54 protein-coding genes and 1 pseudogene (1 of these 55 cut by a window edge) are annotated in these 54,614 nt (G+C 70.2%); 28 read left to right on the top strand and 27 right to left on the bottom strand.

Translation table 11 applies throughout. From position 1 onward, the window contains the following. Both ACIBKX_RS12035 and ACIBKX_RS12030 read left to right on the top strand, forming a co-directional pair. Window positions 1–435 carry the 3' portion of a GtrA family protein gene (locus tag ACIBKX_RS12035; protein WP_363276517.1) on the top strand. It extends 18 nt beyond the left edge of the window, so only the last 435 of its 453 coding nucleotides appear in the window; the start codon falls outside the window, past its left edge; it ends in the stop codon at window positions 433–435. Beyond that, a complete protein-coding gene (locus ACIBKX_RS12030) occupies window positions 423–1,415 on the top strand; it encodes a YihY/virulence factor BrkB family protein (protein ID WP_363276518.1) in 993 nt (330 codons plus the stop codon). The genes ACIBKX_RS12035 and ACIBKX_RS12030 overlap by 13 nt, the downstream gene beginning before the upstream one ends. Here ACIBKX_RS12030 and ACIBKX_RS12025 read toward each other — a convergent pair. After that, window positions 1,363–2,625 (bottom strand): D-alanyl-D-alanine carboxypeptidase, encoded by a 1,263-nt coding sequence (locus ACIBKX_RS12025; RefSeq protein ID WP_363276519.1) that lies wholly within the window; start codon window positions 2,623–2,625, stop codon window positions 1,363–1,365. The genes ACIBKX_RS12030 and ACIBKX_RS12025 overlap by 53 nt on opposite strands. A 109-nt stretch (window positions 2,626–2,734) precedes the next feature. On the opposite strand from ACIBKX_RS12025, the gene ACIBKX_RS12020 reads away from it, so the two are divergent. The 3 genes from ACIBKX_RS12020 to ACIBKX_RS12010 all read left to right on the top strand — a co-directional run bounded on the left by ACIBKX_RS12020 (window position 2,735) and on the right by ACIBKX_RS12010 (window position 4,829). Beyond that, window positions 2,735–2,974 (top strand): SCO4848 family membrane protein, encoded by a 240-nt coding sequence (locus ACIBKX_RS12020; RefSeq protein ID WP_363276520.1) that lies wholly within the window; start codon window positions 2,735–2,737, stop codon window positions 2,972–2,974. A gap of 2 nt (window positions 2,975–2,976) precedes the next feature. Beyond that, entirely contained in the window at window positions 2,977–4,251 is a 1,275-nt protein-coding gene (locus ACIBKX_RS12015; protein WP_363276521.1) for a metallophosphoesterase, read from the top strand. Window positions 4,252–4,409: 158 nt separating this feature from the next. Next, entirely contained in the window at window positions 4,410–4,829 is a 420-nt protein-coding gene (locus tag ACIBKX_RS12010; protein WP_363276522.1) for an ATP-binding protein, read from the top strand. Between the two features lie 139 nt (window positions 4,830–4,968). Here ACIBKX_RS12010 and ACIBKX_RS12005 read toward each other — a convergent pair whose 3' ends face one another. Together ACIBKX_RS12005 and ACIBKX_RS12000 are read right to left on the bottom strand one after the other, a co-directional pair. After that, window positions 4,969–6,411, bottom strand: a complete 1,443-nt coding sequence (locus ACIBKX_RS12005; protein ID WP_363276523.1) for a HAMP domain-containing sensor histidine kinase — start codon at window positions 6,409–6,411, stop codon at window positions 4,969–4,971. Next, window positions 6,408–7,142: a response regulator transcription factor gene (locus ACIBKX_RS12000; RefSeq protein WP_363276524.1), complete on the bottom strand. Its 735-nt coding sequence runs from the start codon at window positions 7,140–7,142 to the stop codon at window positions 6,408–6,410. The genes ACIBKX_RS12005 and ACIBKX_RS12000 overlap by 4 nt, the downstream gene beginning before the upstream one ends. 169 nt (window positions 7,143–7,311) lie before the next feature. Here ACIBKX_RS12000 and ACIBKX_RS11995 point away from each other — a divergent pair, with 169 nt between their 5' ends. Then, window positions 7,312–9,789: an MMPL family transporter gene (locus ACIBKX_RS11995; RefSeq protein WP_363276569.1), complete on the top strand. Its 2,478-nt coding sequence runs from the start codon at window positions 7,312–7,314 to the stop codon at window positions 9,787–9,789. Between the two features lie 78 nt (window positions 9,790–9,867). On the opposite strand, the gene ACIBKX_RS11990 is transcribed toward ACIBKX_RS11995, so the two are convergent. Both ACIBKX_RS11990 and ACIBKX_RS11985 read right to left on the bottom strand, forming a co-directional pair. Further along, window positions 9,868–10,320: a VOC family protein gene (locus ACIBKX_RS11990; RefSeq protein WP_363276525.1), complete on the bottom strand. Its 453-nt coding sequence runs from the start codon at window positions 10,318–10,320 to the stop codon at window positions 9,868–9,870. Window positions 10,321–10,392: 72 nt separating this feature from the next. Then, window positions 10,393–11,649, bottom strand: coding sequence for an MFS transporter (locus tag ACIBKX_RS11985; protein WP_363276526.1), 1,257 nt, complete (start codon window positions 11,647–11,649; stop codon window positions 10,393–10,395). An 80-nt stretch (window positions 11,650–11,729) separates the two neighbouring features. Between ACIBKX_RS11985 and ACIBKX_RS11980 the strand changes: the two genes are divergently transcribed. Further along, window positions 11,730–12,326, top strand: a complete 597-nt coding sequence (locus tag ACIBKX_RS11980; RefSeq protein WP_363276527.1) for a MarR family transcriptional regulator — start codon at window positions 11,730–11,732, stop codon at window positions 12,324–12,326. Window positions 12,327–12,384: 58 nt separating this feature from the next. Here ACIBKX_RS11980 and ACIBKX_RS11975 read toward each other — a convergent pair whose 3' ends face one another. From ACIBKX_RS11975 to ACIBKX_RS11945, 7 genes are all read right to left on the bottom strand, one after another. Next, window positions 12,385–13,449 (bottom strand): hypothetical protein, encoded by a 1,065-nt coding sequence (locus ACIBKX_RS11975; protein WP_363276528.1) that lies wholly within the window; start codon window positions 13,447–13,449, stop codon window positions 12,385–12,387. Next, window positions 13,449–14,087: a hypothetical protein gene (locus ACIBKX_RS11970; protein WP_363276529.1), complete on the bottom strand. Its 639-nt coding sequence runs from the start codon at window positions 14,085–14,087 to the stop codon at window positions 13,449–13,451. Before ACIBKX_RS11970 ends, ACIBKX_RS11975 begins: the two co-directional genes overlap by 1 nt. Before the next feature lie 147 nt (window positions 14,088–14,234). Continuing rightward, complete coding sequence (locus ACIBKX_RS11965) at window positions 14,235–15,005, bottom strand: succinate dehydrogenase iron-sulfur subunit (RefSeq protein ID WP_363276530.1); 771 nt, start codon at window positions 15,003–15,005, stop codon at window positions 14,235–14,237. Continuing rightward, entirely contained in the window at window positions 15,005–16,759 is a 1,755-nt protein-coding gene (gene sdhA / locus ACIBKX_RS11960) for a succinate dehydrogenase flavoprotein subunit (protein ID WP_363276531.1), read from the bottom strand. The genes ACIBKX_RS11965 and sdhA overlap by 1 nt, the downstream gene beginning before the upstream one ends. A 16-nt stretch (window positions 16,760–16,775) precedes the next feature. After that, window positions 16,776–17,258 (bottom strand): succinate dehydrogenase hydrophobic membrane anchor subunit, encoded by a 483-nt coding sequence (locus ACIBKX_RS11955; RefSeq protein WP_363276532.1) that lies wholly within the window; start codon window positions 17,256–17,258, stop codon window positions 16,776–16,778. Between the two features lie 8 nt (window positions 17,259–17,266). Beyond that, window positions 17,267–17,647 (bottom strand): succinate dehydrogenase, cytochrome b556 subunit, encoded by a 381-nt coding sequence (gene sdhC / locus ACIBKX_RS11950; protein ID WP_076684883.1) that lies wholly within the window; start codon window positions 17,645–17,647, stop codon window positions 17,267–17,269. A gap of 149 nt (window positions 17,648–17,796) precedes the next feature. Then, on the bottom strand, window positions 17,797–18,348 hold the full coding sequence (locus ACIBKX_RS11945; protein WP_363276533.1) for a 2-oxo-4-hydroxy-4-carboxy-5-ureidoimidazoline decarboxylase: 552 nt from the start codon (window positions 18,346–18,348) through the stop codon (window positions 17,797–17,799). A 292-nt stretch (window positions 18,349–18,640) separates the two neighbouring features. Between ACIBKX_RS11945 and ACIBKX_RS11940 the strand changes: the two genes are divergently transcribed. The 3 genes from ACIBKX_RS11940 (at window position 18,641) to ACIBKX_RS11930 (ending at window position 21,473) form a co-directional block, all read left to right on the top strand. After that, on the top strand, window positions 18,641–20,242 hold the full coding sequence (locus ACIBKX_RS11940) for a glycoside hydrolase family 20 protein (protein WP_363276570.1): 1,602 nt from the start codon (window positions 18,641–18,643) through the stop codon (window positions 20,240–20,242). 170 nt (window positions 20,243–20,412) lie between these two features. Beyond that, a complete protein-coding gene (locus tag ACIBKX_RS11935) occupies window positions 20,413–20,919 on the top strand; it encodes a hypothetical protein (RefSeq protein ID WP_363276571.1) in 507 nt (168 codons plus the stop codon). Between the two features lie 227 nt (window positions 20,920–21,146). After that, on the top strand, window positions 21,147–21,473 hold the full coding sequence (locus tag ACIBKX_RS11930) for a hypothetical protein (protein ID WP_363276534.1): 327 nt from the start codon (window positions 21,147–21,149) through the stop codon (window positions 21,471–21,473). Window positions 21,474–21,584: 111 nt separating this feature from the next. Here ACIBKX_RS11930 and ACIBKX_RS11925 read toward each other — a convergent pair whose 3' ends face one another. Next, entirely contained in the window at window positions 21,585–21,833 is a 249-nt protein-coding gene (locus ACIBKX_RS11925; protein WP_363276535.1) for a hypothetical protein, read from the bottom strand. Window positions 21,834–21,975: 142 nt separating this feature from the next. On the opposite strand from ACIBKX_RS11925, the pseudogene ACIBKX_RS11920 reads away from it, so the two are divergent. Continuing rightward, window positions 21,976–22,197: pseudogene (locus ACIBKX_RS11920) on the top strand (hypothetical protein); the annotation flags it as partial. A gap of 18 nt (window positions 22,198–22,215) precedes the next feature. Next, complete coding sequence (locus ACIBKX_RS11915) at window positions 22,216–22,782, top strand: hypothetical protein (protein ID WP_363276536.1); 567 nt, start codon at window positions 22,216–22,218, stop codon at window positions 22,780–22,782. Here ACIBKX_RS11915 and ACIBKX_RS11910 read toward each other — a convergent pair. Further along, a complete protein-coding gene (locus ACIBKX_RS11910; RefSeq protein WP_363276537.1) occupies window positions 22,763–23,104 on the bottom strand; it encodes a DUF397 domain-containing protein in 342 nt (113 codons plus the stop codon). The genes ACIBKX_RS11915 and ACIBKX_RS11910 overlap by 20 nt on opposite strands. After that, entirely contained in the window at window positions 23,091–23,915 is an 825-nt protein-coding gene (locus tag ACIBKX_RS11905; RefSeq protein WP_363276538.1) for a helix-turn-helix transcriptional regulator, read from the bottom strand. The genes ACIBKX_RS11910 and ACIBKX_RS11905 overlap by 14 nt, the downstream gene beginning before the upstream one ends. Window positions 23,916–24,385: 470 nt before the next feature. Here ACIBKX_RS11905 and ACIBKX_RS11900 point away from each other — a divergent pair, with 470 nt between their 5' ends. Continuing rightward, on the top strand, window positions 24,386–25,288 hold the full coding sequence (locus tag ACIBKX_RS11900; protein WP_363276539.1) for a hypothetical protein: 903 nt from the start codon (window positions 24,386–24,388) through the stop codon (window positions 25,286–25,288). 35 nt (window positions 25,289–25,323) lie between these two features. Then, a complete protein-coding gene (locus ACIBKX_RS11895) occupies window positions 25,324–25,920 on the top strand; it encodes a hypothetical protein (protein ID WP_363276540.1) in 597 nt (198 codons plus the stop codon). A 133-nt stretch (window positions 25,921–26,053) separates the two neighbouring features. Here ACIBKX_RS11895 and ACIBKX_RS11890 read toward each other — a convergent pair whose 3' ends face one another. From ACIBKX_RS11890 to ACIBKX_RS11875, 4 genes are all read right to left on the bottom strand, one after another. Beyond that, complete coding sequence (locus ACIBKX_RS11890; protein WP_363276541.1) at window positions 26,054–27,412, bottom strand: hypothetical protein; 1,359 nt, start codon at window positions 27,410–27,412, stop codon at window positions 26,054–26,056. A 198-nt stretch (window positions 27,413–27,610) separates the two neighbouring features. Then, on the bottom strand, window positions 27,611–28,372 hold the full coding sequence (locus ACIBKX_RS11885) for a hypothetical protein (RefSeq protein ID WP_363276542.1): 762 nt from the start codon (window positions 28,370–28,372) through the stop codon (window positions 27,611–27,613). 320 nt (window positions 28,373–28,692) lie between these two features. Continuing rightward, the gene (locus ACIBKX_RS11880) at window positions 28,693–29,193 is read right to left on the bottom strand and encodes a hypothetical protein (RefSeq protein WP_363276543.1); all 501 of its coding nucleotides are present in this window, start codon (window positions 29,191–29,193) and stop codon (window positions 28,693–28,695) included. Between the two features lie 203 nt (window positions 29,194–29,396). Next, a complete protein-coding gene (locus ACIBKX_RS11875; RefSeq protein ID WP_363276544.1) occupies window positions 29,397–32,099 on the bottom strand; it encodes an FG-GAP-like repeat-containing protein in 2,703 nt (900 codons plus the stop codon). A gap of 244 nt (window positions 32,100–32,343) precedes the next feature. Between ACIBKX_RS11875 and ACIBKX_RS11870 the strand changes: the two genes are divergently transcribed. The 5 genes from ACIBKX_RS11870 to ACIBKX_RS11850 all read left to right on the top strand — a co-directional run bounded on the left by ACIBKX_RS11870 (window position 32,344) and on the right by ACIBKX_RS11850 (window position 36,566). Further along, window positions 32,344–33,201 (top strand): hypothetical protein, encoded by an 858-nt coding sequence (locus tag ACIBKX_RS11870; protein ID WP_363276545.1) that lies wholly within the window; start codon window positions 32,344–32,346, stop codon window positions 33,199–33,201. Between the two features lie 141 nt (window positions 33,202–33,342). Next, window positions 33,343–33,972, top strand: coding sequence for an RNA polymerase sigma factor (locus ACIBKX_RS11865; protein ID WP_363276572.1), 630 nt, complete (start codon window positions 33,343–33,345; stop codon window positions 33,970–33,972). A 13-nt stretch (window positions 33,973–33,985) separates the two neighbouring features. Continuing rightward, complete coding sequence (locus ACIBKX_RS11860; RefSeq protein WP_363276546.1) at window positions 33,986–34,519, top strand: hypothetical protein; 534 nt, start codon at window positions 33,986–33,988, stop codon at window positions 34,517–34,519. 302 nt (window positions 34,520–34,821) lie between these two features. Next, window positions 34,822–35,487, top strand: a complete 666-nt coding sequence (locus ACIBKX_RS11855) for an RNA polymerase sigma factor (protein WP_363276547.1) — start codon at window positions 34,822–34,824, stop codon at window positions 35,485–35,487. Next, window positions 35,487–36,566: a hypothetical protein gene (locus ACIBKX_RS11850; protein ID WP_363276548.1), complete on the top strand. Its 1,080-nt coding sequence runs from the start codon at window positions 35,487–35,489 to the stop codon at window positions 36,564–36,566. The genes ACIBKX_RS11855 and ACIBKX_RS11850 overlap by 1 nt, the downstream gene beginning before the upstream one ends. 260 nt (window positions 36,567–36,826) lie before the next feature. Here the strand turns inward: ACIBKX_RS11850 and ACIBKX_RS11845 are convergent, their stop codons facing one another. Continuing rightward, a complete protein-coding gene (locus ACIBKX_RS11845) occupies window positions 36,827–37,681 on the bottom strand; it encodes a L,D-transpeptidase family protein (protein WP_363276549.1) in 855 nt (284 codons plus the stop codon). A gap of 109 nt (window positions 37,682–37,790) precedes the next feature. Between ACIBKX_RS11845 and ACIBKX_RS11840 the strand changes: the two genes are divergently transcribed. Then, window positions 37,791–39,380 (top strand): methylmalonyl-CoA mutase family protein, encoded by a 1,590-nt coding sequence (locus ACIBKX_RS11840; protein WP_363276550.1) that lies wholly within the window; start codon window positions 37,791–37,793, stop codon window positions 39,378–39,380. 90 nt (window positions 39,381–39,470) lie between these two features. Continuing rightward, entirely contained in the window at window positions 39,471–40,124 is a 654-nt protein-coding gene (gene leuE / locus ACIBKX_RS11835) for a leucine efflux protein LeuE (protein WP_363276551.1), read from the top strand. Between the two features lie 8 nt (window positions 40,125–40,132). Here leuE and ACIBKX_RS11830 read toward each other — a convergent pair whose 3' ends face one another. Beyond that, window positions 40,133–40,639, bottom strand: coding sequence for a MarR family winged helix-turn-helix transcriptional regulator (locus ACIBKX_RS11830; protein ID WP_363276552.1), 507 nt, complete (start codon window positions 40,637–40,639; stop codon window positions 40,133–40,135). Window positions 40,640–40,698: 59 nt separating this feature from the next. Further along, window positions 40,699–42,189: an FAD-dependent oxidoreductase gene (locus tag ACIBKX_RS11825; RefSeq protein WP_363276553.1), complete on the bottom strand. Its 1,491-nt coding sequence runs from the start codon at window positions 42,187–42,189 to the stop codon at window positions 40,699–40,701. 28 nt (window positions 42,190–42,217) lie between these two features. Between ACIBKX_RS11825 and ACIBKX_RS11820 the strand changes: the two genes are divergently transcribed. Beyond that, on the top strand, window positions 42,218–42,874 hold the full coding sequence (locus ACIBKX_RS11820) for a TetR/AcrR family transcriptional regulator C-terminal domain-containing protein (protein WP_399375781.1): 657 nt from the start codon (window positions 42,218–42,220) through the stop codon (window positions 42,872–42,874). A 9-nt stretch (window positions 42,875–42,883) separates the two neighbouring features. Next, window positions 42,884–43,033 (top strand): hypothetical protein, encoded by a 150-nt coding sequence (locus ACIBKX_RS11815; protein WP_363276555.1) that lies wholly within the window; start codon window positions 42,884–42,886, stop codon window positions 43,031–43,033. Here ACIBKX_RS11815 and ACIBKX_RS11810 read toward each other — a convergent pair. Genes ACIBKX_RS11810 through ACIBKX_RS11800 form a run of 3 tightly spaced genes read right to left on the bottom strand, consistent with a single transcriptional unit; the run spans window position 43,017 to window position 46,482 of the window. Continuing rightward, a complete protein-coding gene (locus ACIBKX_RS11810; protein WP_363276556.1) occupies window positions 43,017–44,159 on the bottom strand; it encodes an acyltransferase in 1,143 nt (380 codons plus the stop codon). The two genes, ACIBKX_RS11815 and ACIBKX_RS11810, sit on opposite strands and share 17 nt — an antisense overlap. Further along, window positions 44,156–45,505, bottom strand: coding sequence for an alpha-2,8-polysialyltransferase family protein (locus ACIBKX_RS11805; RefSeq protein WP_363276557.1), 1,350 nt, complete (start codon window positions 45,503–45,505; stop codon window positions 44,156–44,158). The genes ACIBKX_RS11810 and ACIBKX_RS11805 overlap by 4 nt, the downstream gene beginning before the upstream one ends. Further along, window positions 45,505–46,482 carry a glycosyltransferase family 2 protein gene (locus ACIBKX_RS11800; RefSeq protein WP_363276558.1) on the bottom strand — a complete coding sequence of 326 codons (978 nt, stop codon included), beginning with the start codon at window positions 46,480–46,482 and terminating at the stop codon, window positions 45,505–45,507. Before ACIBKX_RS11800 ends, ACIBKX_RS11805 begins: the two co-directional genes overlap by 1 nt. 198 nt (window positions 46,483–46,680) lie before the next feature. On the opposite strand from ACIBKX_RS11800, the gene ACIBKX_RS11795 reads away from it, so the two are divergent. From ACIBKX_RS11795 to ACIBKX_RS11780, 4 genes are all read left to right on the top strand, one after another. Next, the gene (locus ACIBKX_RS11795) at window positions 46,681–48,021 is read left to right on the top strand and encodes a DUF6716 putative glycosyltransferase (protein ID WP_363276559.1); all 1,341 of its coding nucleotides are present in this window, start codon (window positions 46,681–46,683) and stop codon (window positions 48,019–48,021) included. Window positions 48,022–48,047: 26 nt separating this feature from the next. Then, window positions 48,048–49,334 (top strand): N-acylneuraminate cytidylyltransferase, encoded by a 1,287-nt coding sequence (locus tag ACIBKX_RS11790; RefSeq protein WP_363276560.1) that lies wholly within the window; start codon window positions 48,048–48,050, stop codon window positions 49,332–49,334. A gap of 14 nt (window positions 49,335–49,348) precedes the next feature. Beyond that, window positions 49,349–50,299 (top strand): N-acetylneuraminate synthase family protein, encoded by a 951-nt coding sequence (locus ACIBKX_RS11785; RefSeq protein WP_363276561.1) that lies wholly within the window; start codon window positions 49,349–49,351, stop codon window positions 50,297–50,299. Window positions 50,300–50,451: 152 nt separating this feature from the next. Continuing rightward, entirely contained in the window at window positions 50,452–51,570 is a 1,119-nt protein-coding gene (locus ACIBKX_RS11780; RefSeq protein WP_363276562.1) for a hypothetical protein, read from the top strand. A gap of 49 nt (window positions 51,571–51,619) precedes the next feature. Here ACIBKX_RS11780 and ACIBKX_RS11775 read toward each other — a convergent pair whose 3' ends face one another. Beyond that, window positions 51,620–51,832 carry a DUF397 domain-containing protein gene (locus tag ACIBKX_RS11775; RefSeq protein ID WP_363276563.1) on the bottom strand — a complete coding sequence of 71 codons (213 nt, stop codon included), beginning with the start codon at window positions 51,830–51,832 and terminating at the stop codon, window positions 51,620–51,622. Between the two features lie 11 nt (window positions 51,833–51,843). Further along, the gene (locus ACIBKX_RS11770) at window positions 51,844–52,695 is read right to left on the bottom strand and encodes a helix-turn-helix transcriptional regulator (protein WP_363276564.1); all 852 of its coding nucleotides are present in this window, start codon (window positions 52,693–52,695) and stop codon (window positions 51,844–51,846) included. A gap of 170 nt (window positions 52,696–52,865) precedes the next feature. Between ACIBKX_RS11770 and ACIBKX_RS11765 the strand changes: the two genes are divergently transcribed. Beyond that, window positions 52,866–53,417, top strand: coding sequence for an ATP-binding protein (locus tag ACIBKX_RS11765; protein WP_399375741.1), 552 nt, complete (start codon window positions 52,866–52,868; stop codon window positions 53,415–53,417). The last annotated feature ends 1,197 nt before the right edge of the window (window positions 53,418–54,614 follow it).

Below are 54,614 nucleotides of genomic sequence, written 5' to 3'. Positions count from 1 at the left end.
CGGCTGCGGGCCCTGGGACCCGAACTGCTCGGCTTCGCCGCCGCGGGGATCTGCGCGTACGCCGTCGACCTCGGCCTCTTCGTCTGGTTGCGCGGCCCCGTGGGCCTCGACCCGCTGACCGCCAAGGCGCTCTCCTTCGTGGCCGGTTGCACCGTCGCCTACGCGGGCAACGCACTGGGAACCTACCGGCGTGCACCGGCCCGAGCGTCACGACTGCGCCAGTACGGGATCTTCTTCGCGGTCAACATCGCGGGCGCCCTCGTGCAGCTCCTGTGCATCGCCGTGTCCCACTACGGGCTCGGCCTCACCTCGCAGCGCGCGGACACCGTCTCCGGAGCCGGCGTCGGTATGGCGCTCGCCACTGTTCTGCGTTTCTGGGGTACTCGGACCTTGGTCTTCCGCAATACGGGCAGGGAGGCAACATGGACTGGCTGAAAAAGCTCCCGGTGGTCGGGCCGCTCGTGGCACGGGCGATGCGCACGCGCGCGTGGAGCGCGTACGAGCGCCTCGACCGGGTGCACTGGACCCGGCTCGCCGCCGCGATGACGTTCATCAGCTTCCTCGCGCTCTTCCCGCTGATCACCGTCGCCGCCGCGATCGCCGCCGCCACGCTGTCCAAGAGCCGGCAGCAGAAGCTCGAGGACAAGATCGCCGAGCAGGTCCCCGGCATCTCCGACCAGTTGGACCTCAACGCCCTGGTCGACAACGCGGGCACCATCGGCCTCGTCGCGGGCGCCCTGCTGCTCTTCACGGGCATCGGCTGGGTCGGCTCCATAAGGGAGTGCCTGCGCGCCGTCTGGGAGCTGGAGGACGGCGACGAGAACCCCGTCATGCGCAAGATCAAGGACGCGGGCGTGCTCCTGGGGCTCGGCGGCGCGGGGCTTGCCTCCGTAATCGCCTCGACCCTCGCGTCGACCGCCGTCGGCTGGAGCGCCGACCTCATCGGCGTCTCCAGGGACGGCTGGGGCGGCGTGCTGCTCCAGGGCGCCGCGTTCGCCGTCGCCGTCCTCGCGGACTTCCTGCTTCTGCTGTACGTCCTGACCCTGCTGCCCGGCGTCCAGCCGCCGCGCCGACTGCTGATCACCGCCGGGCTGATGGGCGCGGCCGGGTTCGAGCTGCTCAAGCTGCTGCTCGGCGGCTACATGAAGGGCGTCGCCGCGCGGAGCATGTACGGCGCCTTCGGAGTGCCCGTCGCCCTGCTCCTGTGGATCAACTTCACCGCGAAACTCCTGCTGTTCTGCGCCGCCTGGACAGCGACAGAACAGCAGGAACGTACAGAGGAGAAGCCCGAGGACGGGCCGGAGAAGGACGAAAAGGGCCCCTCCGAAGAGGCCTCCTCCGAAAAGGCTTCCTCCGGAGACGTCAGTGACGGCCCTTCCGGCGCACCAGGTCCGGCAGCGGCAGCCGGCGGCTGATCACGAACCACCCGGCGGCCAGCAGCACCAGCACGCCGCCCGCGATCGCCGCCGCGACACCCATGCCGCCGCCCGAGTCCTTGTCGGAGGCGTGCGCCACCTTCTCGGCCGAGCCCGAATCGCCCTTGCCCGCGCCCGGAGCGCCCTTCCCGCTGCCCGTGCCCGCACCCTTCGGAGCGACCAGCTCGCCCACCGGGTCGACCTTGCCCGAAGCCTTGAAGCCCCAGTCCAGGAGGCGTGCGGTCTCCTTGTAGACGGCGTGCTGCTCACCGGAGTCGGGGTTCATGACGGTGACGAGCAGCACCTTGCCGTCGCGCTCGGCGACACCCGTGAAGGTGGTGCCCGCGTTCGTGGTGCTGCCGTTCTTGACGCCCGCGATGCCCTTGTACGGGTCGAGGCCGATGTCTCCCGTAAGGAGTCGGTTGGTGTTCTGGATCTCGAAGGACTCGCGCTTCTTCTTGCCCTTGTCCTTGCCCTTCTTGACCTTCTTGGTCTCGCCGGGGAACTTGGCGGTGGCCGTCGAACAGTACTCGCGGAAGTCCTTCTTCTGCAGCCCGGAGCGCGCGAAGAGTGTCAGGTCGTACGCGGAGGACACCTGGTTCTTCTCGTCGTAGCCGTCCGGGCTGACGACGGTGGTGTCCAGCGCCTGCAGCTCCTCGGCGTGCGCCTGCATGTCCTTGACGGTCTGCGCGACGCCGCCGTTCATCGCGGACAGGACGTGCACCGCGTCGTTGCCCGACCGCAGGAAGACGCCGAGCCACAGGTCGTGGACCGTGTACGTCTCGTCCTCCTTGACGCCCACCATGCTGCTGCCCGCGCCGATGCCCGCCAGGTCGGAGAGCTCCACCTTGTGCTTCTGCGTCTTGGGGAACTTCGGCAGGACCGTGTCCGCGAAGAGCATCTTCAGGGTGCTCGCCGGGGGCAGCTTCCAGTGCGCGTTGTGCGCCGCGAGCACGTCGCCGGACTCGGCGTCCGAGACGATCCAGGAGCGCGCCGAGAGGTCCTTGGGGAGCACGGGCGCGCCTGCCTTCAGGCTCACCTGGGTGCCGGCCTTGCCGAGCTTGGCGCCGCCGACCGTCGACATGGAGGACGGCGGTTTCGGCTTCTTGTCGCCCCCCGGCTTACCGTCCGCCAGTGCGGGCGCTGCGGTCGAAAAGGTCAACAATGCGGCGGAAGTGACCAACAAGGCGGTCTTTTTTACGGCAGGCACGGACGAGAACGTACAGGGCGCCGCTGTGGAAGTCGCCGCCGAGGTGACCTGTGTGTCGCGCTCCCCACCCCGGAGGCGGCGCGGGAGGGAGGCTCGCGATACTGAACGTATGAAGCTCAGCCGCCCGGTCTCCTGGTTCCTGCTCGCCTTCGGCGTGTGGAGCTGGTTCATCTGGATCACTTTCGTCAAGAACCTGTGGAAGGACGGCAGCGGGCTCGCCTTCGACGACGGCGACCCGACCGCGTACTTCTGGGTGCACCTGGCGCTCGCCGTCGCCTCCTTTGTCTTGGGGACGGTGGTAGGGGTCATCGGGTTGCGTGGAGTGCGGGCTCTGCGCCGTACTTCATAGCCGTGATCGTTCTCTTCGTGCTCGCAGGCCTGGCCGTACTCGCGGCCTTCGGCGGGCTGCAGTGGTACGCGTGGCGGCGCCTGGTGCGGGACACGACGGCGCGGCCGGGATTCGCGCGGCGGGCGGGCGCGGTGGTCTTCGTCGCGGGGCCGTTGCTGATGTTCGGGGCGGTCGCAAGCGAGCGGGTCGGGGCGCCGTTCTGGCTGCAGCAGGTGCTCGCCTGGCCGGGCTTCATGTGGATGGCCCTGTCGATCTACCTGGTGCTCGCACTTCTCGCCGGGGAACTGGTCCGTCCCTTCCTTCTGAGGCGGCGGACGAAATCGACGCCTACGGAGGAGGCCGTTTCCGTGGCGCCCCTCTCCGGAGAAGCCACGAAAAGCGCCACCCTTACGGAGGACCCGCCCGAGGCGGAGATCGCGGCCCCCGCCGAAGCCCCCCGGAATCCGGCCGCCCCCTCGCGCCGCCTCTTCGTCTCCCGGATCATCGGCGGGACCGCCGCGGCCGCCGCCCTCGGAACGGTCGGCTACGGCACGTACGGGGTGCTGAACGGCCCGAACGTGAAGCGCGTCACCGTGCCGCTGGCCAAGCTGCCGCGCTCGGCACACGGCTTCCGGATCGCCGTGGTGAGCGACGTACACCTGGGCCCGATCCTCGGGCGCGGCTTCACGCAGCGCGTCGTCGACACGATCAACGGCACACAGCCCGACCTCATCGCCGTCGTCGGTGATCTCGTCGACGGCGACGTCGACGACCTCGGCCCCGCCGCCGCGCCGCTCGCCCAGCTGCGGGCCCGGTACGGGAGCTACTTCGTCACCGGCAACCACGAGTACTTCTCCGGCGCCCAGCAGTGGATCGATCACGTACGCGAACTCGGTCTGCGCCCCCTGGAGAACGCGCGCACCGAGCTGCCCGCCTTCGACCTCGCGGGCGTGGACGACGTGGCGGGCGAGCGGGAGGGACACGGTCCCGACTTCGCCAAGGCGCTCGGCGACCGTGACCGCTCGCGGGCATCCGTGCTCCTGGCCCATCAGCCGGTCGTCATCCACGACGCCGTGCGGCACGGCGTCGACCTCCAGCTCTCCGGGCACACCCACGGCGGACAGCTCTGGCCAGGCAATTTCATCGCCGACCTGGCCAATCCGACGCTCGCGGGCCTGGAACGGTACGGCGACACCCAGCTGTATGTGACGCGGGGCGCCGGTGCGTGGGGGCCGCCCGTTCGGGTCGGGGCGCCGTCCGACATCACGGTCGTCGAACTGGCCTCCCGCCAGGCGTAATCGTCCATCGGTTCGATTTGGTTCGGACCTGGCCGGATACGGCCGGGCCCCACGGTGACGGTGTGACACCGGACGCTTTCGCTGCGCAGCATCTGGTGTCGGAAGTGTGTGCGGTTTCCCGGCGCTCTTGCGCGCCGGAGACTGAGGGGGGACCAGCTTTGTTACGACGTCATGCATTCCGGCTGCCACCGCATCCGGCCTCCGTCGCGCTCGCCCGCGTTCGCGTTCGCGACCATCTGACGGCCTGGGGGCACCTGGAGGGGAGTGGGGCGCGGCACGACGTCGTACTCCTGGTGTCGGAACTCGCGACGAACGCGGTCTGCCACGGGCTCGTCCTGGAGCGGGAGTTCGAGGTCGCCGTCACCGTGCTCGCCGACGGCGACTGCTTCATAGAAGTGTCCGACGAGAGCCCGATGAGCCCGGAGCTGCGGGGAAAGGGCGCCTGGGACGAGGAGAACGGACGCGGCCTGCGCCTCCTGGACGCCCTGGCCGACGCCTGGGGCGTCTGGCAGCGAGGAAGACATGGCAAGACCGTGTGGGCGCTCGTGCGGGGCGCGGGGAAGGCGGGGTGGGCTTGAAGAGCGGATGGGCCTGAAGGGCGGATGGGCTTGATGGGAGCGGAGAGGCTTGAAGGAGGGAGGGGCTTGAAGGGGGGAGGGGCTTGAAGGGGGGAGGGGCTTGAAGGGAGGGGGCGGGCCGCTCCGGGCGGCGACCGCCTCAACTCCCCGTCCCCGCAGGCAACGTAACCGTCACCCTCAGCCCTTCTCCCGGAGCCGTCTCCACCGTCACCGCGCCGCCGTGCGCCGCCACGACCCCCTGCACGATCGCCATCCCGAGGCCGCTGCCCGCGCCGCCGCCCGCGCGGAAGAAGCGGTCGAAGACCCGCGCCGCGTCCTCCGCCGCGAGGCCCGGCCCCCGGTCCGCGACGCACAGCCGCACCACGCCGTCCGTCCGCTCCAGGCCCAGCGTGACCGGCGCGTCGACCGGGGTGTGGACGCGGACGTTGCCCAGCAGATTGCCGAGCACCTTGCGCAGCCCCGACTCGTCCGCGCGGATCAGCACCGCACCCTCGGCGGAGACCGTGAGCGGACGCTCCGGTTCCTGCATCCGCAGATCGTCGGCGGCGTCCCGCACCAGACGGCTCATGTCGACGTTCCTGAGGCGCAGTTCGGGCTGCTGGTCGAGGCGGGCCAGGGTCAGCAGTTCGTCGACGAGGCGGCCCATCCGGTCGGCCTCCGCGTTGACGCGGTCCCACGCGCGCGTGCGTTCCGCCGTGTCGCGGAGCATCCCCTTGTCGTACAGCTGGAGATAGCCGCGGATCGCCGACAGCGGCGTACGCAGCTCGTGCGAGGCGTCGGCGACGAAGCGGCGCAGCTGGGCCGCGCTGCGTTCGCGGGTCTCGAAGGCCGACTCGACCTGATGGAGCATCGAGTTGAGGGCGAGGCGCAGCTGCTCGGTCTCCTGCACGGGGGCGCGGCTCGACGGTACGCGCCTGGTCAGATCGCCCTCGGCGATCGCGGACGCCGTCTCGACCATGTCCTCCAGCGGGCGTAGCCGGTGGTGCGCGGAGATCATCGTCAGTACGGCGAGCAGCCCCAAGATGGCCACTCCGAAGGCGGCGTCCAGCTTCAGCGCCTTCTTGATGCCCGAATGCAGGCTCTCCGTAGAGGTGGCCATCAGGATGGTCGTGCCGTCCGTGAGGCGCGCGCCCACCGCGCGGTACGGGTCGCCGGCCAGCCTGACGTCGCTCGGCTGCGACGAGGTGACCAGGGCGTCCGGATCGTCCACCGCGGAGGCCAGCGCCCGCTGCCGCCCGGTCGGTTCGAGTGTCCCGATGGAAATCGGCTTCCCGGAGGCGCCGAGCGCCACGATCAGCGTGTCCGCGCGGGGCAGCGCACCCGAGGCGGTGCCGTCGGGGGAGAGGCTGTCCAGCGCGACGCCGAGCGTGCTGAAGTACTCGATCTGCTTCATGGTGAGGCCCATGCGGTGCAGCGAGTCGCGCGAGGACCTCAGCTCCGCGTCGATGTTGTCGAGCAGGAAGTGCCGCATGCCCATGATGCTCACGGCCGTGGCGGTGACGATGCCGAGCGCGAGCAGCGCCACGTTCACCCAGGTGAGCTTGGCGCGCAGCGAGCGCATGCCGCGGTACCCACGCCTCATGCCAGCCCGTACCCGACGCCGCGCCGCGTCGTGATCACCGGCGGTCCGAGGGTGTCCAGCTTGCGCCGCAGGTAGCTGATGTAGGTCTCGACGACCGTCGACTCGGCCGAGTGCTCGAACTGCCAGACATGGCGCAGGAGCTGCTCCTTCGGCACGATGCGGCCCGCGTTGCGCACCAGGAAACGCAGCAGGGCGTACTCGGTCGGGGTGAGCTGCGCCGTGCGGTCCGCGCGGCGCACCACGTAGGTCGAATCGTCCAACTCAAGGTCTCCGTAGCGCAGCGGTGGGCGCTGGGGGAGTACGTCGCCGGACCTGGTGCGGCGCAGGACGGCCCCGATGCGGGCGATGACCTCGTCGATGTTGAACGGCTTGGTGATGTAGTCGTCCCCGAAGCCGAGCGCCCCCACGACCTCCGAAGGCGCGTCCCGCGCGGTGAGGAACACCAGCGCCAACTCCGGGAGCCGCGCCCGCAGTTCCCGCCCGAGTGCCCGGCCGTCGCCGTCCGGCAGCATCACGTCCAGGAGCGCCACGTCCGGCCGGGTGCGCTCGGCGAGCGCGAGGGCCTCGCGCACGGTGCCCGCCACCATCGTGTCGAAGCGGTGGTAGCGCAGGGCGATCGCGAGTACGTCGGCGATGCTCGGCTCGTCCTCGACGACGAGGACGGTCGCCGCCGGACCCGCGCCGCCCGGTACCCCGACATCAGTTCCCTGCTGCCCTTCGGCGTGGCTCATGCCCCCAGTATCGGCGCGCCCTTGTACGAAGTCCCGGTCGGAGCCTTGGAGTTACTTGAGAATCATGGCCGCGCCGCGCCGCAGCGGCGCCGTGCCGCCGATGCTGAGCTCCGACGGGACAAGGCCCGGGGGACCCGGCGACGCGGAGGAGGAGCGGATCGTGACGGCATTGGCGCGGTGGTGCTATCGGCACCGTCTGGTGGTCCTTGTGCTCTGGGTGGGGGCCCTGTTCGGCCTGGGGGCGGCGGGGACCTCCGCGGGCACCGACTACTCGAATGTGTTCTCCCTGCCCGACACCGACTCCAAGCGCGCGTACGACCTGATGACGAAGGCGTTTCCGGAGCGCTCCGGAGACACCGACACCGTGGTCTGGCGGGTCGGGGAGGGCACTTCAGGAGAGGGCGGCACTCCAGGAGAGGACGGCACTTCAGTAGAAGACGACGGCGTACGTTCCCGGATCGAGCCCGCCCTCAAGGAGATCGCCGGCATGAAGGGCGTCGGCGAGGTCACCAGCCCCTACGCCTCCAAGGAGGCGGGTGCCGCCCAGATCAGTGAGGACGGGCGCATCGCCTACGCCCAGGTGACCTTCACCGAGCAGGCGAACTCGGTCCCCAAGAGCCTGGTCCAGGACGTCGTGGACACCGCCCAGGACGCCGAACAGGCGGGTCTCCAGGTCGAACTGGGCGGCCAGGCCATCACCCGCATCCAGGAGCCGCCCACCGGCACCGCCGAGCTCGTCGGCATCGCGGCCGCCGCCGTCGTCCTCTTCCTGGCGTTCGGCTCGCTCTTCGCGATGGTCCTGCCGATCGTCATCGCCGTCTTCGGAGTGGGCCTCGGCATGGTGTCGACGATGCTGCTCAGCCATGTCACGGACATCCCCGAGGTCGCCCCGCTGCTCGGTTCCCTGATCGGCCTCGGCGTGGGCATCGACTACGCGCTCTTCATCGTCACCCGGCACCGGCGCGGCATCCTGCGCGGCATGGAGCCGGAGGAGTCGGCGGTGCGGGCGCTGAACACCTCGGGGCGCGCGGTGCTCTTCGCGGGCGGCACGGTGTGCATCGCCCTCGCCGGGATGCTGGTGATGAACATGCGGTTCCTGGACGGCGTGGTCATCGCGGCCTCCCTGACGGTCGTCCTGAGCGTCCTCGCGGCCGTCACGCTGCTGCCCTCGCTCCTCGGCATGCTCGGCCCCCGGGTGCTCAGCCGCAGGCAGCGGCGCCGCCTCGCGGCCACGGGACCCGAACCGGCCGAGGCGAGCGGTCTCGCGGCGCGCTGGTCGTCGTACGTACAGAGGCGACCGCGCTCGATCGCCGCCCTCGCCTTTGTGGTGATGGCCCTTCTGGCCCTTCCGCTGCTCTCGCTGCGGCTCGGCGCGACCGACCAGGGCAACCACCAGGAGTCGACGACGACCCGGCAGGCGTACGACATGCTCGCCGAAGGGTTCGGACCGGGATTCAACGGGCCGCTCCAAGTAGTGACCGAGAACGGCGACACCGAGGACCTGGTGGAGAGCATCCGGTCGACGGAAGGCGTCGCCCAGGTGGCGGCCGCGCCGCCGTCGGACGGCATCTCGGTGATCAACGTCGTACCGACCACATCGCCCCAGTCCGAGGAGACGGACCAGCTCATCGACCGGCTACGGGGAGACGTGATCCCGGAGGCGGGCGTCGAGGCGCACGTCGGCGGAGTGACCGCCATCTTCAAGGACTTCGCCGCGGTGACGGGCGACCGGCTGCCCTACTTCGTAGGAGCGATCATCGCGCTCGGCTTCCTGCTTCTGCTGATCGCGTTCCGCTCCCTGGTGGTGCCGCTGACGGCCGCGCTGATGAACCTCATCGCGGCGGCCGCGTCCTTCGGTGTGCTCGTGGCGGTCTTCCAGTGGGGCTGGGGCACGGAGCTGCTCGGCGTCGGCAAGGAGGGGCCGATCACGGCCTTCCTGCCCGTCATCATGCTGTCGCTGCTCTTCGGTCTTTCGATGGACTACCAGGTGTTCCTGGTGAGCCGCATGCACGAGGAGTGGGTGCACACGAAGGACAACGCCCGCGCGGTCCGCGTCGGCCTCGCCGAGACGAGCCGGGTCATCAACTGCGCGGCCCTGATCATGATCTGCGTCTTCTCCGCGTTCGTCCTGAGCGGCGACATGGAGGGCGCGATGGCGGGCATCGGCCTCGCGGCGGCAGTGGCCCTGGACGCCTTCATCCTGCGCACGGCGCTGGTGCCGGCGGCGATGCATCTCCTGGGGCGGGCCAACTGGTGGCTCCCCGCAGGCCTGGAGAAGCGGCTTCCGCACCTGGCCGTGGAGCCCCGCGAGGATGCGGAGGACCCCGCGCCCGTGCCCCACGCGCGCGTACCGGAGTCGTACGGCTCAGGCGTCGCCTCCGTAGTGCACGGTTTCATCCGCACCACGGAGGGCGATCCGGTGGAGGGTGCGACGCTGACCCTCCTCTCCAAGGGCAGCCGCCAACTGGACCGCGTGACATCACTGGCCGACGGTTCGTACATCGTGGCGGCCCCGTCGGCGGGCGCGTATCTCCTCGCGGTGACGGCTCCCGGTTACGCGTCCCGCGCGCGGCACATCATGGTCGCGGACGAACCACTCGTGTACGACGTGGAGTTGGAGCGGGGTGAGGTGGACGCGGTGAACTGACTCCGCCCCGGCGGCGTGAACTGACTCCACCCCGCCGAGCTGACCTGTCCGCTCTGCCCAACTCCGCGCCAGCTCGGGTTAACTCCGCGCCAGCTCCGGCCGCTTGCGGTAGTCGGTGAACCCGATGACGTTCCCCCACGGGTCGGCGATCTCCACGGTCCAGCCGGTGGCGACGGAGAAGGGCGGGGCGATCGGCGCGACCCCGGCGGACACCAGGGCCTGGCCCTTCGCCCGAGCGTCCCGCACCTCGAGCCATACGCGCGGCGTGGGCGACGACGCGGAGGAGCGGCGGATGATGCCGTCCTCCACGCGCAGCAGGACGCCCGGCGTCTCCTTGCCGACCTTCAGGATGGCGAGCCCGATCTCGTCGATCCGGAACGCGACGGGGAACCCGGCGCGCTCGTAGAACCCGACGGCCTCGTCGAGCTCGCCGACGGGAAGGACGACGTTGTCGAAGCCGAGCAGCTCGGTCGGGTCCGAGCTCTCCGAAGGCCGGTCAACGGACAGGCCTACCGACTGGTTGTCTGACATTCCGTCAGGGTAGGTGGCTCGCGCCGGGAACCGGCGCGCCATGAGCGGCGACCTGCCGCAGGCGCGGAGCTGTCACCCGGTCGGGACCTCTCGTGCGTCCGATCGGCCGCGAGCCGGGACGCTCTCGCCGGTGCCGAATCTGCGCACTCCCGGCACTGCGGCCGTCCCCGCGCACGCGATGCCCACAACCGCCGCCGCGATCCACAGCGGGGTCGCCGTGCCCCACGCGTCCGCCGCGAGCGGCCCGAGGGCGTACGCCACGGGCATCGCGGCCAGTGACAACAGCCAGTCGTACGAGGTGACGCGGGCCAGAGCGCCGGACGGTATCGCCGCTTGGACCGACGTCTGCCAGACCGGGCTGAGGAAGCCGAGCCCCGCCTGTGCGACGCCGTACGCGGCGATGACGGCCGGGGCGGGTGCCTCGGCGGCCAGCAGGGCGAGAGGCAGGGCGTACGTCGCGAGGCCGAGGTTGGCGACGAGGATCGGCCGCTTCGGCCGGGCGCGCCCGGCGAGCAGGGAGCCGGCGAGGAGGCCGATGGCGCCCGCCTGGAGGATCGCGATCCAGGCGCCCTCGCCGCCCAGTTCCTCGACGGCGAGGACGGGGCCGAGCGTCATGAGGACGGCGGCGGCGCCGTTCCACGCGGAGTGCGCGACGAGGCTGGTCCAGTACCAGTCGCGGCTGCGGACCTCGTGCCAGCCCTCGGCGAGATCCTTGAACAGCGAGCGGCGCGCGGTGGATTCCTCGGCGGCGCGGTGCACGCGGACCGCTGAGAGGAGGCATGCGCTGACGGCGAAGGACGCGGCGTCGAGCACGAAGGCCCAGCCGGGCCCCGCGGCCCAGATCAGCAGTCCGGCGAGCGCGGGCCCGCCGACGCGGGCGCCGCTGTTGACCACTCCGAGGACGGCGTTGGCCGCGTGCCGGTCCTTTTCGGCGACCGTCCCCGTGATGAGCGGGGAGAGGGTCGGCATGGCGAAGGCGGAGGCGGCGCCGCCGATCGCCTCGGCGAGGGCGATGTGCCACAACTGGGGGTCGCCGCCGAGCAGTTGTACGCCGACGAAGAGCTGGGTCACACAGCGCACCACGTCGGAGGCGAGCGCCACGGTCCGGGCGTCGAACCGGTCGCCCACGACGCCGCCGACCGGCAGCAACAGCAGCTTCGTCCCCATCGCGCAGCCCAGGACGAGCGCGAGCGCGGAGGTGGAGCCGGTGGCGCGGAGTACGGCGAGGGCGAGGGCGGCGGGGATGACGGCGTCGCCGATGAGGGAGAGGGAGCGGCCGAGGAAGAAGAGCCGGAAGGAGCGGTTGCGCAGCAGGGGGTGCGACAGCATGGAGAGGACTCTATTTCGTTGCCGAACTATTCGGCAACGAAATATCAGGAACCGAAGCAGTCCCAAGTAGGCTACGGCGTATGGCGAGGAAGAGTCAGGAGAACGAGACCGTGGACGAGCTGGACGAGCTGGACGAGCTGGACGAGCGCGCCGGCGGCGAGGAGACCGAGCCGCCCCGCGACTGGACCGACGGCCACGTCGAGCGTTGGCTCCCGGTGCTCCCCGCCCTCGACCCGGACATCGAGGGCGCCGTCACCCGCATGAAGAAGCTCACGGTCTACCTGCGCCGGGTCCGGGAGCAGTCCCTGGTCGACTTCGCCCTGGAACGCCACGAGTTCGACACGCTCCACAAGCTGGCAGGCCGCGGCGGCCGCGCGACCCCCTCCGAACTGGCCGCCGACCTCGACCTGGCCCCCGCCTCCGTGACCGGCCGCCTGGACGGCCTGGAGTCCCGCGGCCTGATCCGCCGCACCCCGTCCAAGGCGGACCGCCGCCGGGTGGACGTCGAACTGACCAAGTCGGGCCGCTCGATCTGGCTGGGGGCGATGGACGTACTGGGCCACGAGGAGTACCGCCTGCTCGGCGTCCTGCGCAAGGAGGAGCGCGCGCAGCTCGCGGACATGCTGCGGCGGATCATGGTGGTGGCGGAGAAGGAGGGCGGGGCGTCCTGGAAGTGATGGCGGCGCACCCCGCGAGTGACGAGGGAGTGCGCCGCCACCAAGGCGGGACCGGTGGTTACCGGTTGATCGACTGGATCTCCTGGACCTCGACGTCCTGCGTCCCGTCGAACGTTCCGTTCGGCAGGTCGCCGCCCGTGTTGCCCGAGCCCTCCCAGGTGATCTCCCAGGTGATGGACGCCTTGAGCTGGAACGGTTCGCCGCCCGTGGCGCGCTGGTAGGCGATGCCGCACGGCGGGTCCTGCTTCGACTTGCCCTTTGTGTACGGGGTGCCGATGCTGCCGTCGTCGTTGACCTTGCACTCGGCGGAGGCGGGGAAGGTCTTCGCGTCGGCGGTGCCGGGCTCCAGGTGGAGGCTGACCGGCTTGGCGGTGGTCTCCGCCCAGAGGTTGGTGCCGGGGAGCTCCGCGCGGACCTTGACGTCCTCGAACTTGCCCTTGTCCAGCCAGATCCAGGTCGGCAGGTTCACCGTCGACTTGGCCTCGGGCTTCAGCTCGACCTCGGTGTCCGGGACCTTGATCTGGTCATACGCGTACGAGGCGAGCACCTCCGGCGTCGGAGCGTTCGCGATCTTCGGGATGGCTCCGGCGTCCTGCCAGAAGAGGTTCTGCTCGCAGTCGTACGCCGCCGGATCGTCCTCCATGTCCGGGTTGACGACGCCCCGCCAGAACTTGCCCTTCTTGCCGATGTTGAAGTTCTTGTAGCCCTCGGCCCCGTCGGACTGGGTCTCACCCTTCTCGTAGTGATTGACCATCAGCTCCTCGCCCCAGCTGAGCGACGGCGTGACCGGGACCAGGTTCTCGTTGGGGGTCTTCTTCAGCTGGTCCGTCGCGGCCTTGACCTCTTCGGACGTCGCCACGGGCTCGTACCAGCAGGCCGGGGGCTTCCAGTTCGGGTCCACCGGGACGACTGGCTTGTTGGACGAGCCGCCCTTGCCACCGCTGACCTGGCTGACCTCGATGCTGGTCTGGCTCGCACCGGCCATGAGGGTGTTGCCCTTCGCGCCACCGGACGGTCCCTGGTTCTGGTTTCCCTTGTCCCCGATGGCGTACGCCGTGGACGACAGGGCGACGGTCAGCGCCCCGGCAACGAGGAACGCGCCGGCCTTCGTGGTTGCTCGCATCACTTGCATCCGCCCGGAATCGTCTCCAGTGAGGAGGTCTGCCACACGCCCTGTGCGGACTTGGTGAGCCTGGTCCGGTACTGCAGTACCGAGTCGGGGCTGTCGGGAGTCGTCGTGACCTTCTTGGTCTTGCGGTTCTTCGTCGACGCCTTGCGCTCGTCCACGCAGTAGAACAGGATGCCCGCGCCGTTGTCGGCGACGTGCACCTTGGCGTCGTACGCCTTGATCCCGCCGATCAGGCTGTCGTCCGTCGAGACGAAGCTCTTGATCCACTTGCGGGCGGTGGTGAGGGAAGCGCCCGAGTCGTAGAAGCTCACGGCCTTCGACTCCGGGTTCGCGTCGATGATCGCCGCGTACTTGGCCCGGAGTTCCTCCCGGCCGTCGTCCAGGATCGCCTGCAGCTTCGGGTCGCTGTTCCTCCAGCCCGCGAACTCCGCCTTGAACTCCGAAGGCAGCTTGATCTCCGGCCGCTTGACCCCGTCGGGCTTGGTGGTCGGCGAAGCCGAGGCCTTGCCGCCGCCGCCCGCGCCCTCGATCTTGTCCGAGGAGTCGTCGCCGCCCCCCGATCCACACGCGGTCAACAGCAGGGCCGCGGACGCGGTCAGCGCGGCCGCCATGAGACGGATGGGGCGGTTCACTCTGGACTCCTGGTATGTGGGGGACGGTATGTGGGGGACGTAAGCGAACCCACGCTATCTGTGGAGCCCTTGAATACGAACATGGGCCCCGTCCCGGTACGAAACCGGGACGGGGCCCACATCGAACTGCTACAGCCGGAGGCGCACTCAGAAGCGGCGCGTGATCAGCGCCCGCTTCACTTCCTGGATCGCCTTCGTGACCTCGATGCCTCGGGGGCACGCGTCCGTGCAGTTGAAGGTGGTCCGGCAGCGCCAGACGCCGTCCTTGTCGTTGAGGATCTCCAGGCGCTGCTCGCCCGCCTCGTCACGCGAATCGAAGATGAAACGGTGCGCGTTGACGATCGCGGCCGGGCCGAAGTACTGGCCGTCGTTCCAGAACACCGGGCACGAGGACGTGCACGCCGCGCACAGGATGCACTTCGTCGTGTCGTCGAACCGCTCGCGGTCCTCCGGCGACTGCAGACGCTCGCGCGTCGGCTCGTTGCCCTTCGTGACCAGGAACGGCATGACGTCGCGGTACGCCTGGAAGAACGGGTCCATGTCGACGACCAGGTCCTTCAGGACCGTCAGACCCTTGATCGGCTCGACCGTGATCGGCTTCTCGGGGTTGATGTCCTTGATCAGCGTCTTGCAGGCCAGGCGGTTGCGGCCGTTGATGCGCATGGCGTCGGAGCCGCAGATGCCGTGGGCGCAGGAGCGACGGAACGTCAGGGTTCCGTCCATGTCCCACTTGATCTTGTGGAGACCGTCGAGGACGCGCTCCTTGGGGTCGATCTCCAGCTGGAAGTCTTCCCACGTCGCCTCGGCCGAGACCTCCGGGTTGAAGCGGCGGACGCGGAACGTGACCGTGATGTACGGGGAGTCGGCGAAGCCCGCCTCGGGCTTCGCGTCTTCCTTGTCGAGGGTCGGGGTAGCCATCAGTACTTACGCTCCATCGGCTGGTAGCGGGTCTGGACGACCGGCTTGTAGTCGAGACGGATCGAGTCCGTGCCGTCGTCGCCGACCTCGCGGTACGCCATGGTGTGGCGCATGAAGTTGACGTCGTCGCGGTTCGGGTAGTCCTCGCGGTAGTGACCGCCGCGGGACTCCTTGCGGGCCAGGGCCGAAGTCGCCATGACCTCGGCCAGGTCGAGCAGGTTGCCCAGCTCGATGGCCTCCAGGAGGTCGGTGTTGAAGCGCCGGCCCTTGTCCTGGATCGAGACGTTGAGGTAGCGCTCGCGGAGCTCCGCGATCTTCTCCACCGCCGTCTTGATCGTCTGCTCCGTACGGAACACCATGACGTTGGCGTCCATGGTCTCCTGCAGCTCCTTGCGGAGCTCGGCGACCCGCTCGGTGCCCGTGGCGTCACGCAGGCGCTCGACCTGGGCGACGACCAGCTCCTCGGGGTTCTCCGGGAGCTCGACGAAGTCGTTCTTCGCCGAGTACTCCGCCGCGGCGATACCCGCGCGACGGCCGAAGACGTTGATGTCCAGGAGCGAGTTGGTGCCGAGGCGGTTGGCGCCGTGGACCGATACGCAGGCCACCTCGCCCGCCGCGTACAGACCCGGAACGACCGTGGTGTTGTCCGCGAGGACCTCGCCCTCGACGTTCGTCGGGATGCCGCCCATGGCGTAGTGCGCGGTCGGCTGGATCGGGATCGGGTCCGTGTAGGGCTCGATGCCGAGGTAGGTGCGAGCGAACTCCGTGATGTCGGGAAGCTTCGCGTCCAGCTGCTCCGGCGGGAGGTGCGTCAGGTCGAGGTAGACGTGGTCGCCCTCGGGGCCGCAGCCGCGGCCCTCGCGGATCTCCGTGTAGATGGAGCGGGAGACGACGTCGCGGGACGCGAGGTCCTTCATGACCGGCGCGTACTTCTCCATGAAGCGCTCGCCGTCCTTGTTGCGGAGGATGCCGCCCTCACCACGGGCGCCCTCCGTAAGAAGGATGCCCATGCGCCAGATGCCGGTCGGGTGGAACTGGAAGAACTCCATGTCCTCCAGCGGCAGACCGCGGCGGTAGCAGGCCGCCTGGCCGTCACCCGTCAGCGTGTGCGCGTTCGACGTCACCTTGAAGAACTTGCCGGTGCCGCCGGAGGCGTAGACGACCGCCTTCGCCTGGAAGATGTGGATCTCGCCGGTCGCCAGCTCGTAGGCGACGACGCCGGCGCTCTTCTTGACCCCGTCGACCTCGACGATGAGCTGGTCGAGGACGTAGAACTCGTTGAAGAACTCCACGCCCTCCTTGATGCAGTTCTGGTACAGCGTCTGGAGGATCATGTGGCCGGTGCGGTCGCCCGAGTAGCAGGCACGGCGGACCGGGGCCTCGCCGTGGTTGCGGGAGTGACCGCCGAAACGGCGCTGGTCGATCTCACCCTTGGGCGTACGGCCGAACGGCAGGCCCATCTTCTCCAGGTCGAGGACCGCGTCGATGGCCTCCTTCGCCAGGATCTCGGCGGCGTCCTGGTCGACCAGGTAGTCGCCGCCCTTGATCGTGTCGAAGGTGTGCCACTCCCAGTTGTCCTCCTCCACGTTGGCGAGCGCGGCGGCCATGCCGCCCTGCGCCGCGCCCGTGTGGGAGCGGGTGGGGTAGAGCTTCGTCAGGACCGCGGTGCGGCTGCGCTTCGTCGCCTCGATGGCCGCGCGCATGCCCGCGCCGCCGGCGCCGACGATGACAGTGTCGTACTTGTGAATCTTCACTGGATTCGCCTCGGCTTTAGCGGATGTTCGGGTCGAAGGTGAAGATCACCAGCGTGCCCAGAAGGATGGTGAACACCGTGGCGGTGTACAGCAGGCCCTTGAGCCACAGGCGCGTGTTGGCGCGCTCCGCGTAGTCGTTGATGACCGTGCGCAGGCCGTTGGCCCCGTGCAGCATCGCGAGCCACAGCATCAGCAGGTCCCAGACCTGCCAGAACGGGGACGCCCAGCGACCGGCGACGAAGGCGAAGCCGATCTTGCTCACGCCGCCGTCGAGCACCAGCTGGATCAGCAGGTGGCCGAGGACCAGGACGACCAGGACGACACCGGACAGGCGCATGAAGAGCCATGCGGCCATCTCGAAGTTGCCGCGAGTCGCGCGCGGGGTCTTGGAGGTGCGCTTGCGCGGGGCCTCGATGAAGGGGGCCGGGTTGTCGACGTCGTAGAGCGAGCCGCCCTCGACGGGGCCCACTCCGGACTTCTCAAGCGTGGTGTCAGACATGTCTGGCGTCAGCTCCCGAAGACTTCGCGGACGGCGTGGCCGAGGACCGGGTAGAGCGCCCCCACCATCAGGACGACCCAGATGCCGACGACGGTCCAGAGCATCTGCTTCTGGTAGCGCGGGCCCTTCGACCAGAAGTCGACGGCGATGACACGCAGGCCGTTGAGCGCGTGGAAGAGGATGGCGGCGACCAGGCCGTACTCGAGGAGTGCGACGAGGGGCGTCTTGTAGGTGCTGACGACATCGTCGTACGCCTCGGGGGAGACGCGGACGAGAGCGGTGTCCAGCACATGCACGAACAGGAAGAAGAAGATGAGGACGCCGGTGACTCGGTGAGCCACCCAGGACCACATTCCTTCCCGGCCGCGGTACAGCGTTCCAGCCGGCACGGCAGAACCCTCCGGGAGCGGGGATTGGGGCCAGCCGGCTTGGGTGGTCGGACGGGCCCGGCCGGGTACGGTCCACCGGCCGCTCGTCATCGTATCGACGAGTTGTCGGTTCGCTCGCGCGGGGTAGCCAGGTGTGATCAAACAGGCAATCAAACAGGCACGTACGGGCTATTCAGGTCGTGTACGAGTCGGGTGAGTCGTCCGCGGGCGAGCTTGCGGAGTTCCTCGGCGGCGAGGGCGCGCTCCTCCTCCGGATCGTTGCCGAGGCGTGACCGGATTCCGGCGAGCAGATGGTCCAGGGCCTCGCTCTGGGCGACGCCGTCGAGACAGATCACGAAGGCGTGGCCGAAGCGGCTTTCGTACGCTGCGTGCGCGGCGCTCAGTGCGGTGTTCGCGGCGGAGTAGGTGCCCCCGCGGGTGCCCTGGTGGGGGACGCGCGGTTCGAGAGGTTCGCAGGCCAGGGCCTCGGCGAGGTCCGCGGGCGGCAGGTCGTACGCCGCCTCGTCGGACGCGGCGAGCAGGGCGTCCAGGTCCGGGTACGGGCGGTGCGCGACCAGGCGGTGGGCCCAGGTGCGGCTGCCGCAGCAGCTGAGGAACGCGGCCTCGGCTGTCGCCGGCTCTGCGCTGTTCAGCTGCTCTGGGGCTCGGGGCGGGCTGTGCTGGCTGTGCGGGGGCAGCGGGGGCTCCTGGGCAGGGGGCATCTATGAGGCAGGGGATGTGGGGATGTGTCGTAACGCTAGTCAGGTGTGGTGAGGGCTGTCCGACGGACGCGTGAATTTCACCCGGATGGGAGAGTTTCGCTTCGCGTGGTGGACGGTAGGGACGCGGGCCCCGTTTTAGCGTGGGGGGCATGACTGGTGCCTGTGCTGCGCTTGCTGTCCGGTGGGGGGCTTTCTGTGCCGCCGCTTCGCGGCGGATTTCTCCCGTCCGCCCGCCCGTATCGCCGGGTAGCCGGGGGCTTGGGTTTGTCCGTCCCGGCAGGGGGTCGCTGTGATCCGGCGGCCCCTCGTCCTCGCCGCCGGGATCGTCGCCGCCGGAGGTGTCGCCCTCACCGTCGCCGTCTGGCCCGACGGCGGGGACGGCGCGCCCTCGTCCAGTTCGTCGCCGCCCACCGACAGCAAGTCCGCCGTCTCGCCCACCCCCTCCCCCTCGCCCACGAAGTCGTACCCCCTCTCCAAGACCCCCGCCACCATCCCCGCCGTACGCGAGCACACGGCGGCGCGCGGGCCGGGGTGGAAGCCCGCGCCCGGCGGCCGGGTGGTCGTCGGCGACGAGGACCTCGCGGACGAGGGCAAGCTGCTCGCGGGCGAGCTGAAGCTGGCGTACGCGGGGGAGGGCGAGCCCCGCAAGGGTGACGTGGAGCTGGCGCTCGACCCTGAATCCGACGGCGGGGACGAGTCCGAGTCATACACCCTCTCCGTGAAGGGGCAGCGGGTGAAGATCACCGCGCCCGCCGAAGCCGGCGTCTTCTACGGGACGCGCACCCTGAAGCAGGAGGTGCGGGGGGACCGGACCGCGCCCGAGGGAGTCGTGCGCGACCGGCCCGCCAAGCCGCAGCGCGGTTTCATGATCGACATCGCGCGCAAGCACTTCAGCGCGGAGTGGATCGAGGACCGGATCCGCGAGCTGGGCGACCTCAAGTACAACCAGATCGGCATCCACTTCTCCGACGACCAGGCGTTCCGTATCGAGTCGGACTCGCATCCCGAGATCGTCTCCCCCGACCACCTCACCAAGGCGCAGGTCCGCCGCATCCTCAAGCTGGCGGCGTCCCGGCACATCACCGTCGTACCGGAGATCGACTCGCCCGGACACCTCGGCGCGGTCATCAAGGCACACCCCTCGCTCCAGCTCCGTGACACGCGCGGTGTCGCATCGCGCGGCGCGGTGGACATCTCCAAGCCGCAGGCGGCGGAGATCGTCGACGATCTGCTGGAGGAGTACGCGGATCTCTTCCCCGGCCGCTACTGGCACCTCGGCGCCGACGAGTACCGCGCCCTCATGGTCGACAACCCGGAGGCCTCCTATCCGCAGCTGGCCGCCGCGGCCCGCGAGAAGTACGGGGCAGGCGCCAAGGTCCAGGACCTGGCCACCGGCTGGCTCAACGACCGGGCCGACACCATGCGCCCGTACGAACGCACCCTGAAGGCCTGGAACGACGGCTTCTTCCGCGGCGGCGTCGAGTCGGCCGCCGACGACCTGGAAGTCGCGTACTGGACCGGCAAGGAGATCGGCGCGCGCGAGCCCGTCGAATATCTGAAGGCGGGCCGGAAGGTCGTCAACTACAACGACGAGTACCTCTACTACGTCCTCGGCCAGCCCAACCAATTCGTCTATCCGACAGGACAGCGGATCTACGAGCAGTGGACCCCGCGGGTCATCCGCGGGACGCAGCCGGTGAGCGCCGAGTACGACGCCCAGATCCTCGGCGGGACGTTCGCGGTCTGGTGCGACCTGGCCGGGTCGCAGACCCAGGAGCAGGTGGCGCGGGGCATCCGGATGCCGCTGCGGGCGACGGTCCAGAAGCTGTGGGACCCGCGAAAGCCTGCCCTGCCCTGGGGGAATTTCGTGAACCTGGCCGACCAGGTGGGATAGGCGCCGGTGGCCGCCCGGCAGCCGGTCGGGACGATTCGCGCGACGCTGCCCCTGAGATCCGTTTTCTGCTTTTTGGTGGCGAACTTGCTTACGTCTGTGGTGTATTCGGCCAAAGCCAATACAGCCGCCGAGCGCAGTTGAGCAGAGTCGAGCACATGGGGGATGCGGGCATGGGGTACTGGGGTTACTACGTCGTGGGCAGGAGCGAGCGTCCGCTAGGGGAGCTCGCGGCGGTGGCCGGAGTGCGGGACGACATCAGCCTTCTCGTGCGACGGGACGACGACTGGCAGGTGTGGGAGGTGCCGGGCGGCGACGGCACGCGTGACGTCGGCAGCATGAACACCCTCGCCCTGGAGACGGGCTCGCCCGCGCTCTTCGGATACGTCATGGACAGCGACTGCGTGGTCGTCGAGGCGGCCGCCCCCGAGAGCGGGGCATGGACCACCTGCCTGGCCCGTGAGGCGATGGCGGGCTACCTCGGCGACGACGGCCTCAGCCTCGACGACTACTTCCTGGAGCCGCGCGACGCGGCGGACCGGGCGGTGGCGTGGGCGGCGGAGTCGGGCAGGTCGGTGGCCCCGGCGGCGCTCCTGGACGTCCTGAACGCGGCCGCGGAGCCGTCGGCGGAGCAGTTGTTCTTCCGGTTCCTGGATCGGTTGGGGGTTGTGCCGCAGTAGCCGGAGCGGCGGTTGCGGCGGTTGCGGTGGTTCGCCCTACCGACCAGAGGTGCTGCTGGGTTCGGGTCGCCCCCAGGTGGTTGAGCTCGTCAGCATTCGAGTTACGGACCAACTCCTCGGGTACCCCAAGCTCTGGGGACGGTTCTCGGGATATGCGGGGCCGCGTATGCGATTCGAGGCGGATCTGCGTCGTGAGTGCTATCGCTAAAGGGCGCCCCGGATGTCCGGTGGTGAAGGTGGTCTGGCGGCTATCAACGCTGGCGGCACGGTGCTCAGAGGAGTTGGACCGGAAAGCCATGACGGAGGATTGGGAAACCGCAAAGCGCAGGTATCCGATCGGATCCACAGTGACCGGCAAGGTTGACAGGGTGGCCGGCTTCGGTGTCTTTCTCGCTGTCGAGGGATTGTCACGGTACGGAGCGGTGGTCGACGTGGTCGGGCTGCGCACGGATGCCGAGGGATCGGCCGTGTGGCCGGAACCGGGTGAATCCGTTACCGGAGTCGTGGTGGACCACATGGAGCACAACCAGAAGATCAAGCTCGCTCTGAGCTGATCACGACCAGGGCGGCGGCCCGTCGCGCAGCTGTGACGGGCCGCCGCCGATGCCGGAGTTCGGTCAGTGATTCGGTAAGTCAGGGGTGGTCGTGGGTGTCTCGGAGGAGGCCTACGGCTTGGTGTAGTACTTCTTGCGGTCGGCGCAGCCCTTGTGGACGGCCTTGACGATGTTGCCGCCTGAGCTCTCGAAGACGGCCTGGTGCTTTCCGTGCTTCCAGTCGCTCCAGTTGCCGGGGGCGGGAGTCGTGGACGGTGGGGGCAGACAGGCGCCGAGAGCCGAGGAGATGCGGGGGCACGCGCGGGAGTTCGTGGCTCGGGTGACCGTGCGGAATCGGCTGCCGCTTGATTTCTCCGTCACGAGCCTTCGGGTTGTCGACTTCCTCGTTGAAGGGCTGCGCAAGGGTGGGCGTGAGCGCCGTCGTGATGACGTGTCCTGGGTGCTCTTTGGGCTTGGTTCCTACGTGGGCGAGGTGCTGGTGCGTCGTGCCGGTGCCGTCTGGGGGGAAGCGGTGCTGTTGCGTGTTGTGGTGGGGCTTGATGCCCCTGCGGCTGCGAAAGTTCTCGGCAAGCGGCCCGCCGCGGTGCGTGCGGCGGCCCACCGGGGGTTGCGGCGTCTTGCCCGGCAGCTGGGGGACTGTGAGGCGGAGCCTGTTGCTTCTCCCAGGCGGCTTCTGGCAGGGAGCAGGTATGCCATGCGGCGGGAGAGACGCGTGGCGTGTTGAGGAGGGGGAGGGGGAGGGGTGACTGACGGGTTCGACGTGCGGTTGCGGGACTCGGCCCGGCGGGGGATTCGGGACCGGCTCCTGCTCGTCGTATGGAGTCTGGGCGTCCTGCCCGTGGTGCTTGTTCTGGTCAGCTTTGCTCTTGGCTTCGGGGCGCGCGCGTTGTTCAACGGGCTGGGCATCGGGCTCATGTACGTCGTGCTGTACGGCGGGCAGGCGTGGAAGAACCCCGGGCGGGTGCGGGCCCTGCTGGATGAGGGTGAGGGGGAAGAGCTGGTGAGTGCCTTTCCGGTCGGGCTGCCCGACCAGGCCCTCCTCTCCAGGTTGCTGGGTGGCAGCGGCGGCTTTCTCGTCGTCAGCAATCGGCGGGTGTTGGTCTTCTCCCGCAATCGGATCACGGATGTCGCTACAGAGCTTCTCTGGTCTGCGCCGCGACGAGATTGTTCCGCTGAACTCAGGTCAGATGGGAGTGCGTTGACCATCACCGGCGGTGGGGAGAGTCGGACGTGGCGACTTGGCCCCGGCGCCCGGCGCAGGGCTGCCGTCGAGCGGTTCGTCGTCGCGATCAACAGGGGGTGGTGGTGAACCCGCCGGTGGCATCCGGTGCTGCGTCGGTGCGGAGTGCGGTGATGAATGCCGTCCAGGCGGGGGACGCGAAGACGACCGCCGGGCCGGTGGGGTTCTTGCTGTCGCGGACGGGGATGTGGGCGTTCGTGGGGCAGGCTGTGTCGTCTACTTCGAGGCAGTCGCCGCTGTCGCCGCCGCTGTACGTGGACTTGCGCCAACTTGCGTATGTTGACGGGGCGGTGACCTCCAGGCATTCGCCGCTCTCGCCGCCGCTGTACGTGGACTTGCGCCAGGAAGGCAGAACCGAGGCGTTCGGGATGCTGTTCTCACTGCGCTTCATGCTCGTAATCCTCCGCGACGGACCTGATGAGGTCCAGGGACTTGCCGTGCGACAACGCGTCGCCCAGCGCGTGATCGTAGACCTCCTGGCACTCGCGCACCATCGACGGGAGTTCCCATACCCGGCCTGTCTTCAAGCCCTCTACATACGCGATGGGCGGCAGGTCCTCGAACCACATCAGTGAGACGACGCCCTCCAGCAAGGCGTGTGCCCCTGCCTCGTAGGGAAGCACGTGCACCCGGATGCGGCGGCTTTCGCCCAACCTCAGGATGTGACGGAGCTGTTCGCACATCACTGCCGGGCCCCCGATGGGGCGGCGCAGCACTGCCTCGTCGAGCATCGACCACACCACGGGTGTATCGAATTCTTCGAGGATGCGGGCCCGTTCCAAGCGTGTGACGAGGAGCTTGTCACGTTTCTCGTCGCTCTTGGGTGGGTGCCCGGAGCTGAGGACCTCGCATGCGTACGCCTTGGTCTGGAGTAGGCCGGGCACCAGCTTGGGCGCGTAGACGCGGATCTTCGTTGCCTGCCCCTCAAACTCCAGCGCCTCCGCGAAATGCTCCGCCACCCTCCGCCCATCCAGCGTCGGCAGGAACCGTACGAAGAAGCCGCTCGTGCCCAGCACTTGGTCCAGCCGCCGCGCGTCCTCCGCGTCCGGTCTGCGGCGCCCGGCCTCGATGTGGGCGATGTGCGTGCGGGACATCACCGCGCGCTGGCTCAGTTCCTCCTGGGTGAGGCCGGCCGCCTCGCGGAGGCGTCTCAGTTCCTCGCCGTACTTCGTACGCGCTTCCGGGTTGTCCTCGATCGCCACGGCCAACTCCCCTTTGTGCGGGTTCCGTTGTCACGTTGAGCTATCTCCCCAGCGTGCGGGCGTCTACCCCAGCCTGTGACTGGAACAGCACACAGAGTGAGAGGTGGCGTGGCCGTGGGTGAGGTCGGAGAGGTGATGCGTGGTGGGGAGTCGGAGGGGCCCGGCATCACGTTGCGCGTGTCTCGGGACGGTGGGCGGACCTGGGGGCCGCGTGTCGTCTATTACCCGGTGCGGGACGCGGAGGCGCTGTCGCCGCTCTCCCTCAGTTCGCGGTTTCCTGCCTGTGCCTGTCCTCGGTGCGGACAAGTGAAGTGACCGTACGTGTGCGGGAGTTCATGTAGCGTGACGATCGCTGACTCTTCTTCCTCGTGTGCCCCCATGGCATACGAGGCGGCCCCCGTCCCCGGCTGCAACCGGTACGACGAGGGCCTTCATCACCAGTGGCCTCTCGACTAAGGACACCACCAGAAATGCTTCGTCATGTTAGCCCGCCTGCCCGTTTCTTCTCGCAGGTCCCCAACGAAATCCTCCGGCATCCCCGGCTCTCCTCCGACGCCGTCCGGCTTCTCACCTGGCAGTTGTCCCTTCCTGCCGACGCCGCCGAATCGTTGTCCAAGACCGCCGCGCGCGCCGGTATCGGCAAGGTCGCCTTTCTGCGGGCCAAGCGGCAGTTGAAGGACGAGGGGTACGTCCATGAGTGGCGCGAGCAAGGGGAGCGGGGGCGATGGCGTACCCGGCAGCTCGTGTCGAATGTGCCGCTCGGGAGGGATGAGGCCAGGCGGCTGCTGGGGGAGTCCTCGCAGGTCGCGCCGAGTGACGCCGAACCGGCCGTCGGTCCGCCGACCGGTCGGGACGTCGGCCGTCTTCCCAGCAATCCCCCCGGCGTAAACACCCTCCCACCGGCCCCGGAGGTCGCGGCCGAGGGGCTTCGTGTCGTCGGCGAGCTGCACCGGCTCGATCCCCGGCTGCGCGTCCCGCGCGGGATGCTGCCCGAGCTGGCCGCCCTTGCCGCCGAGTGGCTGGCTCTCGGGCATACGGCTGATGGCGTGTGGGAGGGGATTCGGCGGCAGTTGCCTGGTTTGGGGGAGGTTGTTCGGCGGCCCGGCGGGCTTGTTCGGTATGCGTTGCGGGAGGTCCCGCCGCTTGAGGCGCCGGTGGCCGGGCCTCGTGTCCCGCTGATGGTGGAGTGCGCGGGCCGCCATACCCAGCCGCGGCTCTTCCGGCCCATGGCGGGGGAGGCGCTGTGCGGTGACTGCCGGGTAGACGGGGCCGCCGATGGAGTGCGCGGCTCCGTCGCCATGCGGGGTGCGGCCGTCGTGCGGGCGGCTCTGCGGGGCGCGGATGTGACGTTCCAGGGGGTCCGCACGCAGTAGAGGACGTACAGAGTCCGCAATGGGAGGCGTACGACATGGGCGGCCCGAGTCTGGTCGAGCTGATTGCCGAGGCCGACGAGAGGGGTCTGGCGGCGAGCGGTCTCGCCTGCCTTGACCGGTGTGTGCCGCTTCTCGGCGGTGGCGATGACGTGCTGCGGCCCCTGTGGGGCAGCCTCGCGGAAGGCGGGGCTTGGGACGGTGCTCTGGCTGAGGCTCGGGCCGAGCTGGCGGCGGCAGCCGGCTCCGGCGAGGAGGCCGTCACCGGCGACGAGGCCGTCACCCTTGCTCAGCGCATGCTCGGTGCGGTGCCCGCCGCGCGGTCTGCGGGTGAGCTGCGGGAGTGGGCCGATGCCTGTTCCGTTGCCGCGCTGCAGATCCATCGGCTGCTGGATACCGCGCCGGACGGCGGTGGCGGCTCGCAGCGGCCGTCGGTGACGGCGCGGCGCGAAGGTCGTACCGAGGGGATGTCGCCCCTCGTCGCCGCTGAGTTGCGGCGGCAGGTGCGGATTCTTGAGTTGCTGGCCAATCAGGGGGCCGGGGCGGGTGGGCTGCGTCAGGCTCTGGATGTTTCTACTGAGGGGCGGCGGGTGCTGCGGGCCGTGGTCTCCCGTAGGGAGCGGGGGCGGGGGTAGGCCCCCCGGCCCCCGTCGAGGATTTTCGTCTGCGGGCCGTCGTGGCTGGTCGCGCAGTTCCCCGCGCCCCTACGGGGCGCCCCCCCCCGGAGGCAGCCCCCCCCGGAAGCGCGCCCCGCCCCCCCCCGGCGCGCTACTTCGCCCCGAACACCGCCGCCAGCGGCTGCTTCTTCTTGAAGACCGTCGACGGTGCCGTCACATGTTCGCCGCCGATGTAGAAGCGGTCGCCCGCGAACAGCATGCGGCGCTCCGTCGTGAACCTCGCCTCCATCTCCCACGTCTCGGACGGGTTCTGCTGGAGCTTCGTCTTCTTGTACGTCGTCGGGTCCAGCGACCAGATCGCGCCGCCCGCCTCGTCGACGACGCTCGCCTCCTGGTACGCGATGACCTTGCCGTCGTCCGCGACGCCGATCGGGGTCAGCGGACCCTCCTCGACGCCCTCCGCCTTGCCCTTCTGCTTGCCGGTCTTCAGGTCGAGGGCGACCAGGTCGTTCTCTGCGCCGGACGAGGGGCTCGAAGGCTCCGACGTACCGAGGAAGAGCGTGTCCTTGGTGACGGCGATCTGCTGGCAGCCCGTGACCTCGGTGGACGGACAGTCAAGCTTGTACTTGCCGTACTTGCCGCCCACCGTGCTGATCGTGCTCAGCAGCTTGCCCTGGGCCCCGCTGTCGTCGATCGTCAGGAACTCCGAGGCACCGGACGAGCCCTTCTTCGCGTCGCCGCCGTCGGCGCCCACGACCAGGGGGTCGGTGGACACGACGTGGGCGTACTCCGTGCCTGCCGGGAGCTTGTACGTCGACTTCGGCGCCTTCGTCGCGGGGTCGACCGTCTGGAGCGACAGCTGGGGGCTGTCGACCTCGCCGCAGTCGCGCAGCGCGATCAGCTTGTCGTCGCTGCCCGCGTAGCCCTCCACCGGGCACTTGTCGTCGGACGGCTTCCAGAGCGGCTCGCCGCTCACCTTCCAGCCCGCGTCGGTCATGGAGCCCGCCGCCGCGACCGTGCCGCCGCCGATGGTGACCTCGTCGAACATCTGGGCCGAGCCGTACTCGTCGGTCGCCTGCTTCTGCCAGAGCAGCTTGCCCTTGTTCAGGTCGACCAGGCCGACCTCCGTACAGACGGAGGGGTCCTTCTTGTCGTTCTGGAACAGGACGGCGACGAGCCCCTCCTTGGTGGGCTTCGGCGAGGACCAGCACATCTCGCCGCCGAGCGGCACCGTCCACTCGGGCTTTCCGCCGGCCAGCGGATAGCCGACTATCTTCTTGAGGTCGGCCTTCACGAAATTCTTGTCGGTCGTCCACATTCCCATGGCGCCGACCATGTCCTTCACCTTCGCCATCGGCACCTGGTTCAGCAACTTCGCCTCGACGGCGGCCGATTCGGACCCGCCGTCGCCGGTTCCGCTCCCGCCCGAACCGTCGTCGCTCTCGCCGCAGCCGCTGAGCAGGAGCGCGGCCGCGAGTAACGAGCCGAGGGCTGCCGCCTTGCGTGACATCTGAATCTCCTTGAGGGCATGGGTAGTCGGCCCACGGGTCGGCATCCGCCGACCCGCCGGCCAAGTCAATTCGCTTGGATTGGTGATCCTTCCTTTTGGGTAGGGGAATTTCAACTCGGAATTCCTTATCTCTGTTTCAGTTGAAATGATCCCCGGGACATTTCACGGAATGGGAAATGTGGAACGGGCCGACGGCCACTACTTGACCAGCGTCGACTTCACCTTCGCGACCTGCGCGGAGAGCAGGTCCGACGGCAGCTTCGCCTGCTGCGGGTCGGTGAGGTGGAGGGTGAGGAAGAGCGTCACGGTGTTCTCGACGCGGACCGCCGTCATGTGCATGGGGACCTCGGAGCCCTGCGCGGCGCCCGTCATCTCCCAGGAGACCGACTCGTCGCCGCCCGCCGCGACTTGCTCGCTCTTCACGGACTTGTACGCGACGGTGGCACCGCCGTTGTTGCCGCTGGTCGAGAAGCCGCCCGCGCAGGCCGGGACCGCCTTGCGGAGGTCCGCGAGGGTCTTCTGGGCACCGTCACCCTCGTACGAGAAGACGCTCGTCGTCACCGCGAGACCGGGCGATGCGGTGGAGCCGTAGGAGCGGCTGGCCCACGCGGCGGCCTTCGGGGTGCGGTTCGTGCCGGAGGCGGTCGCGTCGGCGAGGGCGCGGCACTGGGGCTTGTCGGACTTGGGCGTGACGTTCGTGTCGGCGTTGTCCTGGGCGCTGTATCCCTTGGCCTCGGCCTTGGTGACGAGGGCCTTCTTCAGCTGGTCGGCGGCGGCGGGGGCGGGCGCTTCCGTCGGCTCGGCGTTCGGTGAGGCCGTCGCCTCGTTGCCGCTGCCCTTTCCGCTGTCCTTGCTGTCGTCGCCGTCCGATGAGTCGGAGCAGCCGGTGAGCGCGAGGAGTGCGGTGGCGGTCGCGGCGGTGAGGGCCGAGGCGCGGCGGCGGGTGCGTCTGTGGTTCACAGGTGAGGTGCCCTTACGTGTGATGAGGCGCGCCGCCGTGAAGTTCCCTGGGCGGCGCTGGAGTTCGAGTTCGTACGTACGTCCTAGCGGGCGGGGGGCCGGAAGCGTCACTGTCCGTGTCTGTGCTCCCGGCCCGCGGTCGACAGCACGCGTTCCCGAGCGAGAAGGTTCGCGGGCTCTGCTTCGACGGGCGGCCCGGGGTCGTGCGGCCGGAGTTCCCGATGCGATGGGCGCCGGAGGGGATTGGCCGAGGCTCGATGGCGTCAGTAGGGGGCCATCACCAATTCGCCGATGACCCGCTGCCCGACCTGCGCGGCCAGCTAGGGAGCCCGTTCTGCCTCCACCTGCTTGACGTGCACGAAGACCGAGTGGTCGGCCGCGGGCTCCGTCAGGTCCAGATCGCGGACGTTCACACACAGCGTCACGAACGCGCCCCTGGTGCCGCCCACATCCAGTCCCACCTCGGGGGCCGCCGGCCAGCCGGAGAAGTCCCAGCGCAGCGTGGCAGGGAAGCCGCCCACCGCGGTCAGGAAGGGCCGCACGATGTCCGGCGGCATGGCCCAGCTCTGGAACCGGACCGGGAAGTGCGGTTGTGGGGTGACTTCGCCTTCCGGCGGGATGTCACCTTCTTCCGAGGTCCACCAATCCGCTGTGGGGCAGACCGCCAGCAGTGGTCTGATGGCCTGCACCGAGGGGGCTCGCGCGTCCAAGTCGACCTCCAATTCGTGCGTGTCGGCCATGTCGAGCAGCCGGTCGACGACGCGCAGCCCTTCCGTGAGATCGGCAGTCCGGAAGACGGGTTGCGCGTAGGAGTTGGACATGGCGAGCAGTGTGCTGGTGCGTGTCCATGGCCCGCCAACTGATTTCGCCTGGGTGAGATCGTGGGTGAGATCGTGGGTGAGATGTGGCGCCGGAAGCGTTGATGGCGTGGGGAGGCGGTCCGGTAGCGAACGCCGAACGCCGAACGCCGTGCCGCCCCCCTCAACAAAAGGGAGCAGCACGGCGCGTAGCGGTATTGCTGCCGTTACGGCGTCAGCGTCTGGCCCAAGTGAGCCCCCGCCGGCGTACCCAGCAACGTACGGCCGTAGTAGACGGCACCCGACGTCGAGACGCCCGAACTGCCGCTGTCCAGTTGGAGGATCGTGCCGTCGCCCGCGTCCTCGCCGTCCACGCCGATCGCCAGGTCGGCGCGGCCGTAGCCCGAGAGGTCGGAGAGGACCACCGACGCGCCCAGGCGGTCCGCCGACTCCGTCGAGCCCGTGATGCCCGCCGTGTCCTGGGAGAAGGCCAGTGCGCCCGTGCCCGTCAGGCCCGTCGACGTGCCCTTCAGGAGCAGGGACGTACCGGCGTCCTTGCGGGACGTGCCGTCGCGCGTGATGTCCTCGTTCGGGGCGCCCGCCAGGACGTCCGCGTAACCGTCCAGGTTGTAGTCGCCCGCCGAGACCGACCAGCCCATCGCGTCGCCCGATTCAGCGGCGCCGGGGACTCCGGACGTGTCCTGGTGGACCGTCTTCATGCCGGTGGTGGTGAAGCCGGTGGAGGTGCCGGGGACCACCGTCACCTGGCCGCCCGCGAACGCTCCCGACTCCGCCGTGTACGGCTGGCCGATGACCAGGTCGTCGTAGCCGTTGCCGTTCACGTCGCCCACCGCCAGCGAGCGGCCGCCCTTGACCGAGAGCGAACCGACCCTGCTCAGGCCCGACTTGGTGCCCTTGAACCACTGGACCTTGCCGAGTCCCGCCTGGTCGCGGTAGGTCAGGGCCACGTCCGCGTAGCCGTCACGGTTGAAGTCGCCGGACGCCGCGTCGGCGTAGGAGATGGCCGTGTCGCCGGACGTCAGCGTGCCGCCCACCTCGCTGCCCGCCGCGAAGCGCGCCGCCCACGTGCCGCCCGTGCCCGTGGACGCCGAGAAGACGTCCGCCTTGCCGTCCGCGTTGAAGTCGGCGACCGCCACCGCGGAGCCGAACTTGGCGCCCGGGTAGTGGAAGTCGTCCGCCAGCTGCATGTCCGTGCCGGAGGTGAAGGCGGGGCCGTAGAGAATCGTTACCGCGCCGCGGTCCGCGTTGGTGGCGTCGTCCTCGCCGGGGGCGCCGATCGCGAGATCCGCGTAGCCGTCGCCGTTGATGTCGCCCCAGGCGGTCGCCGCCGCCCAGTTGTCGCCCGCCTCGGAGGCGCCGGGGACGCCGGGGCTCGACTGGGTGAGGGTCTTCTTCGACGCGCCTGCCGGGCCGTCCAGGCCGCCGGGGATCACCGTGAGGGTGCCTACGCCGCCCGATGCCTTCGGGGTGCCGGCCACCAGGTCCGTGATGCCGTCACGGTTGAAGTCGGCCGTGGGGATCGCGGAGTTCTTGCCCGCGCTGCCCGCGTAGCGGCGGATCTCGCCGAGCTTCGAGTACAGGTTCTTGCCCGGGCACGCCGTCGCGAAGCCGTCCCGGTGGCCCGAGATCGTGTTCAGCGACGGGGTGTCGCCCTTCTTCCAGACGCCCGTGTCGTCGCCCGCCGTCATCGTGACCTTGGCCAGCGGGTCACCGCCGTACTGGCCGAGCTTCCACGCCGCGACGCGGGAGACGGACTCCAGGGCGGCGCGGGTCGGCTTGCCCGCCTTCTTGTACGTCGTACCGGGGGCCGGGTTCTCGTTGCCCTCGAAGTCGCCGAGGACCGCGATGCCCGCCGACTCCGCGTTGAAGCCGTACGTGTGCGCGCCCTTCACCGGCAGGTCCGTGCCGCCGCCGCGGCCCTCGAAGACCTGGCCGCACTTGTCCACGAGGAAGTTGTAGCCGAGGTCGTTCCAGCCCTCGGTCTTCACGTGGTACGTCATGATGCCGCGGACCAGCGACGCCGACTGGGCGCAGCTGTAGTCGTTCGTGCCGACCGTGTGGTGGACGAAGACCGCCTTGACCTTCTCGATGTACTCCGGCGGGTCCTCGACCAGGGACTCGTCCGCGCCCCAGGCCGCGCGGCCGATCATCGGCGGCTTGGTGACCGTCGACGGCGGCGCGGGCGGCTTCGTCGGCTCGGGGTCCGGGGACTCGGAGGTGGACGGGGCCGGGGACGTGGGCGGCTCGGTGCCGGGCTCGGAAGTGGTGGGGGAGGGCGCCTCGGTCGTGGGCGCCTGAGTGGGTGCCGGGGACGCGGGCTCGGTCGGCTCCGGAGTCGGCGTGGCCGTCTCGTCGACCACGGGAGCGGCGAACGCCGCCGGGGCCATCGCCGAGCCGTCGAGCGCCGGGTTGGCCGCCTCCTTGGACGTCACACCCGGGTCGACCAGGTTGACCTCTAGTCCGGTCGGAAGCGCCGCACTGGAGGAGCCGTCGACCACGCGGACCTCGACGCCGTCCGACGGGCCGACCCAGAGCGGCTCGGAGGCGGCGCGCATGCCCGCCTCGGCCTTCTCCGGCAGATGCAGCTCCAGGTCCAGGTTCTGCCAGCCGGTCCACTTGTCGTTCTCGACGGAGCGGGTACGGACCTGGGCCGTGCCCTCCAGCTCCTTCGTCGCGCCCGCCCACGAGACGCCGAGCAGCGAGAACTGCTCGGTCGACGTGCGCGGCAGCTCCCGCTCCTTCGCGCCGTCGGCCTTGAGCGCGATGTCGTGCACGCTCACCGGGCGCTTGCCCCGTGTGCCGTCGCCGCTCGGATTCGCCGAGGGACCCGCCATCGCGTACGTGACCGCCCCCGCGCCCCCCAGCACGACGGCACCGATCGTCAGCCATGCCCTGCGCTTGAGACTCAAAGGTCTGTACGCATGCGTGGTACGCGCTGATTCGCGCGGTTTGCGCGGGCTCAAATGCCCCACCCCTTAGCGGAATTGCAGGTTGACCAAAACGAGTGCGTACGACTGGCGGGATGGTCAAAGGGTTGTACGAGAAAAGGGGCGGATCGACGTGACGTATCCCGCATTCAAGACCTGTGACATTTGGCCCGAGCATTGCGCTGGGTCACGTGACAGCTGTGGACGAGAAGTGCGGGGAGTGTGGGTGGGGACCGTGGGTATTGGGGTGCGGAAGAGGCGGCAGTGGGCGCGGGCGGTGGCCTGCTGTCTGGTGCTGGGGGCGCTCACGTCCTGCGGGTCGGACGGCAAGATCTACGAGGGTCTGGTGAAGCAGACCCCCGCCGAGAAGCCGCGTCCCGCGGCCGAGGTGCGGGGCGAGCGGCTCTCCCTGGAAGCCGTGGAGCTGATGAAGAAGGCCGACTCCGTGCGGATCTCGGTCGAGATGACCAAGCCCGCGGGCCGCCAGAAGGTCTCGCTGCACATGGACCGCCGCAACAACTGCACGGGGACCTTCGACTCGGGACCCCAGCGCAAGGGCGAGCTGATCATGGTGGGCGGCGAGGAGATCTACGTACGGTTCGCGGACGAGGCGCTCGACGCGATCCGTGAGGCGGCCGTGGCGCGCGGCCCGGAGATCGCGGCGCGGGCCAGGGAGCGCACGGCGCTCGCGCGCGGCAAGTACATGAAGGTGCCGTCGGGCAGCGGCAGTTCGGCGCCGGGCACGGCAACTGCCGCGCAGACGTGCGACCTCGACAGGATGCTGGGCCAACTGAACGGTTCCGGCATGGAGATGAGCGGTACCCGTGCGCTGCCGGGCAGGAGCTGGCACGGTGATCGTGTGACCCCGCTGGCCGCGAAGGACGGCGGGCACGACATGACCGTCTACCTGGCGGCGGGCGACAAGCCGTACATCCTCGGCATGACGCAGCGGCGGGGCGACGAGCGGATGGAGATGCGGATGTCCGACTACGACAAGCCGGTCGTCGTGAGCGCGCCCGATCCGTCCCTGGTCGTCGACATCGAGGCGTTCGGCATGGGCGGCGGCTCCCTGTTCGAGGTCTGACCGGCTGCACAGAGGCGGTCCGAACCGCCTGTGCGGCGGTCCGAACCGCCCGTACATGTGACATTTCCGCGCGCCGCGACGCTGCTCGGCGTGGGGGCACGGACACGGTGAACCGTGTCGCACCGGCACGAATGGGAGAGCGTGGGCCGAGGAGGAGAACCGCGTCGCGCGCAGGCGCACGACGAGGAGCTTGGCGCGGCTGTCGCGCGGGCGCAGGAGGGGGACGAGGCGGCCTTCGCGGTCGCCTACCGGCTCGTGCAGCCGGGGCTCCTCGGCTATCTGCGGGGGCTCGTCGGCCACGACGGTGAGACCGCGGAGGACGTGGCGGCCGAGGCCTGGCTGGAGATCGCGCGGGACCTGGGGCGGTTCCGCGGCGACGGGGCGGGCTTCCGGGGCTGGACGGCGACCATCGCACGGCACCGGGCCCTGGACCATCTGCGCCGCCAGAAGGTACGGCCGCGGCCGTCCGCCCTGGAACAGGACATGCTCGAACTTCCCGGACCGCACAGCACCTCGGGCCAGGCCCTGGAGGCGATCTCCACGGAGCAGGCGCTCGCGCTGATCGCGGGGCTGCCGCGCGATCAGGCGGAGGCGGTGCTGCTGCGGGTCGTCGTCGGCCTGGACGCGCCGGCCGCGGCCCGCGTCCTCGGCAAGCGCCCGGGGGCCGTGCGGACGGCCGCTTACCGGGGGCTCAAGCGGCTTGCCGAGCAGTTGGGCGCGGCGCGGGGTGTGACGGATGACGGGTCCGGTCCGCTGGGGGAGTCGAGATGACTCGGGAGTCAGGATGGACGTGAAGGATCCCTTCGGGAGTGAGGAGCCCCCCGGGGGTGAGCCGGCCCTCGACGTACTGCTCGGCGCCGCGGTGCGGGCCGGTCGCGTCGACCCGGAGTCGCAGCGCGCGGCGGTCGAGGCGTTCCGCTGCGCGCGGGACGGGGACGGCCGCCGGGCCCGCACCCGCCGCCGCGACGACTGGCGCCCCAGGCCGCGCCGCTTCGGCACCCTCGCCTCGCTGCGGGCGGCGGCGGGCGCGCTCCTGGCGACGGCGCTGCTTGGCGGCGTGGCGCTGGCGTCCATCGGTACGTCCGGTACGTCCGGCCCTTCGACGCCGCCGACGAAGACGCCGACTCCGCCGCCGACGACACGCGGCGAGAGCGCACAGCCGACGCGGGCGACCCCGCCGAGGCCTCCGGGCGAACCCCCGTCCCAGGACAAGGGAAAGCCCCCGGCCAAGGACAACAAGGGGAAGGGCAAGGAGAAGGGGAAACACCCCGGCAAGGGCAAGGCCAAGGGAAAGAACAAGGCGAAGAACGCGCACTGATGCGTCTGCGGGTGCGTCGTGGCCGGGCGCGCAGAAGAAATTCCGCCGAGGCCCCGCCAAGGTGAGCGGCCGGGGTCGCCACCCCCCACAGGAGAGACCCCGGCCGTCACGCGGACGGACCGCACGCGGCCCGTACTCCCTTCAGCGCCGCGCGTGCGTTTTCTGTCACACCGCGTTCTGTCACGCGCTAGTTGCGCGTTGTACCAAACATGGACGGGAGCCCACTTCAGCCCGTAGCGTGCTGCTTCGCGCCAGGCAGCGGAGTCAGGACCGCGGCCGGTGGAGGCGCCTAGGGAGAAGTTGTGCTGGGGGACGACGCGGAACTGACCGCCGCGGTGCTTGCGGCACAGGACGGGGACGAGACCGCGTTCCGGACTGTGTACCGCGCTGTGCACCCGCGGCTGCTCGGCTACGTACGGACGCTGGTCGGAGACCCGGACGCGGAGGACGTCGCGTCCGAGGCCTGGCTGCAGATAGCCCGTGACCTGGACCGGTTCAGCGGCGACGCGGACCGGTTCCGGGGCTGGGCCGCGCGCATCGCGCGCAACCGCGCGCTCGACCACATACGGATGCGCGGCCGCCGCCCGGCGATAGGCGGCGACGAGACCGAGCTGACCGGAAAACCGGGCGACGCGGACACCGCGGGCGAGGCGATGGAGTCCCTCGCCACCGGCGACGCCCTCGCCCTGATAGCCAAGCTTCCGCAGGACCAGGCCGAGGCGGTCGTACTGCGCGTGGTCGTCGGACTCGACGCCAAGAGCGCGGCGCAGACCCTCGGCAAGAGACCCGGAGCGGTCCGTACGGCCGCGCACCGGGGCCTGAAGCGGCTCGCGGAGCTGCTCGGCGCGGAGGGCCCGATGAACCCGGACGCCCTGGACGCCGTACCTCCCCAGAGAGAGCCGCGTGGGCGCGCGGTGACATCCGCCGGTGTGACGGAATCGCGTGCGCGGGCGCAGAAGGACATGTGATGGCCGACGAGGATTACAGGTGGCTGGACCGCGACGCGGCGGAGCGTTTGCTGAGCGGTGAGTCCTTCGACGGTGCCGACCATCACACGCGGGAGCGGGCCGAGCGGCTCGCCAAGACGCTGGGCGCGCTGACCGCGGACGAGCGGGTGCTCGCCGGTCCCCCCGGCGATCTCTCCGCCGAACTCCCCGGTGAAGAGGCGGCGATGGCCGCCTTCCGGGAGGCCCGTGCCGCTTCCGCGGGGGCCTCGTCTACGCGCGTGGGAGCGGCCGCGGCGGCTGCCGGATCCGGGGAGACCGTACGCATCGGAGGGGCCCCCGCGCCGGGCCGCCCGACCCGCTGGGCCCGCCCCGTCCGCTTCGGGCTTGCCGCCGTGCTCGCGGGCTGCATGATCGGCGGCGTCGCCGTCGCGGCCGGCACGGGCGTGCTGCCCTCGCCGTTCGGCAGCCGGGACGACCAGGGCCCCGCGGCCTCCGCGTCGCCCGTGGCGCCGCCGCAGCCCCTGGAGTCGGCGACGGGCGGCGCGAGCACCCCGCCGGACGTGGAGCCGGACGACGCGCACACCACGCCGGACGGCACCTCGCGCGAGCCGGGCAGCAGCGCCCCGCCGCAGTCGCCGGAGGCCACCGGCGGGCCGCAGGACGGCGCCACCTCGCAGCCGGGGACCGGCAGCGGGGACACGCGGCGCGAGGACGAGGCGAAGACCTGGCGCAGACAGGTGATCGCCGCCTGCCGCGACCACCGCGACGGCGACCTCAAGGGCGAGAAGAAGCGCCGCCTGGAGAAGCTGCTCGGCGGCTCCGAGGGCATCACCGAGGCCTGCGACCGGCTGCTCGGCGGCGGCGACCGCCAGGGCGACGGCAGCGGTGGCAACGGGGGCGGCGAAGACGACGACGGCGGCGACGGCGGCGACAAAGACGACGACGGATCGTCCGGCGGCGGCAACGAACACGAGGGCAACGGCGGCAACAGGGTCCCGCCGGTCATCTCCCCGACGTACCCGCAGACGAAGCCCACGCCGACCGCGTCGTACAGCGCCCAGCCGCAGCTGCCGTCGTCTCCGACGCCGACGCAGTCCTGAACCGTCGGACGTCCGGCACCTCTGGGCAGGTCCCCTCAGGCAGGTCCCCTCAGGCAGGTCTCCGACCTGCCTTTTCGCAGTTCAGGGCGGTGTTTAGAACGCGGCTCCATCCCCGGTGTGACGTTTTTGGAAGCAGCGACGCAGTAAGAAGTGAGCCGACTGGTCATCGGCCCGCGCACGAGCCGGGGGTTCCCCCCGTACCTTTGGCTCTGTGCCACCAGCGTGGGCGGGAGACGTTCCCCCGATCCCGCCCACGCTGCCTAATCCTTGTAGACGACGACCTTGTCGCCATTCCTGACCTGCGCGAACAGGCTCGCGATCTTCTTCTCGTCGCGTACGTTCACACAGCCGTGCGAGGCACCGTTGTAGCCGGTCGCCGCGAAGTCCGACGAGTAGTGCACGGCCTGGCCGCCGCTGAAGAACATCGCGTACGGCATGGCGGTGTCGTACAGCGTCGAGACGTGGTGCCGGGACTTCCAGTACACCTCGAAGGCGCCGTCGCGGGTCGGCGTGTACTGCGAGCCGAACCGCACGTCCATCGTCGAGACGGCCTTGCCGTCGATCATCCAGGTCAGCGTGCGGCTCGCCTTGCTGATGCACAGGACGCGGCCCGTCATACAGCGCGGATCGGGCTTCGACGGCGGGATGCCGCCGCCGGAGTAGAGCTCGAACTTCGTCGGCTTCCGCGTCATGCCGAGCAGCTTCTGCCAGGTCACGGAGTCGGTCGTACCGGTGCGGGGCAGTCCCCGCTTGCCCTGGAAGCCCTTGACCGCGGAGGCGGTGGCGGCGTCGTACTTCCCCGAAGGGTTCTCGAAGAACCAGGCGATCTGCCGCAGCCGGGCCTGCAGCTCACGGACGTCTGAACCGCTCCCGCCCCGGTCCATGAGGGTCTTCGGGGCGGGCTTGGGCTTGGGCTTGGGCGTCGAGGACGGCGCATCGGACCGCTCGCCCCCGCTGCCGTTCTTGTCGTCGCCCTTCCCTCCGCCTTTCTCCCCGGTGGGCGAGATCCGCACCGGCGGAGCCTTCCCGTCCGTGTTCACGGCCTGCGCCGTACATCCCGTGACCAGGGCGGCGGCCACGACCACCGCCCCCGCAGATATCGCACCCTTGCCCATGAAGACCCCCGTGTTCGATTGACAGACCTGCCAGAAATGTTCCCGCGAGTGACCGTCCCTGAACGTTGCCGCATGCTGGAGGCAGCCCACCAGTAGGAGGCGGCGAGAGATGTCCCACGAGCCCCGCGAGTCCGAGTCGGGACTGCCCATCGAGCCCGTGTACGGCCCCGAGGCCCTGGCCGGCTGGGACCCCGCGCAGAAGCTGGGCGCGCCCGGCGGCTATCCCTACACGCGCGGCGTGTACCCCTCGATGTACACCGGCCGGCCCTGGACGATGCGGCAGTACGCCGGCTTCGGCACGGCCGTGGAGTCGAACGCGCGCTACAAGCAGCTGATCGCGAACGGCACGACCGGCCTCTCGGTCGCCTTCGACCTGCCCACCCAGATGGGCCACGACAGCGACGCGCCGCTCGCGCACGGCGAGGTCGGCAAGGTCGGGGTCGCGATCGACTCGGTGGACGACATGCGGGTCCTGTTCGACGGCATCCCGCTGGACCAGGTCTCGACGTCGATGACGATCAACGCCCCGGCGGCGCTGCTGCTCCTCATGTACGAGCTGGTGGGCGAGGAGCAGGGGGTCGAGGCAGGCAGGCTGACGGGCACGATCCAGAACGACGTACTGAAGGAGTACATCGCCCGCGGCACGTACATTTTCCCGCCCAAGCCGTCCCTGCGTCTGATCGCGGACATCTTCAAGTACTGCGGCGCCGAGATCCCGAAGTGGAACACCATCTCGATCTCCGGCTATCACATGGCGGAGGCGGGGGCGACGCCCGCGCAGGAGATCGCGTTCACGCTGGCCGACGGCATCGAGTACGTACGCACCGCGGTGGCGGCCGGCATGGACGTGGACGACTTCGCGCCCCGGCTCTCCTTCTTCTTCGTGGCGCGTACGACCCTCCTTGAGGAGGTCGCCAAGTTCCGTGCCGCCAGGCGCATCTGGGCCCGAGTGATGCGCGAGGAGTTCGGCGCGAAGAACCCCAAGTCCATGATGCTGCGCTTCCACACCCAGACGGCCGGGGTCCAGCTCACCGCCCAGCAGCCCGAGGTGAACCTGGTCCGGGTCGCGGTGCAGGGCCTGGGCGCGGTGCTCGGCGGCACCCAGTCGCTGCACACCAACTCCTTCGACGAGGCGATCGCCCTGCCGACCGACAAGAGCGCGCGCCTCGCCCTGCGCACGCAGCAGGTGCTGGCCCATGAGACGGACGTGACCGCCACGGTCGACCCGTTCGCGGGTTCGTACGTCGTCGAGAAGATGACGGACGACGTGGAGGCGGCGGCGCTCGACCTGATGCGCCGGGTCGAGGACCTGGGCGGCGCGGTGGCCGCGATCGAGCAGGGCTTCCAGAAGGGCGAGATCGAGCGCAGCGCCTACCGCATCGCCCAGGAGACCGACTCCGGAGAGCGCGTGGTGGTCGGCGTCAACCGCTTCCAGCTGGATGCGGAGGACCCCTACGAGCCCCTCCGGGTGGACCCCGCCATCGAGTCCCAGCAGGCAGCCCGCCTGGCGAAGCTGCGCGCGTCCCGGGACCAGTCGGCGGTCGACACGGCCCTCGCCGCCCTCCAGGACGCGGCGAAGGGCGAGACGAACGTCCTCTACCCGATGAAGGACGCGCTGCGGGCACGGGCGACGGTGGGCGAGGTGTGCGACGCGCTGCGGGAGGTGTGGGGGGTGCATGTGCCGGTGGACGCGTTCTGAGGGAACGGGGACGGCAGTCTTCTGAAGGGTTCGGTGTCCGGTGAGCGGACGGCAGTGACCGCTGTCGTAGGGGCGTGCGACACTCCGCTCATGCTGGGTGTCATCGATCTTCCGACCTATCTCGCGGGCCTCGCCCTGATCATTCTGCTGCCGGGGCCGAACTCGCTGTATGTGCTCTCCGTCGCCGCGCGGCGCGGCATACGCACCGGTTATACGGCCGCGGCGGGCGTCTGGTGCGGCGACACGGTGCTGATGACGCTGTCCGCCGCCGGTGTCGCCTCGCTGCTCCAGGCCAACGCCCTGCTCTTCGGGATCGTGAAGTACGCGGGCGCCGGGTATCTGACCTGGCTCGCGGTCGGGATGCTGCGGGCCGCGTGGGGCATGTGGCGGGCGCGCCGGGACCCGGTCGCCGAGCGGGGCGCCGAGGAGCAGGAGGGCTCGGCCGAGCGCCCGTTCCGCAGGGCGCTGGTGATCAGCCTGCTCAACCCGAAGGCGATCCTCTTCTTCATCGCCTTCTTCGTGCAGTTCGTCGATCCCGGTTACGCCTATCCCGCGCTGTCGTTCCTCGTGCTCGGGGTCCTCGCCCAGGTGGCGAGCGTGCTCTACCTGACGGCGCTGATCTTCAGCGGCACGAAGCTTTCGGCCGCCTTCCGCCGCCGCAAGCGGCTCTCGGCGGGAGCCACTTCGGCGGCGGGTGCGCTGTTCCTCGGGTTCGCGGTGAAGCTGTCGCTCGCCAGTGGGTGAGTGCTGCCTCAGTGGTGCCAGGCCTCCCCGCCCACGTTGTGGATCATGCGCTGGAGCACCTTGAGGGTGCGGATGTACTCCTCGTCCGAGATGCCCTCGTGGATCTCCGAGCGCAGCTTCTGCTGGCGCGCGGCGGTGGTGTCGCGCAGGGTGCGGCCCTCCTCCGTGATGCGGATGCGGCCCGTGCCGTGCTCGGTCAGCAGTCCGCGGGCGCGCAGGGCGAGGATGTCGTGCTGCAGCTTGCCGTCGCCGACGTCGAGGTAGCCGCGCAGGATGCCCACGACGTCGGCCTCGGCGCGCCCGCCGTCCGCGTCGGCGTCGACGAGCTGGTTGAGGATCCACCACTGCGGCTGGGTGAGGCCGCACTCGGCGAGCAGGGTGCGGATGTGGTGGACGACGGCCGCGCCGGTCGCCGATGCCCAGTAGCCGATGGGCTGGGTGATCAGGTCTTCGTCGCTGTGGGAGTAAGTGAAGGCGTCGGCAACGGTGTTCGTGGAGTTCGTGGTGTTCGTCATGGGTAAGAACGTAGGACCTCAAGTTTGGTTGAGGTCAAGCGCCGAATTCGCGGACGACATCAACTGAGGCCCAGGGCGAGCCCCGCGTACTCCTTCAGCCCGCTCGCGTCGTCCCCCGCCCACGCCACGTACCCGTCGGGGCGGACCAGGAAGACGCCGGTGCCGTAGGGCGCGTACGCGGGAATGCGGTGTACGTGGATCAACTCGTCGTCCAGCGACGGGAGCCCGGTGTCCGTGCCGACCGCGAGCAGCGTGAAGTGCGGCCCCCGGAACGCGTCGAACAGCCGCCCCGCACCGCCGCCGCGCGGCCCGTCCGGCGCCCGGTCGCCCGCCCGCAGCGCCCCCTCCGCGAGGCCGGTGCGCGTCTCCGAGGTCAGCGGGCCGCCCCGGTAGCCGAGCCCGAGCTGCCGGGTGGCCGCGCCGCGCCGCTCCTCGCCCCGGTGGATACGGGTCGACAGGCCGAGCATCTGCGCGGCCACCGGCAGCCGCTCCTCCTCATAGGTGTCGAGCAGGGCATCCGGCGCGCCCCCGCGCAGCACCGCGCCCAGCTTCCAGCCCAGGTTGTACGCGTCCTGCACGCTGGTGTTGAGCCCCTGCCCGCCCGCCGGCGAGTGCACGTGCGCCGAGTCCCCGGCCAGGAACACCCGGCCCGCGCGGAAGCGGTCCGCGAGCGCCGCGCGGGGCCGGAAGTCGGAGGCCCAGCGCACCTCGGTCACGTCGGCGGCGGTGAGATGGGTGCGGGCGGCGACGACCGCGCGTACGCCTTCGAGCGAGGTGTCCGGGTCCGTCCCGTCCGTGAACTGCGCCGTCAACTGGAAGTCGTCCGTACCCGGCAGCGGGCACATCGCCAGGAAGCCCGCGCCCTCGGCGGTCGGCGGGAACATGTGCCAGTTGTCGCGGTCGAGCGCGGGAACCCGGATGTCCGCGACCAGGATCGGGTTCGGGTCCACCGTCTCGCCGGTCATGCCGATGCCGAGCGCCGCCCGCACGGTGGACCGGCCGCCGTCCGCCGCCACGGCGTACGCGGCGCGCACCGTCCGGCCGTCCGTGAGGCGTGCCGTGACGCCCGCCGCGTCCTGGGCCAGCTCGGTCAGCCCGGCGCCGAACTCCACGTCCGCGCCGCCGAGTTCCTTGAGACGGGCGTACAGGAGTTCCTGCGTACGCCACTGGGGGAGCAGCAGCGGCGTCGCGTGCGGGGCGTCCGGCGTCGGCTCGACCGCGTCGAACATCCGGTGCTCGCCCTGCCGCTCGCCGTCCCGCCAGACCATCCCGACGGGGGCCGGGCCGCCCGCCGCGAGGGCCGCGTCGATGATCCCGAGGTCGTCGAAGACCTCCTGGGTGCGGGGCTGGATGCCCTTGCCGCGCGAGCCGGGGAAGAGGGCCGCCGCCCGCTCGACGACGCGGGCGCGCACCCCGCGCCGGGCCAGGTCGCAGGCCAGGGTCAGGCCGGTGGGACCGGCGCCGACGACGAGTACGTCCGTCCGTGCGTCCGGCGGTACGTCCGTAGGTACGTCCGTCACGAGAGTCTCCTTAACGCTGTTAAGTGCCATGCCCCGAGCCTGCGCTTAACGGTGTTAAATTGTCAAGGTGGCTACGACACCCCTGGACCGCACCCGCGTCGCGCGCACCGCCCTGAAGCTCCTGAACGAGACCGGCCTCGACGGGCTCTCGCTCCGTGCCATCGCCAAGGAGCTGGACGTCAAGGCGCCCGCCCTGTACTGGCACTTCAAGGACAAGCAGGCGCTGCTCGACGAGATGGCGACGGAGATGCTGCGCCGCATGAACGAGGAGCTCGTGGCCGAGCTGCTCCCCGGCACCGGCTGGCAGGAGGCCCTCACCGCCGCGATGCGCGGCCTGCGACGCCATCTGCTGAAGTACCGCGACGGCGCGAAGGTCTACAGCGGCACGCACTTCACCGACCTGTCGTACGCCGCCCCGATGGAGGCCCATCTGCGCACGCTCACCGAGGCGGGGTTCACGCCGGGCGGCGCGGCCCGCGCCTGGCTCACGGCGTACAGCTACACCATCGGCTTCGTGATCGAGGAGCAGTCCATGGGGCCCGACCCCGCGAAGGAGGAGGGCGGCTACGACCTGGCGGCCCGCGCCGAGCGCCTCGCCGCGTATCCGCTGGCGGCGGCGGCCGGTCAGGAGATGTTCCGTGACTACGACGGGGGCTTCGAGAAAGGGCTGACCGCTGTGGTGACCGGCATCGGGGCGACGCTGCGGGAATCGTAGGGTGGGGCCATGGACGAGAACCCGGGTGAGACGCTGGAACGGCTGGTCCAGGAGCTGGCGGACGCCATAGGCGAGGCCAGTGTGGTCATGGACGAGGCCCTCGACGTCGCCCGCGCGGTGGCGGACGACGCCGACGGCGGTGTCACTTCCGGGTCATGAGTCCCTTGCGGATCAGCGGCGTGAGCCGCTCCTCCACGAAACGGTTCAGCAGCCAGGCCAGGACCAGCATCGCGAGAACGGTCAGCGCGAACGTCGCGTACGACGGAATCCCGAGCCCCCGGTGCAGCGCCGCCACCGTCACCCAGCCCAGATGCTCGTGCACCAGGTAGAACGGGTAGGTCAGCGCCCCCGCCACCGTAAGCCACCGCCAGTCGACCCGGTGCAGCGCGCCGAGCGCGATCAGCAGGACGGCCGCGAAGCCCGCCGTCACGACGGCGATGATGCCGAACGACGTGCGGTAGGAGAAGAAGTCGGGGTCCGGCGCGTGCCAGAGCTGGGCGACCGCGTAGTGCTGGCCGATCAGCCAGCTCACCCCCACGATGCCCCACGCCGTGAGGTCCCGGCGGTCGCGGTGGACGAGGTAGATGCCGATGCCGCCGATGAAGAAGGGGGCGTACTCGGGCATCAGGACGAGGTCGAGCAGCGGCTCGTTCGCACCCTCCGCGACCGCGGCCGCCAGCGTCCACACCGCGCAGAACAGGATCACGCGGGCCCGGTTCGCGCCCGGCAGGACCACGCAGAGCGCGAAGAGGGCGTAGAAGCGCAGCTCGGCCCAGAGCGTCCAGCAGACCCCCAACACCCGGTCCACGCCCAGCGGTTGCTGGAGCATGGTGAGGTTCACGAGCGCGTCGCTGGGCGAGACCGCCTCGTACGTGACGACCGGCAGCGCGAAGACCGCCGTCACCAGGATGATCGCGGCCCAGTAGGAGGGGAAGAGCCGGGAGACGCGGGACGCGAAGAACGACCGCAGCGGACGGCCCCAGCCGCTCATGCAGATCACGAAGCCGCTGATGACGAAGAAGATCTGTACGCCGAGACAGCCGTACGCGAACCAGTCGTGCGCGGTGGGGAACTGGAGCTTTGGCGAGCTGCCCCACGCCTCGCTGACCTCGCCGTCACGGCCGCCGTAGTGGTACGCCGCGACCATCAGCGCCGCGACGAGCCGCAGCCCGTCGAGGGCGCGCAGGCGCGGTCGTGCACGCTTGGCGGCCGGGGCCGGAATCGTGCGCGTGAGACCGTCCGCTCCTGGGGAGTGCTTCGGGAGCGTGGAGGCGGGAGAACTCATCCGAGCGCGGTCCGCTTGATGGTCCGCTTGACCGACCGGGCACGGCGGGCGACCCGGCGCACGGCCGCGTTGCGCGGGATGAACGACAGCTGCGAGGGCAGCGCGCCGGGCAGCGCGAGCGCGGTGAGGCGGCGCCGCTTGAAGTAGCGCCAGGTGTGCGGCGACAGGTGCTGCGAGAGATAGCGCTCGGCGGCGGGCCTGCGGCGCGGGTAGATCTGCGGCTGCATGGCGAAGCCGACCGCGACGAGCAGCTCGCCCAACCGCGGTGTGGGCATGCCGGGTTGGCGGCCGGTGACGGCGCCCTTGTCGGCGAGGTCGGGAAGCAGCGCGTCCACGATCGTGACGGGTACGCGATTGCTGTTCTGGTAGGGCGCGAGGCGCTCCAGGAGGGTCTCCGTGCCGGTGCGGGCGACCGGCAGGCCGTACAGCTCGGACGCGGTGAGCAGCGCCGTGGAGAAGCAGCCGACGACGAGCGCGGGGCGCATCCGCTGGTACAGGACCTCGGCGAGCACCGGCGAGTCGAGGACGGTCAGCTCGACGCCGATCGCCTCCGCCTCCTTCTCCAGGAGCCGCGACCAGCGGGCGGGCGCGGTCGGGTGCGGTTTGAACACCACGCGGGTGTGGCCGAGTTCGGCGGCGCCGCGCACCATGCGGACGTGCAGCTCCTCTTCCTCCTCGGCGGTGAGGATGCCGAGCGCGGAGAGGTACTGGCCCAGGAGCAGGGCGGGTTCGGCGATGTCCGGGACGTCGGTCTCGGAGTCCGCGAGCTGGCCGAGCACCTTCATGAAGGCGTCCGTCGGCACGATCTCCGGGGGTACGCCGAACTCGGTCAGGAGCAGCGGGGTCAGGCCGGGCACCAGGTCCAGGTGGAGGAGGCGGCGTACGCGCGTGCCGACCAGCGGGTCGATCTTGTTGCGGGTCGGGCCGTAGCTCATCAGGCCGTCCGCGTAGACGTCCACGGGCGCGCCCGTGAAGATCTGCGCGAGGGCGAGCGCCGGATTGACCTGGATCGACTCGACGGCCAGCTCGATCTCGTCGTCACCGAGCTCCCACAGCAGCCGGAAGTACCGCTCCCACATCGGGATGTCGTCGGAGCGAGGGGACCAGCCGCCCGGATGAAAAGGGGAGATGGCCTCGTTCCAGGACCGCACCTCGTCGAACCGGTCGCGCAGCCGGGCGAACCCCGGCATCTCGTCCACGGCCACCGTCGTCTCCGGCGTCGCCGCGTTATTGCTGACCAGGAGGATCCGCCGGTCGGCGGGGCCGAAGCCGTCCGCGTCGATGGCGGCGGCCAGCGTCGCCGTGCCGTACAGCGTGGACGCCAGGAAGATCTGCGTCTTCGCCATTACGCGGCCACCTCCGCCGACACCGGGCGCCTGCGCAGACGGCGCAGCCGCGTCGCCCGCTGTATGTCCATGGAGTCGAGCGCGTCGTCGAGAACGCCCTGCGGCATCCGCTTCAGGGCGGCCGCGCTCATTGACTTCAATTTCCGCGCCACAGGTGGCTCGAACCTTTCGATGGATCCCAGATGGTGGGAAATGATCGCGCAGTAAGTACGGACTGCCTTCGGCAGGAGTTTGTCGGCGTCCCGGTCCTCGGCGGTTTCCCGGACGACCTGGTCGAATGCGCGAATAAAATCGAGCTGACGTACGTCGCCGATCTGTGTCAGCGACGAGGCGACGCCGCGCCGGTAGAACACACCGAGCAGACCCACCGCGGCGAAGGATTCCGCCTCGCGGTGCAGCCGCCAGATCCACGGCCGGTCCTCCGCCGTGCGCAGGCCGTCCGTGAAGTGCAGCAGGCCCCGGTCGGCGAGCCGCCGGTGGTAGATGCCCGCCCACGCGTACGCGTAGTCGACGGACGTCGAGCGGTCGGCGGGCAGGATCACCTCGCGCGGCGACATCGGCACCCCGCGCCGGCCGTGCGGCACCCGGTGGACGCTGCGCGCCCGCGCGGTGCACTGCACATGGTCGGTGCGCACGAAGTCGCAGCCCAACTGCTCGATGGAGTCGACCAGTTGGCTGTAATAGCCGGGCGCGAGCCAGTCGTCACCGTCCAGGAAGGTGAGGTACTCGCCGCGGGCCGCGTCAAGCCCCGTGTTGCGGGCGGTCGCCAGACCGCCGTTCGTCTCATGTCTGAGATGGACGGCGCCGGGCAGCTCGCGCGCGGCACGCTCCAGAATCTCTGGAGTCTCGTCCTTCGAACAGTCGTCGACGAGAATGAATTCGAAGTCGTCGCGCGCGTTCGCTCGCAGACTCTTCAAGGTGTCGGGCGCGTATTGCTGCACGTTGTAGAACGGCACGATGACGGAGAGCTTAACCACGTGGGTGACGTTAGGTGTCGGCCCGGCATTCGTCTTGACCGAAGGTGGGATGTCAGGTGAACGACGCATGGCGGAATGGTTAACCCGGCTCTGTACCTGCGGTTTCCCGGGCTGATTCGCCATTCGTCGGCATGCTGTTAACCGTTTGTTGCACCTGAGTTGGGCCGCGAATCGAAATGCCTTCCTAGCGTCCTCGTTGTGCCAGTAAGCAACAGCGGGACGACACGGATCACCGTGCTCGCCGACTCCGACACCCGGTGGAAATGGGGCGCGCTCACCGCGAGCCGCCTCACCGGCGGGGACCCGGACACGCGCCTCGACGGACGCCTCCTGAGAGGCCGGGCCACGCCCACCGTGCGACAGCTCGAAGAGGTCGGGGTGCGCGCGGACTCCCTGCGCGAGGTCACCGCGATCGAGTTCCTGCGCGAGGTCGAGCGCGAAGCCCCCGACGTCATCGTGCTCGCCCTCGTGGGCGGCGCGGTCCAGGCGGTCCTGCACGGACTCGCCCGGATAGCGGAGGAGCCCGCGGCCGGCCGGTCCGGCTCCGGCAAGCGTCCCGTCGTCGTCACCGGCTATGTCGGCGTCGTCTACGAGAAGCTCGCCGACGGACTGCTGCTGCGGCACGGCGCGGACGTCGTCCTCGCCAACTCCCGCCAGGACGCGGAGCGTTTCCGCGCCGTGTACGAGGGAGTGGGCGCCGACGCGTCGTCGGTGACGGAGGCCGCGCTGCCGTTCCTCGGCGGCGCCGCCTACCTCGAGAAGGACCCGAAGCGCGACCCGTACACCGTGGTCTTCGCCGCACAGCCCTCCGTACCGGAGAGCCGCGAGCAGCGGACGTACCTCCTCAGGCGCATGGTCGAGCACGCACGGCTGCACCCGGACCGCGAGGTCCTGATCAAGCTGCGCAGCAAGCCCGGCGAGCACACCACGCACATCGAGGAACTGCCCTACCAGAAGCTCGCCAAGGGCGAGGATCTGCCGCCCAACTGCCGTCTGGTGTACGGCAACATGGGCGAGGTCCTCGACCGCACGGACCTGCTCGTCACGGTCAGCTCCACCGCCGCGCTCGAATCCCTGCACCGCCGCATCCCCACCGCGGTCCTCACCGACCTCGGGGTGCGCGAGGCGCTCGGCAACCACCACTTCATCGGCTCCGGATGCCTGACGTCGTGGGACGAGATCGACGCGGGGCAGAGCCCCGAGGCCGCCCCGGAGTGGGTCGCGAGGCAGGGCGTCGCGCCGGACGGGACGTACGAGAAGGCCTTCGACGCGGCACGGGACCGGGTCACCGCGCTCCTCGCACAGCCCCAACTCCCCCCGATCGCCCCGTACTACAGCCTCACCACCGCCCCCGGATACCTCCCCGGCATCCTGGCCCGCCACCACCTCGGCCCGGACGGCGCCCCGCTGCCCGGCGCACCCGCCGCCGACCGCGAGCCGGGCCCGGTGCGCCAGGCCGTCCGCAGCGCGGCGCGCGGCGCCTACCGGCACGGCGTCCAGCGCGTGGCCCCCGTCATCCGACGGATGGGCGAGCTGTGATCCCCCACCCCTCTCAAGGAGCCCCCATGTCCCACCCCGACCCAGGGAGCGCGCCCGTACGCCGTGTCCTCGCCGTCATCCCGGCCCGCGGCGGCTCCAAGGGCGTACCCGCCAAGAACCTCGCCCCGGTCGGCGGTGTGCCGCTGGTGGCGCGGGCCATCCACGAGTGCCTGGCGGCGCGGCTCGTCACGGACGTCGTCGTCTCCACGGACGACCACGTGATCGCGGAGGCCGCGCGCTCGGCAGGCGCCGAAGTGGTGCTCCGCCCCGCCGCGATCGCCGGCGACACCGCGACCAGTGAGGCGGCCGTCCTGCACGCGATGGACGCCCACGAGGAGCTGCACAACGCCCCCGTGGACGTGGTCCTGCTCGTGCAGTGCACCAGCCCCTTCATCACCCGCGAGGACATCGACGGCGTGGTCGGCCCGATCGTGGACGGCGGCGCGGACACGGCACACACCGTGGCGCCCTTCCACGGCTTCGTCTGGCGGGACGCCGACGACGAGCCCAAGGCCCTGGACGCGCGCCGCACCGGCGAACTGGGTGGCACCACCAAGATCGCCAACTCCACGGCCACCGACGGCGGTTACGGCGTCAACCACGACAAGTCCTTCCGCCCGCGCCGCCAGGACCGCCCCCAGGACCTCCTGGAGACCGGCGCCGTCTACGGCATGGACGTGACAGGCTTCCGCGAGCACAAGCACCGCTTCTTCGGCCGCACGGAGCTGGTCCGCACCGACCCCGCGCGCGTCCTGGAGATCGACGACCCGCACGACCTCGCCCGCGCACGGGCGCTCGCGCCGCTCTTCGACTCCGGCCGGGCCGACGCGCTCCCGACCCGCGACGACATCGACGCGGTCGTACTCGACTTCGACGGCACCCAGACCGACGACAGGGTGCTGATCGACTCCGAAGGACGGGAATTCGTCTCCGTGCACCGCGGCGACGGACTCGGCATCGCCGCCCTGCGCGACGCGGGCATCCCGCTGCTGATCCTGTCCACGGAACAGAACCCGGTCGTCGCCGCGCGCGCCAGGAAGCTGAAGCTTCCCGTCCTGCACGGCATCGACCGCAAGGACCTCGCACTCAAGCAGTGGTGCGAGGAGCAGGGCATCGCTCCCGAGCGCGTGCTCTACGTCGGAAACGACGTCAACGACCTCCCGTGCTTCGGCCTCGTCGGCTGGCCCGTGGCGGTCGCGAGCGCCCACGACGTCGTACGCGGCGCCGCACGCGCGGTCACCGCTCTCCCCGGTGGTGACGGCGCGATCCGAGAGATCGCCGCATGGATCCTCGGCCCTTCCCTCAACAAGTAAGGAACGTTCCTCCCATGAGCTCCAACGCCTCCAACTCCCGTCTGCGCACCTTCGGTTCGAAGACCGCCGGTCCCGGTCAGCCCGTCTACATCACGGGTGAGATCGGCATCAACCACAACGGCGACCTCGAGAACGCCCTCGCCCTGATCGACGTCGCCGCCGACGCCGGCTGCGACGCGGTCAAGTTCCAGAAGCGCACCCCGGAGATCTGCACCCCGCGCGACCAGTGGGACATCGAGCGCGACACCCCCTGGGGCCGGATGACGTACATCGACTACCGCCACCGCGTGGAGTTCGGCGAGTCCGAGTACCAGGCCATCACCGACCACTGCGCCAAGCGCGGCATCGACTGGTTCGCGTCGCCGTGGGACACCGAGGCCGTCGCCTTCCTGGAGAAGTTCGACGTCCCCGCCCACAAGGTCGCCTCCGCGTCCCTGACGGACGACGAGCTGCTGCGCTCGCTCCGCGCCACGGGCCGCACGGTCATCCTCTCGACCGGCATGTCGACCCCGAAGCAGATCCGCCACGCGGTCGAGGTCCTCGGCTCGGACAACATCCTGCTCTGCCACGCCACGTCGACGTACCCGGCGAAGGCCGAGGAGCTGAACCTGCGCGTCATCAACACCCTCCAGCAGGAGTTCCCGAACGTCCCGATCGGCTACTCCGGCCACGAGACGGGCCTGCAGACCACGCTCGCCGCGGTCGCCCTCGGCGCCACCTTCGTCGAGCGCCACATCACCCTCGACCGCGCCATGTGGGGCTCGGACCAGGCCGCTTCCGTCGAGCCGCAGGGCCTGACGCGCCTCGTCCGCGACATCCGCACCATCGAGGCCTCCCTCGGTGACGGCGTCAAGCAGGTCTACGAGTCGGAGCTCGGCCCGATGAAGAAGCTGCGCCGCGTCGCGGGCGTCGTCGCCGAGGCCGAGGCGGCCGAGTCCGCCGAGCGCCAGCCGGTCGCGGTCTGAGCGGCGGCCTGACGCTCTTACCGGGCCTGCTGCCGGCCTCTTGCCGGGCCTCTCACCGGCACCGGCATGCACACCGGCACCGGTACGCACACCGGCACCGGTACGCACACCGGATCCGGTATTCACAAGGACAAGGACACGGTCATACGACGATGAGCCCCCGCTCCGGGCCGAAGGCCCCCACCGTCACGGCGCCGAACACCCTGGCGTTCGTCGAGAGCCCTGTGCAGCTCCTCAACGTCCTCGAGTGGGCGCATACGGCGGGCGCGAGCGGCCCGGCCGGGGGACTCACCGTCGTCGTCCTTTCCCCCAACGACCCCATGACCCGCGGCCAGTTGCGCCGCATGGCCCAACTCGCCCGCGACGAGGGCCTCAACGTCCGCTGGGAGGAGGCGCGCGGCGGCGCGACCGCTCCCTTCCACACGATCGGCGGCCTGACGGGCGCGCTCCGGTCGGCGGACCGGATAGTGATCGGCGACCCGTTCTCGCGGTACGTCCAGCTGCTGCTGACCATCACCAGGGCCCGCTCGCTGGTGGTGGTCGACGACGGCACGGCGACGATGGAGTTCATCTCCCAACTGGCCGCGGGTGAACGCCTGGTGCGCTGGCACCGCAGGGGAGGCCGTCCCGGCGTACGCGATCTGGCGTTCGCCCCGGTGTCCGCCTCGGCGCGGCGCCGCCTGACGCCGGGCGGGCGCCGGACGGTGGAGGTCTTCTCCTCGATGCCGATCGAGACGGCTCCGGAGGGAGTCGTCGTCACGGCCAACACCTTCGCCTGGACGCGGGAGCGGTTCGGTCCGCCGCGCGTCGCGAAGGGGGCGGACCTGGTGGGTACGTCCCTCGTGGAGACGGGCGTGGTGGACCCGGACCGCTACCTGGAGGCGGTCCGCACCCTGGCCCGCACCCATGGCGCGACACGCTATTTCGCCCACCGCCGCGAGAGTGCGGAGAAGCTCCACCGCCTGGCGGTGGAGACGGGCCTCCAGGTGGTCCGCCCCGACCTCCCCCTGGAACTGATCGCCCGCCGCGGCCCCATCGGCCGTACGATCCTCAGCTTCCCCTCGACGGTGGTCCACACCCTGCCGCTGGCCCTGGCAGGCACGGAGGTCCGCGTCGCGGTCTGCGACATCGACCCGGCGTGGCTGACGGAGAACGCGTCGCCGCGGGCGCAGGGATTCCTGTCCGGCGTGACGGGAACGGCCCGGGACGTGCACCGTCTTGCTTCGGTGGCGGCTGTCGCCGCGGGGGTGCGGGCCGGCGCCACGGCGTGAGAGCAGGTGACTGCGCCTGCCGGGACGTTTCGGGTGGGGCGGGTGTGGACTAGGCCGTGAGGTCGGCCTTGATCGCCGAGATGAGGGCGGCGAGTTGGGCCTGTCCGGTGGTGAGGATCTCTTCGGGGGTGTCGCTCTCTCGCAGGTGGATGGTTGGGGGGTGGGGGCCGGGGGCTATGTATACGCAGGAGGAACCTTCCTCGCTGTACGTGGACTTCTGCCAGTGCAGCTGCGGATTCCTCTTCGGCTTCAGCTCGGTCATGGATGTGCCTCTCACAGGTCCTGGGCGATCCGGTGGATGAGTTCGCGGGATTCGGCGGGAGCCAAGGAGACCTTCTCCAGGCGGTCCAGCACGAGCCGGTATTTCTCCAACTGTCCGACAGCATCGATGAATTCGCTGCCGTGCGCGGTGTCCAGCTGGACGGTGTCGAGTGCGGCGACAGGACCATGGGCGTAATCGACGCCGTGCCCGGTGGTGGGGAACGACGTGCCCCCGAAGGGGATGACGCGAAGCGTCAGGCCGGGTTGGTGGCTGACCTCGGCGAGGTGGTCGAGTTGGCCCTGCGCGACGTCCCGGCCGCCGAACTGCATGCGCAGCGCGGCCTCGTGGACGATCGCGGTGTACGGGAGTGGTGTCTCCCGGTGCAGTACCGCCTGCCGCTTGATGCGGTGCGAGACGCGGTACTCGATCTCGTGCGGCCGCAGGGCCGGGACGACTTCACGGAAGAGTGCGCGGGCGTGCTCGGGAGTCTGGAGCAGCCCCGGCACATTGATCACCTGCGCGACGCGCAACGCGGTGGCGTGCTGCTCCATCTCGGCGAGGTCCAGGAGGCGGGCGGGGAGTGTGTTCCGGTACTCCTCCCACCAGCCGCGTGTGCGGTCGGCGGCCATGGCTGCGAGCGCGTCGACAAAGGGCCGGTCGGCGCAGTCGTAGATCTGGGCGAGGGTGTGTACGCGGTCGGCGCTGACGCCGAACCGGTTGGCCTCGATATTGCTGACCTGGGCCTGGGTGGTCCCCAGCGCGCGGGCGGCCTCGACGGCGGTCATGCCCGCACGCTCTCGGAGCCGACGCAGCTCGACGCCGATGCGGAGGCGGCGAGCTGAGGGGGCGGTCCTGGGTGCCATGTCCTCGCTCCGTTTCGTACTCCTGGTGTGGTTGTCACCCACACGAGGGCAATAGCTGAAGGTTTTGCAGATCTCTGCAAAACCTTCAGTTCGCGCAGTCTACGGTTTGACCAAGCCGCCCAACTGGCCTTGCCCGTAAGCCGGAAGCGCATCGCTTGGTCACTCGCGACATGCCACCGCCCGGCACGGCCCCGAAGGGCGAACCGACCCCAGCCCTTCCGGAGACGTCCATGGTCACCGTCACGGTATCCCCGCCTGAGCCCTCCAACTGGCCCTCACCCGAAGTCTGGTCGTACGCCCTGAACTTGCCGCACGACCCCCGCGCTCCCCGCATCGCGCGCAGGACACTGCGGGCGGTGCTGTCCGCGTACCGCCTGGATCAACTGGCAGACACGGCAGAGCTCCTGGCTTCGGAACTGGTCACGAACGCGTTCCGCCACACGCAAGGCCCCTCCGCGCTACGTCTCCGCAACCTGGAAGGCGCCTACGGCGTACGCGTCGGCGTCTGGGACACGAACCCCCACATCCCACCCCCTTTCGACAGCCCCCCAACGGCCCTACGCCCCCTACCCCCAACATCCGAAACAGGCCGAGGCCTCCACCTCGTACGCCAGTGGGCAACAACATGGGGCGCCTACCCCTTGGGAGACGAACTGTTCGGCAAGAGGGGCAAGGTCCTGTGGGTGGAACTGACTCCTCCTGCCGACACGCACGTGCTGTGAGCGGGCTGGGGCCAGGGCGGCTACTTGGGGTGGGCCGGTGTCGTTGTTGGTGGCCGGGGCCGCCCGGTTTTGGGGAGTGTGGCGGTTGCGGCGTGCCTGTAAAGGGCGCTCCCTTCGGTCGCGTCGGCTTCGCCGATTCCGCTTTGCTTCACCCTTGACAGGCCCGCCTGCACCGCGGAGACCTTTTTGACCGGGCGGCCAGGGGGGTGGGGCTCACGGGGAGGTCCGGTGGGGCGGTTCGGTCTTCGTGCCGGGTGCGGACTGGTTCGGTGCGGGCGCCGCCAGTTGGGAGGAGCGGGGGTGCGCGGCTGGTCCGGAGATGGCTCCCGGCTTCGTCAAGCGTCTGCCGACCGGTTCTTTCGGGGCGGACGTCACACGGGGAGGGTGCCGCCCGACAGTGCGGCTCCGCTTCGGTGGCAGTGGCGGGTGTCGTGCCGTGTATCGACCGGCCCATTCGGTGCTCGGTAGGGGCGGCTGCTTGGGGTGGCCCGGTGCCTTCGATCGTTGCCGGGGCCGCCCGGTTCTGGGGAGTGTGGCGGTTGCGGCGTGCCTGTAAAGGGCGCTCCCTTCGGTCGCGTCGGCTTCGCCGATTCCGCTTGCGCTCCACCCTTGACAGGCCCACCTCCACCGCGGAGACCCTTTTTGACCGGGCGGCCCAGGGGGTGGGGCTCACGGGGAGGGACCGGCAGGCGGTTCGGTCTTCATGCCGGGTGCGGACTAGTTCGGTGCAGCTCGGTCAGGCGGGGAGGGGCCGTCCGACAGATCGGCTCAGCCCCGGGACCTGGGCCGGCCGTCGTGCCGTCTGCGGATTGGTTCGGTGCAGCTCGGTCACGTGGTGAGGCTGGGGCTGACGGGAGTCCGACCGACCTTGGGTCGGGTGGTGGCGATGAAGGGGAGAGGGCTGGGGCGTGTGTGACTGGGGTGGTCACGCTGCCTTCCCGGGCCGCTCCCCTCGCTCTTCCATATCGGGCATTTCGGGTGCCGGGAGGGGGTGTTGGGGGTGGGATCCGGGAAAGTCCCACGGATGGGCCCCATTTGCGGCGTGTCGCTGGGACTTTCCTGCGGTGCCCCTTCGGCGGGTCCGTCGCCCCTCGCTGGCCATCTCCCATGTGTCCCTCAGGAGTCCCGCCCGCCCTCCGGCGGTCGACGGGCACCCTTGCCGCGTGCCGACCTGCACCTTCGCCGAGTGGCGAGCTG

Source organism: Streptomyces sp. NPDC050658 (assembly GCF_044457025.1).
Classification (GTDB): Bacteria; Actinomycetota; Actinomycetes; order Streptomycetales; family Streptomycetaceae; genus Streptomyces.
Note: the sequence above shows the minus strand (reverse complement) of the source record. Positions and strands in the feature narration are given on the sequence as shown.

Excerpts from the sequence above, each read along its gene's own strand:
- ACIBKX_RS12030 (WP_363276518.1), top strand. The coding sequence starts at position 423 with ATGGACTGGCTGAAAAAGCTCCCGGTGGTCGGGCCGCTCGTGGCACGG.
- ACIBKX_RS12020 (WP_363276520.1), top strand. The coding sequence starts at position 2,735 with ATGAAGCTCAGCCGCCCGGTCTCCTGGTTCCTGCTCGCCTTCGGCGTG.
- ACIBKX_RS12005 (WP_363276523.1), bottom strand. The coding sequence starts at position 6,411 with ATGAGGCGTGGGTACCGCGGCATGCGCTCGCTGCGCGCCAAGCTCACC.
- ACIBKX_RS12000 (WP_363276524.1), bottom strand. The coding sequence starts at position 7,142 with ATGAGCCACGCCGAAGGGCAGCAGGGAACTGATGTCGGGGTACCGGGC.
- ACIBKX_RS11990 (WP_363276525.1), bottom strand. The coding sequence starts at position 10,320 with ATGTCAGACAACCAGTCGGTAGGCCTGTCCGTTGACCGGCCTTCGGAG.
- ACIBKX_RS11985 (WP_363276526.1), bottom strand. The coding sequence starts at position 11,649 with ATGCTGTCGCACCCCCTGCTGCGCAACCGCTCCTTCCGGCTCTTCTTC.
- ACIBKX_RS11980 (WP_363276527.1), top strand. The coding sequence starts at position 11,730 with ATGGCGAGGAAGAGTCAGGAGAACGAGACCGTGGACGAGCTGGACGAG.
- ACIBKX_RS11975 (WP_363276528.1), bottom strand. The coding sequence starts at position 13,449 with ATGCGAGCAACCACGAAGGCCGGCGCGTTCCTCGTTGCCGGGGCGCTG.
- ACIBKX_RS11965 (WP_363276530.1), bottom strand. The coding sequence starts at position 15,005 with ATGGCTACCCCGACCCTCGACAAGGAAGACGCGAAGCCCGAGGCGGGC.
- ACIBKX_RS11955 (WP_363276532.1), bottom strand. The coding sequence starts at position 17,258 with ATGTCTGACACCACGCTTGAGAAGTCCGGAGTGGGCCCCGTCGAGGGC.
- ACIBKX_RS11945 (WP_363276533.1), bottom strand. The coding sequence starts at position 18,348 with ATGCCCCCTGCCCAGGAGCCCCCGCTGCCCCCGCACAGCCAGCACAGC.
- ACIBKX_RS11935 (WP_363276571.1), top strand. The coding sequence starts at position 20,413 with ATGGGGTACTGGGGTTACTACGTCGTGGGCAGGAGCGAGCGTCCGCTA.
- ACIBKX_RS11910 (WP_363276537.1), bottom strand. The coding sequence starts at position 23,104 with ATGAAGCGCAGTGAGAACAGCATCCCGAACGCCTCGGTTCTGCCTTCC.
- ACIBKX_RS11900 (WP_363276539.1), top strand. The coding sequence starts at position 24,386 with ATGCTTCGTCATGTTAGCCCGCCTGCCCGTTTCTTCTCGCAGGTCCCC.
- ACIBKX_RS11895 (WP_363276540.1), top strand. The coding sequence starts at position 25,324 with ATGGGCGGCCCGAGTCTGGTCGAGCTGATTGCCGAGGCCGACGAGAGG.
- ACIBKX_RS11890 (WP_363276541.1), bottom strand. The coding sequence starts at position 27,412 with ATGTCACGCAAGGCGGCAGCCCTCGGCTCGTTACTCGCGGCCGCGCTC.
- ACIBKX_RS11880 (WP_363276543.1), bottom strand. The coding sequence starts at position 29,193 with ATGTCCAACTCCTACGCGCAACCCGTCTTCCGGACTGCCGATCTCACG.
- ACIBKX_RS11860 (WP_363276546.1), top strand. The coding sequence starts at position 33,986 with ATGGACGTGAAGGATCCCTTCGGGAGTGAGGAGCCCCCCGGGGGTGAG.
- ACIBKX_RS11850 (WP_363276548.1), top strand. The coding sequence starts at position 35,487 with ATGGCCGACGAGGATTACAGGTGGCTGGACCGCGACGCGGCGGAGCGT.
- ACIBKX_RS11845 (WP_363276549.1), bottom strand. The coding sequence starts at position 37,681 with ATGGGCAAGGGTGCGATATCTGCGGGGGCGGTGGTCGTGGCCGCCGCC.
- ACIBKX_RS11840 (WP_363276550.1), top strand. The coding sequence starts at position 37,791 with ATGTCCCACGAGCCCCGCGAGTCCGAGTCGGGACTGCCCATCGAGCCC.
- leuE (WP_363276551.1), top strand. The coding sequence starts at position 39,471 with ATGCTGGGTGTCATCGATCTTCCGACCTATCTCGCGGGCCTCGCCCTG.
- ACIBKX_RS11830 (WP_363276552.1), bottom strand. The coding sequence starts at position 40,639 with ATGACGAACACCACGAACTCCACGAACACCGTTGCCGACGCCTTCACT.
- ACIBKX_RS11825 (WP_363276553.1), bottom strand. The coding sequence starts at position 42,189 with ATGGCACTTAACAGCGTTAAGGAGACTCTCGTGACGGACGTACCTACG.
- ACIBKX_RS11815 (WP_363276555.1), top strand. The coding sequence starts at position 42,884 with ATGGACGAGAACCCGGGTGAGACGCTGGAACGGCTGGTCCAGGAGCTG.
- ACIBKX_RS11810 (WP_363276556.1), bottom strand. The coding sequence starts at position 44,159 with ATGAGTTCTCCCGCCTCCACGCTCCCGAAGCACTCCCCAGGAGCGGAC.
- ACIBKX_RS11805 (WP_363276557.1), bottom strand. The coding sequence starts at position 45,505 with ATGGCGAAGACGCAGATCTTCCTGGCGTCCACGCTGTACGGCACGGCG.
- ACIBKX_RS11790 (WP_363276560.1), top strand. The coding sequence starts at position 48,048 with ATGTCCCACCCCGACCCAGGGAGCGCGCCCGTACGCCGTGTCCTCGCC.
- ACIBKX_RS11785 (WP_363276561.1), top strand. The coding sequence starts at position 49,349 with ATGAGCTCCAACGCCTCCAACTCCCGTCTGCGCACCTTCGGTTCGAAG.
- ACIBKX_RS11780 (WP_363276562.1), top strand. The coding sequence starts at position 50,452 with ATGAGCCCCCGCTCCGGGCCGAAGGCCCCCACCGTCACGGCGCCGAAC.
- ACIBKX_RS11775 (WP_363276563.1), bottom strand. The coding sequence starts at position 51,832 with ATGACCGAGCTGAAGCCGAAGAGGAATCCGCAGCTGCACTGGCAGAAG.
- ACIBKX_RS11770 (WP_363276564.1), bottom strand. The coding sequence starts at position 52,695 with ATGGCACCCAGGACCGCCCCCTCAGCTCGCCGCCTCCGCATCGGCGTC.
- ACIBKX_RS11765 (WP_399375741.1), top strand. The coding sequence starts at position 52,866 with ATGCCACCGCCCGGCACGGCCCCGAAGGGCGAACCGACCCCAGCCCTT.